Annotated in this window: 57 protein-coding genes and 5 pseudogenes (1 of these 62 only partly in view); 43 read left to right on the top strand and 19 right to left on the bottom strand. The window is 62.3% G+C overall.

Annotated features, from left to right (window positions below):
* From P6U24_RS25280 to P6U24_RS25225, 12 genes are all read left to right on the top strand, one after another.
* Positions 1–397: the 3' portion of a hypothetical protein gene (locus P6U24_RS25280; protein WP_407155181.1), read on the top strand. It extends 503 nt beyond the left edge of the window; the window shows 397 of its 900 coding nt (coding positions 504–900); its start codon lies beyond the left edge, outside the window; it ends in the stop codon at positions 395–397.
* A gap of 15 nt (positions 398–412) precedes the next feature.
* Positions 413–1,003, top strand: coding sequence for a hypothetical protein (locus P6U24_RS25275; protein WP_407155180.1), 591 nt, complete (start codon positions 413–415; stop codon positions 1,001–1,003).
* A gap of 253 nt (positions 1,004–1,256) precedes the next feature.
* On the top strand, positions 1,257–2,159 hold the full coding sequence (locus P6U24_RS25270) for a phage capsid protein (protein ID WP_407155179.1): 903 nt from the start codon (positions 1,257–1,259) through the stop codon (positions 2,157–2,159).
* 70 nt (positions 2,160–2,229) lie between these two features.
* Positions 2,230–2,691 (top strand): hypothetical protein, encoded by a 462-nt coding sequence (locus P6U24_RS25265; protein WP_407155178.1) that lies wholly within the window; start codon positions 2,230–2,232, stop codon positions 2,689–2,691.
* Positions 2,692–2,693: 2 nt separating this feature from the next.
* On the top strand, positions 2,694–3,338 hold the full coding sequence (locus tag P6U24_RS25260) for a hypothetical protein (RefSeq protein WP_407155177.1): 645 nt from the start codon (positions 2,694–2,696) through the stop codon (positions 3,336–3,338).
* On the top strand, positions 3,338–5,986 hold the full coding sequence (locus P6U24_RS25255; RefSeq protein WP_407155176.1) for a hypothetical protein: 2,649 nt from the start codon (positions 3,338–3,340) through the stop codon (positions 5,984–5,986). Before P6U24_RS25260 ends, P6U24_RS25255 begins: the two co-directional genes overlap by 1 nt.
* Positions 5,986–6,357, top strand: a complete 372-nt coding sequence (locus P6U24_RS25250) for a hypothetical protein (protein WP_407155175.1) — start codon at positions 5,986–5,988, stop codon at positions 6,355–6,357. The genes P6U24_RS25255 and P6U24_RS25250 overlap by 1 nt, the downstream gene beginning before the upstream one ends.
* A complete protein-coding gene (locus P6U24_RS25245) occupies positions 6,309–6,593 on the top strand; it encodes a hypothetical protein (protein WP_407155174.1) in 285 nt (94 codons plus the stop codon). Before P6U24_RS25250 ends, P6U24_RS25245 begins: the two co-directional genes overlap by 49 nt.
* Complete coding sequence (locus P6U24_RS25240; protein WP_407155173.1) at positions 6,593–9,271, top strand: lytic transglycosylase domain-containing protein; 2,679 nt, start codon at positions 6,593–6,595, stop codon at positions 9,269–9,271. The genes P6U24_RS25245 and P6U24_RS25240 overlap by 1 nt, the downstream gene beginning before the upstream one ends.
* Positions 9,272–9,307: 36 nt before the next feature.
* Positions 9,308–10,279: a hypothetical protein gene (locus tag P6U24_RS25235; RefSeq protein ID WP_407155172.1), complete on the top strand. Its 972-nt coding sequence runs from the start codon at positions 9,308–9,310 to the stop codon at positions 10,277–10,279.
* Between the two features lie 71 nt (positions 10,280–10,350).
* A complete protein-coding gene (locus P6U24_RS25230; RefSeq protein ID WP_407155171.1) occupies positions 10,351–10,752 on the top strand; it encodes a hypothetical protein in 402 nt (133 codons plus the stop codon).
* Positions 10,749–13,166, top strand: coding sequence for a hypothetical protein (locus P6U24_RS25225; RefSeq protein WP_407155170.1), 2,418 nt, complete (start codon positions 10,749–10,751; stop codon positions 13,164–13,166). The genes P6U24_RS25230 and P6U24_RS25225 overlap by 4 nt, the downstream gene beginning before the upstream one ends.
* A 32-nt stretch (positions 13,167–13,198) precedes the next feature.
* Here the strand turns inward: P6U24_RS25225 and P6U24_RS25220 are convergent, their stop codons facing one another.
* A complete protein-coding gene (locus tag P6U24_RS25220) occupies positions 13,199–13,384 on the bottom strand; it encodes a hypothetical protein (RefSeq protein WP_407155169.1) in 186 nt (61 codons plus the stop codon).
* A gap of 185 nt (positions 13,385–13,569) precedes the next feature.
* Here P6U24_RS25220 and P6U24_RS25215 point away from each other — a divergent pair, with 185 nt between their 5' ends.
* Positions 13,570–14,331, top strand: a complete 762-nt coding sequence (locus tag P6U24_RS25215; protein WP_407155168.1) for a hypothetical protein — start codon at positions 13,570–13,572, stop codon at positions 14,329–14,331.
* Complete coding sequence (locus tag P6U24_RS25210) at positions 14,328–15,830, top strand: glycosyl hydrolase family 28-related protein (RefSeq protein ID WP_407155167.1); 1,503 nt, start codon at positions 14,328–14,330, stop codon at positions 15,828–15,830. Before P6U24_RS25215 ends, P6U24_RS25210 begins: the two co-directional genes overlap by 4 nt.
* Here P6U24_RS25210 and P6U24_RS25205 read toward each other — a convergent pair.
* Entirely contained in the window at positions 15,789–16,856 is a 1,068-nt protein-coding gene (locus P6U24_RS25205) for an acyltransferase family protein (protein ID WP_407155166.1), read from the bottom strand. The two genes, P6U24_RS25210 and P6U24_RS25205, sit on opposite strands and share 42 nt — an antisense overlap.
* A 252-nt stretch (positions 16,857–17,108) precedes the next feature.
* Here P6U24_RS25205 and P6U24_RS25200 point away from each other — a divergent pair, with 252 nt between their 5' ends.
* The 5 genes from P6U24_RS25200 (at position 17,109) to P6U24_RS25180 (ending at position 19,432) form a co-directional block, all read left to right on the top strand.
* Entirely contained in the window at positions 17,109–17,753 is a 645-nt protein-coding gene (locus P6U24_RS25200; RefSeq protein ID WP_407155165.1) for a hypothetical protein, read from the top strand.
* Complete coding sequence (locus P6U24_RS25195) at positions 17,753–17,977, top strand: hypothetical protein (RefSeq protein ID WP_407155164.1); 225 nt, start codon at positions 17,753–17,755, stop codon at positions 17,975–17,977. The genes P6U24_RS25200 and P6U24_RS25195 overlap by 1 nt, the downstream gene beginning before the upstream one ends.
* Positions 17,974–18,204 (top strand): hypothetical protein, encoded by a 231-nt coding sequence (locus tag P6U24_RS25190; RefSeq protein WP_407155163.1) that lies wholly within the window; start codon positions 17,974–17,976, stop codon positions 18,202–18,204. Before P6U24_RS25195 ends, P6U24_RS25190 begins: the two co-directional genes overlap by 4 nt.
* A 9-nt stretch (positions 18,205–18,213) precedes the next feature.
* Entirely contained in the window at positions 18,214–19,122 is a 909-nt protein-coding gene (locus P6U24_RS25185) for a hypothetical protein (protein ID WP_407155162.1), read from the top strand.
* 73 nt (positions 19,123–19,195) lie between these two features.
* Positions 19,196–19,432, top strand: coding sequence for a hypothetical protein (locus P6U24_RS25180; RefSeq protein WP_407155161.1), 237 nt, complete (start codon positions 19,196–19,198; stop codon positions 19,430–19,432).
* A gap of 284 nt (positions 19,433–19,716) precedes the next feature.
* Here P6U24_RS25180 and P6U24_RS25175 read toward each other — a convergent pair whose 3' ends face one another.
* Together P6U24_RS25175 and P6U24_RS25170 are read right to left on the bottom strand one after the other, a co-directional pair.
* The gene (locus P6U24_RS25175) at positions 19,717–19,899 is read right to left on the bottom strand and encodes a hypothetical protein (RefSeq protein WP_407155160.1); all 183 of its coding nucleotides are present in this window, start codon (positions 19,897–19,899) and stop codon (positions 19,717–19,719) included.
* A 508-nt stretch (positions 19,900–20,407) separates the two neighbouring features.
* The gene (locus tag P6U24_RS25170) at positions 20,408–20,827 is read right to left on the bottom strand and encodes a hypothetical protein (protein ID WP_407155159.1); all 420 of its coding nucleotides are present in this window, start codon (positions 20,825–20,827) and stop codon (positions 20,408–20,410) included.
* 147 nt (positions 20,828–20,974) lie between these two features.
* On the opposite strand from P6U24_RS25170, the pseudogene P6U24_RS25165 reads away from it, so the two are divergent.
* From P6U24_RS25165 to P6U24_RS25135, 7 genes and pseudogenes are all read left to right on the top strand, one after another.
* Positions 20,975–21,361 (top strand): annotated as a pseudogene (locus tag P6U24_RS25165) (terminase large subunit); the annotation flags it as partial.
* Between the two features lie 76 nt (positions 21,362–21,437).
* Positions 21,438–22,079, top strand: a complete 642-nt coding sequence (locus tag P6U24_RS25160; protein WP_407160814.1) for a hypothetical protein — start codon at positions 21,438–21,440, stop codon at positions 22,077–22,079.
* The gene (locus P6U24_RS25155; RefSeq protein ID WP_407155158.1) at positions 22,052–22,447 is read left to right on the top strand and encodes a hypothetical protein; all 396 of its coding nucleotides are present in this window, start codon (positions 22,052–22,054) and stop codon (positions 22,445–22,447) included. The genes P6U24_RS25160 and P6U24_RS25155 overlap by 28 nt, the downstream gene beginning before the upstream one ends.
* Positions 22,432–22,704, top strand: a complete 273-nt coding sequence (locus tag P6U24_RS25150) for a hypothetical protein (RefSeq protein WP_407155157.1) — start codon at positions 22,432–22,434, stop codon at positions 22,702–22,704. Before P6U24_RS25155 ends, P6U24_RS25150 begins: the two co-directional genes overlap by 16 nt.
* Positions 22,682–22,888: a hypothetical protein gene (locus P6U24_RS25145; protein WP_407155156.1), complete on the top strand. Its 207-nt coding sequence runs from the start codon at positions 22,682–22,684 to the stop codon at positions 22,886–22,888. The genes P6U24_RS25150 and P6U24_RS25145 overlap by 23 nt, the downstream gene beginning before the upstream one ends.
* Positions 22,885–23,991, top strand: a pseudogene (locus P6U24_RS25140) (phage portal protein); the annotation flags it as partial. The gene P6U24_RS25145 and the pseudogene P6U24_RS25140, both read left to right, overlap by 4 nt.
* 185 nt (positions 23,992–24,176) lie before the next feature.
* Positions 24,177–24,893 (top strand): HK97 family phage prohead protease, encoded by a 717-nt coding sequence (locus P6U24_RS25135; RefSeq protein WP_407155155.1) that lies wholly within the window; start codon positions 24,177–24,179, stop codon positions 24,891–24,893.
* Between the two features lie 122 nt (positions 24,894–25,015).
* Here the strand turns inward: P6U24_RS25135 and P6U24_RS25130 are convergent.
* Positions 25,016–26,367: pseudogene (locus P6U24_RS25130) on the bottom strand (transposase).
* A 1,239-nt stretch (positions 26,368–27,606) separates the two neighbouring features.
* On the opposite strand from P6U24_RS25130, the gene P6U24_RS25125 reads away from it, so the two are divergent.
* The 7 genes from P6U24_RS25125 (at position 27,607) to P6U24_RS25095 (ending at position 34,655) form a co-directional block, all read left to right on the top strand.
* Positions 27,607–27,843, top strand: coding sequence for a hypothetical protein (locus P6U24_RS25125; RefSeq protein ID WP_407155154.1), 237 nt, complete (start codon positions 27,607–27,609; stop codon positions 27,841–27,843).
* Between the two features lie 188 nt (positions 27,844–28,031).
* Positions 28,032–29,384 carry a transposase gene (locus P6U24_RS25120; protein ID WP_407154848.1) on the top strand — a complete coding sequence of 451 codons (1,353 nt, stop codon included), beginning with the start codon at positions 28,032–28,034 and terminating at the stop codon, positions 29,382–29,384.
* A gap of 272 nt (positions 29,385–29,656) precedes the next feature.
* The gene (locus P6U24_RS25115; protein ID WP_407155153.1) at positions 29,657–30,112 is read left to right on the top strand and encodes a cupin domain-containing protein; all 456 of its coding nucleotides are present in this window, start codon (positions 29,657–29,659) and stop codon (positions 30,110–30,112) included.
* Positions 30,113–30,305: 193 nt separating this feature from the next.
* Entirely contained in the window at positions 30,306–30,710 is a 405-nt protein-coding gene (gene tnpA / locus P6U24_RS25110) for an IS66-like element accessory protein TnpA (protein WP_407153975.1), read from the top strand.
* Positions 30,707–31,057 carry an IS66 family insertion sequence element accessory protein TnpB gene (gene tnpB / locus P6U24_RS25105; RefSeq protein ID WP_407153976.1) on the top strand — a complete coding sequence of 117 codons (351 nt, stop codon included), beginning with the start codon at positions 30,707–30,709 and terminating at the stop codon, positions 31,055–31,057. The genes tnpA and tnpB overlap by 4 nt, the downstream gene beginning before the upstream one ends.
* 62 nt (positions 31,058–31,119) lie before the next feature.
* Positions 31,120–32,733: an IS66 family transposase gene (gene tnpC / locus P6U24_RS25100; RefSeq protein ID WP_407153977.1), complete on the top strand. Its 1,614-nt coding sequence runs from the start codon at positions 31,120–31,122 to the stop codon at positions 32,731–32,733.
* A 410-nt stretch (positions 32,734–33,143) separates the two neighbouring features.
* Positions 33,144–34,655: a tetratricopeptide repeat protein gene (locus P6U24_RS25095; RefSeq protein ID WP_407155152.1), complete on the top strand. Its 1,512-nt coding sequence runs from the start codon at positions 33,144–33,146 to the stop codon at positions 34,653–34,655.
* A 163-nt stretch (positions 34,656–34,818) separates the two neighbouring features.
* On the opposite strand, the pseudogene P6U24_RS25090 reads toward P6U24_RS25095, so the two are convergent.
* Positions 34,819–36,170 (bottom strand): annotated as a pseudogene (locus tag P6U24_RS25090) (transposase).
* A gap of 158 nt (positions 36,171–36,328) precedes the next feature.
* On the opposite strand from P6U24_RS25090, the gene P6U24_RS25085 reads away from it, so the two are divergent.
* Positions 36,329–36,790 carry a DUF1833 family protein gene (locus P6U24_RS25085; RefSeq protein WP_407160575.1) on the top strand — a complete coding sequence of 154 codons (462 nt, stop codon included), beginning with the start codon at positions 36,329–36,331 and terminating at the stop codon, positions 36,788–36,790.
* Positions 36,791–36,807: 17 nt separating this feature from the next.
* Here P6U24_RS25085 and P6U24_RS25080 read toward each other — a convergent pair whose 3' ends face one another.
* Complete coding sequence (locus tag P6U24_RS25080) at positions 36,808–36,975, bottom strand: hypothetical protein (protein WP_407155151.1); 168 nt, start codon at positions 36,973–36,975, stop codon at positions 36,808–36,810.
* A gap of 14 nt (positions 36,976–36,989) precedes the next feature.
* On the bottom strand, positions 36,990–38,069 hold the full coding sequence (locus tag P6U24_RS25075) for an esterase-like activity of phytase family protein (protein ID WP_407155150.1): 1,080 nt from the start codon (positions 38,067–38,069) through the stop codon (positions 36,990–36,992).
* Positions 38,070–38,305: 236 nt separating this feature from the next.
* Here P6U24_RS25075 and P6U24_RS25070 point away from each other — a divergent pair, with 236 nt between their 5' ends.
* The gene (locus P6U24_RS25070) at positions 38,306–38,767 is read left to right on the top strand and encodes a DNA adenine methylase (protein WP_407155149.1); all 462 of its coding nucleotides are present in this window, start codon (positions 38,306–38,308) and stop codon (positions 38,765–38,767) included.
* A gap of 52 nt (positions 38,768–38,819) precedes the next feature.
* Here P6U24_RS25070 and P6U24_RS25065 read toward each other — a convergent pair whose 3' ends face one another.
* From P6U24_RS25065 to ligD, 3 genes are read right to left on the bottom strand one after another with little or no spacing between them, the layout of a single operon-like run.
* Positions 38,820–39,080, bottom strand: coding sequence for a hypothetical protein (locus P6U24_RS25065; RefSeq protein ID WP_407155148.1), 261 nt, complete (start codon positions 39,078–39,080; stop codon positions 38,820–38,822).
* A gap of 19 nt (positions 39,081–39,099) precedes the next feature.
* A complete protein-coding gene (locus tag P6U24_RS25060) occupies positions 39,100–39,453 on the bottom strand; it encodes a hypothetical protein (RefSeq protein ID WP_407155147.1) in 354 nt (117 codons plus the stop codon).
* Positions 39,453–40,373 (bottom strand): non-homologous end-joining DNA ligase, encoded by a 921-nt coding sequence (gene ligD / locus P6U24_RS25055; protein ID WP_407155146.1) that lies wholly within the window; start codon positions 40,371–40,373, stop codon positions 39,453–39,455. Before ligD ends, P6U24_RS25060 begins: the two co-directional genes overlap by 1 nt.
* A gap of 150 nt (positions 40,374–40,523) precedes the next feature.
* Here ligD and P6U24_RS25050 point away from each other — a divergent pair, with 150 nt between their 5' ends.
* Together P6U24_RS25050 and P6U24_RS25045 are read left to right on the top strand one after the other, a co-directional pair.
* Positions 40,524–40,724, top strand: coding sequence for a hypothetical protein (locus P6U24_RS25050; RefSeq protein WP_407155145.1), 201 nt, complete (start codon positions 40,524–40,526; stop codon positions 40,722–40,724).
* A gap of 375 nt (positions 40,725–41,099) precedes the next feature.
* Complete coding sequence (locus P6U24_RS25045) at positions 41,100–41,498, top strand: nuclear transport factor 2 family protein (RefSeq protein ID WP_407155144.1); 399 nt, start codon at positions 41,100–41,102, stop codon at positions 41,496–41,498.
* 115 nt (positions 41,499–41,613) lie between these two features.
* Here P6U24_RS25045 and P6U24_RS25040 read toward each other — a convergent pair whose 3' ends face one another.
* The 8 genes and pseudogenes from P6U24_RS25040 to P6U24_RS25005 all read right to left on the bottom strand — a co-directional run bounded on the left by P6U24_RS25040 (position 41,614) and on the right by P6U24_RS25005 (position 48,243).
* The gene (locus tag P6U24_RS25040) at positions 41,614–41,919 is read right to left on the bottom strand and encodes a hypothetical protein (protein WP_407155143.1); all 306 of its coding nucleotides are present in this window, start codon (positions 41,917–41,919) and stop codon (positions 41,614–41,616) included.
* Positions 41,920–41,992: 73 nt separating this feature from the next.
* Positions 41,993–42,271 carry a hypothetical protein gene (locus P6U24_RS25035; RefSeq protein ID WP_407155142.1) on the bottom strand — a complete coding sequence of 93 codons (279 nt, stop codon included), beginning with the start codon at positions 42,269–42,271 and terminating at the stop codon, positions 41,993–41,995.
* Positions 42,272–43,694: 1,423 nt separating this feature from the next.
* Entirely contained in the window at positions 43,695–43,874 is a 180-nt protein-coding gene (locus P6U24_RS25030; protein ID WP_407155141.1) for a hypothetical protein, read from the bottom strand.
* Positions 43,875–44,997: 1,123 nt separating this feature from the next.
* On the bottom strand, positions 44,998–45,729 hold the full coding sequence (locus P6U24_RS25025; RefSeq protein ID WP_407155140.1) for an SOS response-associated peptidase: 732 nt from the start codon (positions 45,727–45,729) through the stop codon (positions 44,998–45,000).
* Positions 45,730–45,733: 4 nt separating this feature from the next.
* Positions 45,734–46,148 (bottom strand): annotated as a pseudogene (locus P6U24_RS25020) (hypothetical protein).
* 102 nt (positions 46,149–46,250) lie between these two features.
* Positions 46,251–46,541, bottom strand: a complete 291-nt coding sequence (locus tag P6U24_RS25015; RefSeq protein ID WP_407155139.1) for a hypothetical protein — start codon at positions 46,539–46,541, stop codon at positions 46,251–46,253.
* 117 nt (positions 46,542–46,658) lie between these two features.
* Positions 46,659–47,060 carry a helix-turn-helix domain-containing protein gene (locus P6U24_RS25010; protein ID WP_407155138.1) on the bottom strand — a complete coding sequence of 134 codons (402 nt, stop codon included), beginning with the start codon at positions 47,058–47,060 and terminating at the stop codon, positions 46,659–46,661.
* A 385-nt stretch (positions 47,061–47,445) separates the two neighbouring features.
* Positions 47,446–48,243, bottom strand: coding sequence for a DeoR/GlpR family DNA-binding transcription regulator (locus P6U24_RS25005; protein ID WP_407155137.1), 798 nt, complete (start codon positions 48,241–48,243; stop codon positions 47,446–47,448).
* Between the two features lie 254 nt (positions 48,244–48,497).
* Between P6U24_RS25005 and deoC the strand changes: the two genes are divergently transcribed.
* The 6 genes from deoC to P6U24_RS24975 all read left to right on the top strand — a co-directional run bounded on the left by deoC (position 48,498) and on the right by P6U24_RS24975 (position 55,273).
* A complete protein-coding gene (gene deoC / locus P6U24_RS25000; RefSeq protein WP_407160574.1) occupies positions 48,498–49,511 on the top strand; it encodes a deoxyribose-phosphate aldolase in 1,014 nt (337 codons plus the stop codon).
* A gap of 10 nt (positions 49,512–49,521) precedes the next feature.
* Positions 49,522–51,906, top strand: coding sequence for an aldehyde dehydrogenase family protein (locus P6U24_RS24995; protein ID WP_407155136.1), 2,385 nt, complete (start codon positions 49,522–49,524; stop codon positions 51,904–51,906).
* A gap of 67 nt (positions 51,907–51,973) precedes the next feature.
* A complete protein-coding gene (locus P6U24_RS24990; RefSeq protein ID WP_407155135.1) occupies positions 51,974–52,438 on the top strand; it encodes an RbsD/FucU family protein in 465 nt (154 codons plus the stop codon).
* Positions 52,435–53,367 (top strand): ribokinase, encoded by a 933-nt coding sequence (gene rbsK / locus P6U24_RS24985; protein WP_407155134.1) that lies wholly within the window; start codon positions 52,435–52,437, stop codon positions 53,365–53,367. Before P6U24_RS24990 ends, rbsK begins: the two co-directional genes overlap by 4 nt.
* Positions 53,364–54,239, top strand: a complete 876-nt coding sequence (locus P6U24_RS24980; RefSeq protein WP_407155133.1) for a carbohydrate ABC transporter permease — start codon at positions 53,364–53,366, stop codon at positions 54,237–54,239. Before rbsK ends, P6U24_RS24980 begins: the two co-directional genes overlap by 4 nt.
* Positions 54,236–55,273 (top strand): carbohydrate ABC transporter permease, encoded by a 1,038-nt coding sequence (locus P6U24_RS24975; protein WP_407155132.1) that lies wholly within the window; start codon positions 54,236–54,238, stop codon positions 55,271–55,273. Before P6U24_RS24980 ends, P6U24_RS24975 begins: the two co-directional genes overlap by 4 nt.
* Positions 55,274–55,293 lie beyond the last annotated feature (20 nt).

Below are 55,293 nucleotides of genomic sequence, written 5' to 3'. Positions count from 1 at the left end.
GGCGCGCAAGGCGCTCGACACGCAATTGCGCTCTGACTGGGGCGCGAACTACGAAGTCAATCTCGATCGCTCCAAGCGCGCCGCGCGCGCCCTTGGCATCGGCATGGATGACAGCGCGGAATTAGAGAAGCTGATCGGCTCGCCGCGCCTGATCAAATTCTTCAACACTATCGGTGAGAAGCTCGGCGAGGACAATCTTGTCACCACGGGCAGCGGCGGAGCGCAGGAGACCACACATCCGGCGACGATCGAGGCCGAGCTGAACCGCTTCGAGCAGGATCCGAACAATCTCGCGATCATGAAGAACGAGCGCGATCCGCGCTACAGCGACGTGATGGCCCAACGGCGCAAGCTGATCGGCCGGCTCGCCAACGCGCGGCAGCAAAGGCAGGGCTAACGCAAGGAGACCATCATGGACAAAGCGGCAATGGCGCGCGCGGATCGGCTTCAGGCCAGGCGCGCCGAACTGGCAAAACTGACGAGCGGCGAACTGACGATGCTGGCCACAGACCGGGGCGTCGCCATTGATCCTACCGATACCCGCGAGGAGCGGGAATTTGCGCTGGCTTCGGCTATGATCGATGCCGAGGACGCGGAAGCCGCGGCCACCGCAGCGAAAGAGCAGGACGAGCGCGAAAGACGGAAGCGGGAGGCCTTCTACAAGACCAAGGAAGGCAAAGCCCTGATCGAGCGGGAGCTACGTCAGACGCGCGATCGCCGCATTCGCCAACAACATGCCGCCTTCATCGGAGCGCTCCCCAGCGACGCGCGCAGCAAGGGCGTCCATGTTGTTCCGGACAGTCATGCGGGCGCGGCGTCGCCGGACGTGCCTGATGGCACGTATCGGGTCTCTGGCTCGGACTGGCTGCTGTCGTTTTCCGGCGGCCGCTGGGTGCAGGCCTCGCGCGCCCATGATCGCGGTCATCCGGATTGGACCGAGATCCCGGATGTCGAAGGCGCCAGCGTCGCCGCTCGCGCCAGGCCGACGACGGTTGACGAATAGCTTCGTGGCGTAGCGTCTGCGTGTCCCTCCTTGGGGCGTTTCCTCCCTGACTAGCGGGCGCCGGTCTCCGGCGTCCGCGCTCTCCGGGGAGATGGCCGCACCCTTTGTCGGCGACGACAGAGGCCCGCCTGACCCGCGCGAAAGCCGCGCCGCCGACCGCAGGCGTTAAATGATAGGCGGGCCCGCGAGATCTCTCGCCGCACCCCGGCCGAAGCAACCCATTTTCCCCAACGCTTCGTCTGGAGATCTTCACATGTCAGGGCCTGTCACCGACGCCCACAAGATCGAGTACAGCCGCAACGTCCAGCTTGCGGTTCAGCAGAAAACCTCGCGCTTCGAACAGGGCTTCACCTATCACGGCGACTGGAAGGGCCGTGAGATGATCTTTGAAACGCTGATCATGCCGACGACTGCCATCATCGACGGCAACCGCGGCGGCGACACCCCGAATATCGATGACAATGTCGAGCCGGTTGGCGTGGTGCCGCATCAGATCGAATGGGGCAAGCTGATCGAGAAGGAAGATGCCATTAAGGCGTTGACCGATTTCCAGTCGCCTTTCGTGCAGTCCGGCGCCGCTGCTATCGTGCGCGGCCGCGATACCGTGTTCGCGTCGGCGCTGTTCGGTAACCGCCTGATCGGCAAGGATGGCGCGACCGTGTCGGCCTATGACCCGACTAACAAGATCGTGCCGAACACGGTCGGATCGGCGGACGGCGCCACCGCCGTTGGCATGAATCTACGAAAGATCCAGCGGGCCAAGCGCCTGTTTCGCGCGTTCTACATCGATCTCGACAGCGAGGATCTCTGGGGGTGCCTCAACGCCCAGGGCCATGAGGAGCTGTACAACGACCTCCTGACCATCAACACCGATACGGCGAAGATGGCCTATGTCGACAATGACAAGAAGCTTGTCCATGAGGTCGCCGGCGTCAAGTTCGTCTCCTATGAGGGCCTGGGCAATTACGATGCTCAGAACTTCCTCGGATCGATCTGGTGCAAGAGTGGCATGCACTACGGCGACTTCTGGCCGCTGGAGACCCGCGCAGAGCCGAACCCGGCGAAGAAATACCGGCTGCATCCCTATATGGAAAACTGGTGGGGTGCGGCGCGGTCGGAAGACGCGAAGGTCATCAAGCTGCAACTGAAGATGTGACCCGGCGCCGGCGCCCCGCGCGCCGGCGCATCCATCGTCATCCTCGTCTCAACTCGAAAAAGGAAATCACATGGCTGTGGTGACTGGTTACGGCACCGGCTACAAGGATCCGGCGGCCCTCAACCCGGTGTCGGCGGTCTTTGCCGAAGGCACGGAAAAATCCATCAACTCGCAGATCTCGATCGCCAACGGCGACAGCGCGACGTCGGTCTACTATGTCGGCAAGGTGCCGTCGAATGCGCTGATCTCGCCGCGAAGCAATGTCTTCGTGCCGGCGACGGCAGGACTGACGGACTATTCGCTCGGCTTCACCGGCGCGCCGAAGGCCCTGATGTCATCGGTCGATGTGCATCTCGGTGGCACATTTTCGGCGGTGAGCGCGGTGGCGGTCACGAACTACATCCAGCGCGCATGGCAGCTCGCCGGCCTGGCATCCGATCCTGGCGGCATGCTTGACGTGTTTGTCACGCTCGGCGCTGCCGCCGGCGCCGCAGCACTTGTGCATAACGAGATCATCTTCAAGAAGGCCTGACGATGGTCGCGCGCGCGGGCACGGAAGTCGATGCGGCCAATCTGGCGCTGTCCGATCTCGGGCAGCCACCGATCACGTCGTCGTTTTCCGACAACACCGCGCGCGCACGCGCCTGCCGCGTCAATTTTGGCACGGTGCGCGACGCGCTGCTGCAGCAGCACGAATGGGGCTTTGCCACCGCCTACGCACGGCCGGCTGCCGCAGTAGCGCCAGTTGGCGGCTGGCCTGGCAAATTCGCCAACCGCTTTCTGTTGCCGTCGGACTGCCTGCAGGTGCGCTATGTCGCACATAGCGGGGCCGACAGCTGGGAGGTGATTACGGCGGCCGCGGACCCTGCCGGAAGCGATGCCAATGTGAAGGTACTGTCGACCAATGATGCAGCGCCGGAGATCTGCTACACCCGCTGCATCGTCGATGTGCGACTGTGGTCGGGGCAATTCCTTAAGGGCTTTCGCCACGAGCTCGCCGCGGCTATTGCGCCACTTGTGGTCAGCTCGACAGCCAAGGCGCAGAGCGAAGCTCAACTGGCGGCGGCGGCCGTCAGCGACGCTGCTCTGATCGACGGCAAGGAGAAATCCCGTCGCACTATCTCGCGCGACACGTCCTGGCTACGCGCGCGTCGCGTCGGTCGCTGGGGCCGTCCCTGATGCCGACGCGAGAGAACGTCGAGAAAAGCTCGTTTGCCTCTGGCGAGATCTCGCCGGAATTGTCTGCTGCCACCGACCTGCGTACCTACCAGACCGGTGTCGCGCGCCAGGAAAACATGGTGACGCTGATCGAGGGCGCCATGACGCGGCGGCCTGGCACCCGTTTTGTGCTCGAGCTCAAGGATGAGACGCAAACGGGCAAGCTGTGGCCGCTACGCTACGCCAGCAATCAATATTACATGCTGGTGTTCAACGGCGGCAAAATGCGCGTGATGCGAGATGCGAGCTTCATCGGCGCCGCCGGCGCTCCCTATGAGATGGCCATCCCGTGGTCTGCGGCGCAGCTGCCGACGTTGCGCGGGGCGCCGCTCGGGGCGACTGTGACCTATACAGTCTCCGGCGGCCGCATGCAGGTGCTGACGCGTGCTACCGATAACAATTGGTCGCTCGCGGAATACCTGCCGCAGAACGGGCCGGTCGACCCGCAAAATCTGGACACCACGATTACTGTCATGCCGTCGGCCGTGACCGGAAATATCAATCTGGTCGGCGTCAACAATCCGTTTTCGGCGAGCTGGCTCGGCGGTGTGATGCGTCTCGATGAGGCCAATGCCTCGCTGACGACGTTATGGACGTCGCAAGAAGCGATCTCCCGGCCGGTGGCGAACATGCCGGCGTCGAACAGCCTGTTCAGTGACATGGCCAATCCGGCCAACGTGACCGATGGCGATAATTCCACCGCGGCGACAAAAACGGATGTCACCTGCTACATCGGTTTTCACTGGAACGCGCCCCAGGCCATTTCGCGTTTCGCGATTTTGGCCGGCGTCGGGTTGGGTGACGGGACCGCGATCGTTCAAATCGAGGCATATGGATCGCAGGGTGCCGCGCCGAGCGCGGATAGTTCTGGTGTTCTACTCGGCTCAATCCAGACGACGTTGACCGGCAACCCGACGGTGATCAACGCCTATTTTGCATCACCGCCTGAGAGCACTTGGAACAATCTCTGGATCAGGATCGTCTCTGTCGCCGGCACCGCTCTGCATTATTCGATTATCACGATCCAGCCACAAGCGCCTGTCCCCGGAGCCCCGCCGGTTCTGCGCCGCTGGGGCGATAACATCTATCAGGCGGCCAGCGACGGCAACGCCGGCGCTGCGCCACCGACGCACACCTCCGGCGACGCCGCCTATGGTGGCGTGATCTGGCGATTTTACAGCCTGTATTACGGCTTCATCCGGATCACGGCGGTGGCTGATCCCAATCATGCCAGCGGCACCGTGATCCTGCGGCTGCCCGACAGTGCCTTGTTGCAGCCGTCCTATCGCTGGTCGCCCCCGTCGTGGGGCGATGGTCTTGGTTGGCCGGATTTCGTCCTGCAACATCAGCAGCGCTTCATCTTCACGCGGTTGAACCGGTTGTGGGGAACGCAGCCTGCCAACAAGACCAGTTTCTGGCTGACCGCTGACGCGACCAGTGCGCTGGATATCTCGTTGACATCGCCGGACGGCTCGCTTGTCGAGATCAAGTGGATGGCATCATCGGGCATTTTGGTGCTTGGCACGTCGGATCTGGAGTGGATGCTACGCGCGCCAGCCTCGGACGATATCCTACAGGCCCAGACCATCGACCCGGTGCCAGACAGTCAGGAAGGCTCGATCGCGCAGATCGCCACGAAGGTCGACCGGGGGGTGATCTTTGTCAGCTCGACGGGCAAGCAGCTGTTGTACGTCCGCTTCAACCAACTGACGCAGCAGCTCGATCCGCAGGAGGTCTCGGCGCAGGCCCGGCATATTCCGAAGGCCGGCGTCGTCGCCACTGCCTGGCAGAAGAATCCGAACAAGGTGCTGTGGATGGTGCTGTCGGACGGCACGCTTGCCGGCATGACCTTCATGAGTGAGCAGAAGGTTATCGCGCTCCACCGGCATCCGATGGTCAATGCGTTCGTTGAGGACATCGCTGCGCTGCCGTCGCTCGACGGCGGTCGCGTCGACGTCTACCTGATCGTGCGGCGCGTCATCAACGGGCAGACACGGCGCTATATCGAATTGATGCAGCCGTTCTTTCAGCCTGTCGATCCGGCGAACCCGACAGCTGATGGCGCATGGTTTGTCGATTGCGGACTGAGCTACAGCGGCGCTCCCGTCACCACCATTACCGGCCTCGACCACCTTGAGGGCGAAACCGTGGCGGTGTTCGCTGATGGTGCCATGCAGCAGCGAAAGAAGGTGGTCGGAGGGTCCATCATGCTTGATCGGGCCGCATCCAGCGTTGTGGCCGGTGAGCCGATCAGCTGGCGCGTCACCGACCTGCCGCGTAGCTTGCAAATCCCGGGCGGTAGCTCGCGCGGCAAGATGCAGCGCGCGAACACCGTCATCGTTGACGTGCTGAACGCGGCGAGCGGCGAGGTGCGCCTGACCTACCCGAAAGACAATCGCAATGCCGGTGATGATGATACGCCGTTCGACGACCTGATCGAGACCGGCGCCGATGACTACGGCGCTGCGGTCAAGCTGTTCACTGGCGAGATCCTGATGCAGGTAACCGGCACCAGCTCGCGCAGCGTGGTGACGGAACTGAAGGGCGATGATGCGATGCCGATCACCTTACGCGCGATCGTGCCCGACGTGATCGAGGAGGCGGACTGATGTGGCCATTGCTGCCGTTCGCGGCCGCCGGTCTTGGCGCAGCCTCCAAGCTGTTTTCCGGCTTCGCAGCCTCCGATGCGGCCGAGCTGGCGGCCAAACAGGATCGCGCGAATGCCGAGCTGTCGGACACCCAGGCACAGGTGGCGAAAATCGGTGCCCGGCAGAGCCTGACCCAAGGCGCCTGGCAGGCGGGGCAGATCGCGAGCAAGGTGAAATCGACTAATGCCGCGGCAACGTCCTATTTCACTGGCCACAACATCAATCCAGCGCTCGGCTCGCCGGTGGCGCTGGAAGGCTTTCGGCCGGCCAGGGCGCCACCGATATGGCGCTGGCGGCCGCGCGCGGCGAAGCCGGTTACGCCGAAGGCCTGACTAAGTCGGCCAATCTGTTCGGGCAGGCTGCGAACCAGCAGTGGGCCGCCGTGAACAAGGAAAATGAGGCCACGACAGATCGCGTCTCTGGCATCTTCGGCGCAGCCACGACACTGCTGTCGGCAGGCAGCGCGCCATGGTCGAGCCTGTCGAGCATGTTCTCCGGAGCAGCCGGATCGGTTTTCGGAACGACGACGATCGGCAATCCTTGGAACACGACCGGGAGCCTGTACTGATGGCCGGTGAAGCGCCGATCTATCGTCAACAGCTCGAGGTGCCCGACGCGCCACAGGGCGTCATTCAGCCGCTGTCAGATCAACGGTCCAGCAACGCCGGGGCGCTGGGGGCGATCGCCGACGCGGGTGAGAAGATCGCGGCGTTCACGAATAAGCTGTACACCGCGCAACAAGAGACCGCGGCGTCGACTGCTCGGGCTAGCTACTTGACGGGACTGAGCCAGGCGCAGGACGACGCCGTCAACGATCCCGACTATCAGAACGCGCCGCGTAAATTCGAGGCCAAGGTCAACCAGCTGCAGGGCGACGCGCTGGCGCAAGTCGATGATCCAAGGACGCAGGCCGAGATGCGGCTGCATCTGCAGGTCGCGGGGATCTCCGCCCAGGGCAAGGTCAATGCGGCAGCGCTAGCGCGGCAGACCAACCAGAGCGTCGCCAGCCTCGACACAGCCACTGATGGCCTGGTGCAGCGCTCGTCGCAGGCCGGTAGCCTCTATGAGCGCAAGGCACTTCGCGATAGCGCATTCGCAGGCATCGATGCCGCGGTCGCCGCTGGACAGATCGATGCTACCAACGGCGTCGCGCGCAAGCAGCGCTTCGACCACCAGCTGGCAACCTTCGATGTCGCGCGCGACATGGCGGCGAACCCGGCGCAGACGGTCGCCAATCTGGACGATCCCGCGAAATATCCCGGATTGATGCCGTTCGAGCGTGAGAGCCTGAAACAGCAGGCAGTCGTCGCTCATGATGAGCAGGAGCGGTTGCGCGGCGACGATCTCGCCAAGCGCGATCCCGCGGTCGCGGCCGCGCGCTATGGCGTGCTGAGTTCGCGGCCGCTGGCTGACCAGATCTACAACCGCATCATCATTCCGCAGGAAAGCGGCGGCAATCCGAATGTCGTGAGCCCAGCCGGCGCGGTCGGTCTCGGGCAACTGTTGCCGGCCACCGCGCGCGACCAGGCCAAAAAGCTCGGGATGAATGATATCGCGGCGCTTGACGATGCAACGCTGGCGGAGCGGCTGAAGGACCCGGCGCTGAACACGAAGCTCGGCAGCTCCTTCTGGGCCGACCAGCTGCAACATTACGGCGGGAATGTCTTTGCCGCAGCGGCGGCCTATAATGCAGGTCAGGGCAGCGCCGCCAAGCCCAGGGCCGATGCATGGGACGCCGCGGCGCGGGCGCAGTTCGGCGATCATTATTCGGCGGCACAGCTCGCCAGCGTAATCCCGATCAAGGAGACGCGAGACTACGTGCTGTCAGTGGCGCGTCGGCTCGGCGTCGATACGGACGCGCCGTCGCTGTCGTTCCGCGGCTCGTATGGCGTTGCCGCGGCGGTCGACCAGGAGCTGCGCCGCCAGGCCAACGCGCAGCGCACTCAGGATAATGCGCTGATCTCGTTGACATCAGCTGATCGCGACGAGATCGCGAGCGCATTCAAGCAGGGCTATGCGGTCAATCCGCAAGCGCTGCAGGCGGTCAAGCAGCCGCTGATCGATGCAGCCTCGCGCGGCGATATCGATGCCGCGGTTAAGTTGCGGCAATTCGAGCAGGCGGAAGCAACCTATCCATTGGTCGCGGAGGCCTATCGGCATACGCCGGAGGAGGTCGGCGCGACGGTCGCTGCCATGCAGGCCGCCGCTGCGGAGGGGAAGCTTGATCCACAGGCGCTGCGGCGGCTCGACGTGCTGCAGGGTGTCAACCGCGAAATGGCGACCGCGCGGACCGGCAATCCGGTTGGGCTCGCCGAGCGTCAGCTTGGGCCTCAGAGCGTGATCAACCTGAAGCCGCCCCAGGATGCGCGCGATCCGCAGTTTGCCACGTTGTTGACGGCGCGCGCGGCGACCGCAACCGCCGCCAACAACCAGTATGGCGGCGCGTTCAAGTTCTTCAAGCCGGAGGAGCTCGCCGCGTTCAAGCCGTGGTTCGACAATCTGGAGCCGGCGCAGCAGGCGGCCGCGATCGGCACCATCGCGCGAGCCACAGCGGGGGCGGCGCGACAGGCTGCCTTCAGCGAGATCAGTGACGGCAAGCCGTCGACCGTGTTTGCGGCCGGGCTGTTTGGCCAGGCGCCCGATATCGCTCAGAGCATCATGGAAGGGGCGAAGGCGGAGGACACCTATCTGCCCGACAAGGCCAACCGGGTAGCCTATGAAACTGCAAAGACCACGGCATTGCCGCCGGCGCTGTTCGTGACATCAGGGCGTATCGATCCAAATGGGCCGCTCGCTGCCATGAACGACGCGATCGACGCACGCTACGCCTATCTCTCGGCGCAGGCCAATGACAACAGCAAGGTGTTGAGCTCGTCGCGGCTGAAACAGGCTGCGACCGATGTTACCGGAGGCATCGTCTGGCACAATGGCGTGCCGGCGATCGCGCCGCAGCGGGGCATGACGCAGCGTGAATTCGACGGAGTGATCTGGGGCGTAACCGATCAGGATCTCGCGGCAGCCCGGACCACGGGCGGCACGCCGATCACGGCGGAGTTTCTGCGCGGCAGTGCGCGGCTGCGGGCGCGATCAGACGGCCAGTATTACGTCCAGCTCAACCAGGATGATGCCAAGCCAGCGTTCGCGGTGACGGCAGCCGGTGCGCCCTTCGTGCTCGACCTGCGCAACCGTCGGCCGGTGACACTACCGATGCCGGATGCGTTCGACAATGCGGCGCCGCTACCCTGACGGTTGACGTTCCAGTGTGGGGCCTAGCCTCGCGCCATGAGCCTTGACGTTTTCGACAGCACGATCCGTAACAGCGATGCTGAGGTGGCGGCCAACGCAGCGCACGACCTGCCGGCTGGCTTTGGCGAGGCATTCGCGGCCAGCTGGAATTCGATCCGGGAGTGGCACAATTTCGGCGCCTTCTATACCGCGCGCGCGAATGTTTATAACGACTGGCGCGAGGATATCCGGCAAAAGACTGGCGAAACACTGCCAGTACTAGGCGCCCAACCGGGAGAGGAGGAGAGCCTGGCCGGTATGGCGCCGGTCACCCTCGACGAGGTCAATGCGCGGCTTGCCAAGATCAAGGAGACGTATCCCGGGCTTGACTACATCACGCCGCTGACTGATCGCGATCTCGACAGCATGACCTATGTGCGCATGGCCAAAGCGCGTGGCGATGCAGCCGCGATGGCTGCGCGGGAAAAGACCTGGGGCGGCACATTCGGCAGCGCCTCCGGGACGGTACTCGGCGGATTGACTGATCCGGTCACCATCGCGACCTTGCCGCTCGGCGGCGTCGGCGAGGCTGGCATCGCTCTGCGTGCGCTGGAGTTTGGCGTTATTGCCGCCGGCAGTGAAGGCATCGATGCCGCCGCGAACTATAAAAGCCATGAGGCGGCCGTTCCTGGATCGTCAGCCGAGATCCCGGGCGAGATCATCAGCGCCGGTCTGTTCGGCGCTGGCCTTGGCGGCGCATTCGGACTACTCGGCAAAGCTCTCGGCGCAGGCCGCCGTGTATTACCGACCGCGCTGCGCGATGACGTCAATGCGGCGACTTCAGAGGCGCAGCTCAACGCCAGCAATGTGTTCACCGGTGCGGCGGCCGAGAGCGCAAACCGCGATGCGGTGACGGATGCGGTGCGATCGGTTGCGAATGGCGAGCCCGTGACGTCGGGTGCGTCATTTGACGCGGCGCATGTCGCGAGCCTCGCGACCGATGGGGGCGCAAAGGAAGCCGTGCGCTGACTGCGGCCGCCGAGGCCAGGCTACGGCCGCTGACGTCTGGTGAGATACCCGACGTCGAAAGCTTCGATCGCGTGCCGGAAGCCGGCGAGGGTGCCGCGAGCTATTGGGAGGATCGGCTCGCAAGCGCAACGGCTGAGGAGCGCGCAGCGCTCGGCGCAACGGATGACGTTGGGCTCGATCCTGGCGAGAAGATAGACGGCGGGCCGAATGTTGCGCCGTCGGATCTGACACGGGAGCAACTGTCGGCGCTTTCGGATGATCCGCATCTGCCCGACGTGCAGGCGCACGATCTCGAGCATTTGCTCGCCGCAAATCCCGAGATGGAATTCACGACGCAGACGCGGCTCGATGATGGGAGCTACCGGCTCGATAGCCGGCCGCTGAAGGATGTGCTCGCCGAGCTCGGCGAACAAGAGACTGCGGCGAAGGAGCTGCGGGCCTGTGTGATTGGGTTGGAGGCGGCTGCCGAATGAGCGTGCGCGATTGTCTCGACAGGCTGGTCAAGCAAAGGAAGATCTCGCGCGTCACGGCGCAACAGGCCGATGCACTGTGGCGGCGCTACCAGAACAAGTTCTCGCTCGACCTGCCGCCGGCGCAAGCCGATGCGGCCGCAGCGCTGCAGACCGCGCGCGAGATGCTGCAGTCTACCCGGCGAAAGAAGAATGCGGTCGCGATGCAGGTCAAGCGGCAGACCGCAGTCGAGCGCGAGCAGATGAGCCATCCGTGGGGACCGGCGGCCGGCGGCATGGCGATCCTAACCCGCGACATCTACCGGCTCGGCGGCGAGAACGTCGACACCCGTGCCCAGGCGCTGCGGGAGGTGCTGTTCTCGAAATTCAACGCCGGGATCGAGGCCTACAAATCGACCATGGCCGGATTGAAACAGAACGCGGCCGGCGCGCGCAACCTGGTCAGGGAGTTGTTCGAAGTCGACAGCGGCGACGCCGTCGCCAAGGCAGCCGCCAAGGGTTGGCAGGACGCCACCGAGTGGGGCAGCAAATATGTGCAGAGCGCCGGCAAGATCTTCGAGGAGATGGAAAATTGGCGCATGCCGCAGTTCTGGTCGGCAGATCGTGTCAGGCGGTTCGGCATGGGCGATGCGTTTCAGGCCGATGTGCTCAATGCTGTCGCCGCCGGCGGTCTTAAGGTGTTCGATAAGGAGGCGCAGGAATTCGCCACCAATCCTGCGCGGATCCGCGTGCTGGTCGCGAAGGCGGCGCGTGATATCATCACCGAGGCCGGCAGCGCGCCCGCATTCTCCAAGGAGATGCGCACCTTCCATTTTCCGCAAGGCGAAGTGGGCTTCAAAGCGTTCGATGCGCTTCAGACGAAATACGGCGCTGGCAACGATATCATCGGCACTCTGACCGGCCATCTCGGCGCGATGGCGCGCGAGGCTGCGCTGGTCGACGTGCTCGGCCCGCAGCATGCGGCGACCGCGGCGATGCTGGCGAAGAACGCGCGGCACTGGGAGCGGCTCGGCAAACAGGGGCAGGGCAGAGTGCGGCCGGCGCGGATGCTGGGGCTGGAAAGCGGCAGTGCTATCGATCGCACCTATGCCGTGCTGTCGGGTAAGGCCAACGGCGTCGAGAATACGTTCTGGGGCGGCATCATGGGCGGCGCGCGCTCGCTTCTGACCGCGTCCTCGCTTGGCTCGGCGGTGATCCCGGCGACGATCGGCGACAGCGTCACAGCACTGCTCGCGGCGCGCTATAATGGCATGGAAGGCGGCAAGGTGCTGGCGCGCACCGTCGAGCTGCTGACGGGCGAGAACCCGCAAGCCCAGGAAGACGCAGCGCGGCTGCTCGTGACCGGCCACGCTATGAGCGATCATGCAATCGCGACGCGCCGCTACACCGATCAGCTGGCAGCGCCCGAGCTCTTGCGCAAGATCTCCGACACGGTGGTACGCGCCTCCGGCCTCAACGCGTGGACCGAAGGCATCAAGAAGGCGTTCTCGCTGGAGATGATGGCCTTTGTCGCCAGGCAGCGCGGCATCGCCTATGGCGCGCTCGAAGCGCCGTTCAAGTCATTCCTCGACCGCTACCGGATCTCGCCGGCCGAATGGGATCAATTGCGCGCACGCCCGACCTTCGATTTTCGCGGCGCCAAATTCTTCGATACATCGACGGCGGTCGATGATCCCGTTGTGCGCAAACTCTACGAAGGGGTACTGCAGGAGCGGGCGCTCGCGGTGTTGGAGCCGGACGCCCGAGTGCGCGCGTTCACGACCGGTGGCGTGCGCTCCGGCTCGCTGCTCGGCGAAGTGGCGCGCTCGCTGTCGATGTTCCAATCGTTCTCAATGACGATGATCACAACCCACATGATGGCGCTGGCGATAAAGGACGGTGTTGCCGGCAACCGTGCTCTCAATAATGCGCTGTTCTACACGCTGCATCTGCTCGCCGGCGCGGCGATCGTGCAGGCGCGCCAGGTGCTGCAGGGCAAGGATCCGATCGATATGACCAACCCGAAATTCTGGTGGCAGTCGGCGGTGCAGGGCGGCGGCGCCGGCTATTTCGGCGACCTGGTCGGCGGCGTAACCGGCGCGGCCGATCGCACCGTGATCGGCAAGTTCTCGGGCCCGATCGGCGGCTTTGTCGACGACACTGCGCGCGCGGCCAATGCGATCGCGACGGGCAAGGGAGGCGGCATCGGCGCGGGCATCGATCTGCTGAAGCATATCGTTCCTGGCTCTAACCTATGGTTCTCGCGGCTGGCGACCGATCGGCTGATCTTCGACCAGATCCATCGCGCTATCGACCCGCAATATGCCCAGAGCTTTGCCCGGCGCGAGCAGCGCGCGATTCAGCAGTACAACCAGCATTCCTGGTGGCATCAGGGCGATCTCACGCCGGAGCGCGCGCCGAGCCTGTTCGGACGGTAGGGATTGTCGTTAAGGCTGCCTGATGTTCCGCCTCAAGCCTCTTGCAAGCCGCACGGTCGATTTCCTTTATTGGGATGACCATGGCCACTGCGATATATACTGCCTGATCTCCGGGGTTTCGAACCTTTGGTCTCTGCATCTACCTGCGTGTGGAAGAGGATGCCGCTATAATAGAACTCGCCCTTCTTGTTCTCGAAAATGTTGGTGTAGTAGGTCATTTAATATCTCCTATATTATTGAATGAATTCGAGAATTATACCGGGCTGCGGAAAGCGTTCAATTTTTCTGACGAGAAAAATTCGCATGGTCGGGCACGGCCTGGTGACGGGCCAATCATCGAAGGCTGACTAGGGCCACAGGCGGCTAACGGTTGACGCCTTTGCTGCGGTCTTAGCGTCGCGGCATGACAGTCTCCTCGGAAGCCTGCGGCCCGACCAATCTACGCTGGACCGGCGTGGAAACCTCGTTCACGCCGGGCTGGCAGGCGCAGGACGTCGCTGCTGTCGAGGTCTATTACCTCGCCGATGCCCCTGGTAGCGCAGAGGTGCTGCTGACATTGGGCATCCACTATGCGGCGGCGCTGGCCGCCGGCACCGGTTTCGTCACGGCAACACCGGTCGCATTGCCGCCAGCGCCCGGCACCCTGACATTTCTGCGCAAGACGCCTGCGCTGCAAGAAACCGATTTTCAGAACTTGCGCAGCTTTGACGCCGCGACCCATACGCGGCTGCACGATGCGGCTGCCATGCGAGACGCCGAGCAGCGTCGTGACATCCTCTCCGCATTCGGCGCTGATCCCACGCAGGCGATGATCGCAGCGGCGAGCGCGATTCTGGCCGAGGCGATTAATGCGGTGCTCGGGGCGCCGCCGACTAAGATCGACATTACGAAGTCGCCCTATCAGGTGCAGTTCGGCGATCTCTACCTCGCCGTTGATACGTCCGGCGGTCCGGTCGTGATCGAGCTGCCTCCCGCAATCGCGCGCGCGGGACGGCCGGTGATCGTCAAGGATTTCACCGGACACGCGGCCGCGGCTGGCCGCAACATCAGCATCATCCCGAACGGCGCGGAGACCATTGAGGGTCTCAACCCGCTTCCGATCAAGGCCAACTACGGCGGCTTCCGCCTCCGTCCCTCCACACTGAAATATGTGATCGACCCATGACCAGGCTGACATCGCTGCTTGCCGGCGCGTTGCTGTGCGCTCTCTCGACCGCTGTTGCGAGTGGACAAACTGGCCAGCTCGATCCATGGCAGGTGTGGGGTAACTTTACCGCGCAGCCTGCGCCTGCCTCTCCGACGTCATTCGCGAACGGTGTTGCGCAATTTCTTGTTACGCCATCGAGCGCCAATCTGCGCGCGGCGATGACTGATCCGACAGGTACCGGTCTTCTGTACTTCCAGGGCGGCGCATTGGGCCAGCCGTCGTCGGCAGATCTGGCTCATGCAACGAATTTGCCGCTAGGTACCGGCGTGATCGGAAATCTCCCGATCGCGAACACCTGTCCCGGCTTGACTGGCGCGTCGAGCTCGACATTCCTGCGCGGCGACTGCCAATGGGCGACGCCAGCCGGGGCCGGTAACGTTACCGGTCCTGGGTCATCAACGGTGGGTCATATCACGACGTTCGGCGGCACGCTCGGAACGGCGATCCAGGATCAGGCGACAGTCACGACTGATCAGAATCATGTTTACAGTGGCAATATTACTGCATCTGGCACCAACCAGATGCAGGGCAATACATACTTCGGCGGCGCGCCCTGGTTCGACGTTAAGTCTCCCGCACATAGCTGCGCGGCTGCCATAGGCAATGGAGCGGCCGATGATACATCCGCAATTCAATGCCACATCAATTATTTGAATTCCACGTATGGCGGCGGGTTCGTATTTTTTCCTCCTGGAACCTATCTTGTCTCTGGCGCAGGATTAACCGTTTCTGCGGGCGTGTGGCTAGAAGGAAGCGGAATCGCAAGCTCGATCCAGGTGTCGACGGACAGCATGGCTGTCTCGTTTTCGACATCGGGCGGCACGTGCCCAGGAGGCGGGCATCTTGGAGGATTGGAAAAACTGCAGGTCTTAGGTTTTCAGACCAACACCTCAACGCAGCCTGCGGTAAAGATCGGGGCAAACTGCTCTGTCACGATCCGCGACGCCAGGATCTGGTTCGGGGCACAGGGACTTGTCAACAACGGTGTCGATAGCCTTGTAGAAAACAGTTACATCTGCGGCTGGCAGCAGTGCGTTTTCAGTCAAGGCGCAAACTGGTATGTCAGGGTAAAGCTCGACAGCATCGGTATCACCATGGTCGGCACTAGTGCTGCCTTCATGCAGGGTGCGTACATAGGGCCGGGTGGTGCTACAGCTATCGCTGAAAATCATTTCACTCAGACCGATTTCAGCGGCACGTACTCCTATTCGATCTACATCGATGACACCAACAACGCGTCCGCCATCACTCATATCGATGGTGGCGTCCTCTCGTCAGCTATCATGCTAAATCATCATAGGTTTACGATGATAACTGGCACTGAAATCGGATCCACGTCGTTCGCAAATAACAATGGCGCAATGCTGATGTCATCTACTACAGCACTTGCTTCCGTCACCATTTCAGGTGCCGGGTCACGATCCTGCGGATCTAACGCTGGCTTCACGAACTGTTAATGGTCGCTGCGTCCAATTGAGGATACGAAGGCCGTTCATCGCTGACCGTTCGATGAACCTGTACGAAAGCAGGGACAGGATGATTGTCACTGCGAAACCAACCACCAAGACGCGCGGCAGACCAAAGTGAGATAGATGTGCCCACTGCGTTATGATCGCGGTGACCACAAGCGGGTGAATCAGGTACATCGAATACGACGCATCGCCCAGCGCAACGACGGCCCGCTGAATAGACGGATGTCCGCTCGGCCATGGCCCGAGCACACCGGCTGTGAAGATCATGGCAGTGGGCAAGCCCCACACAAGCAATCGGTCATTGGACGGCATTCCGCCGCCGCCGATGTGGTGCTGAAAACCATAGATGATTGTGACCGCAATCAGCACTAGCAGCGTGCGCGCGAGAGCGGGAAGTTTGATCGATTTTCGGTATGCGATGGCGATCGCCATGCCGAGCGCGAATTCGATGATGATCGGATCGCACCAGAACCTAAGCGGTGTCGGCTGATCTATAAATCCGAAATGGCCGAGCGCGGCCATGATAGCCAGGGCGAGACCGACGGCGGCTAGCGCCCATTTGCGCGGGAGCATCAGGGTGGCCGCGAACATGACGTAGAACATCATCTCGTAGTTCAAGGTCCAGCCAACCCCGAGCAGCGGAGTGGCCTGCCCATAAGTGGGATTCGAGACGTACGGAACGAAGAAGAGAGATCCAGCCAAAGATGCCCATGTGACGCTGGGGGCGAACGCCAGCGCGATCAGCGTCGCCAACCAGTATGGCGGGACAACTCGTGAAAGCCGGCGACCGAAGAAGATTGCCGGCGCACCCGGCGAGCCGAACAGCTTCTCTGACGAGTGCACCATGATAAAGCCGGAGATGACGAAGAACAGATCGACGCCGCTGGCCAGGGAATAGAGCGGGATCCAGTCGTCGCCGTGGCCGCTCAAAATGAGCTGTGCTTGACTGAAATGGCACAAAACAACGGACAAGGCTGCCACGGCGCGTAAAGCTTGGACCGAAACGAGCATGAACGAAAGCGCCTTCCTAAAGGTACGATTTTCCCAAAAGGTATGTTTTGACCCATACATCGCAACCTCAACGCGATCAATTGGATTATGCGACCGTAAATCGCGCAGATTGTCATTGACTGAAGCAAACGAGCAACAACCAGCAACAGAGGTTAGCCGTCCCATCAGGTCAGGGAATGATCCGCCGATCGCGCCTTACGGTTGACGACGCCGAAACTGCGCCACTTTCGCGGAAGGCGAGAGGGCGAACCGATGAGCGTCAAGGTATTTGCGATCAAGGCAGCCAACGCCCGGCGCTGGCACGCGATGCACATCAAGGCCAATCTGCTCCCCGACTTCGACGCCACCGCAAAGCGGCTATCAGCGCCTGACGCCAAGGCGCGTTATCAGGGCGTCACTGACCGCCTGGTCGAGCTGAAGCTGCAGCCGGTGCCGTGGTGGTTCATTGCCATCGTCAGCGAGCGGGAATATGGCGGGCCGCCGCATTGGGATCGCCAGCTCGCCCAGGGCGATCCGCTGCATGCTGTCTCGACGCATGAGCCAAAGGGAAGGGGCCCGTTCCTGGCGCATGCGGACGACGTGACGCCAGGCCGTGATGCATGGACCAGGGGCTGTCTCGATGCGCTGATCGACTGCGCACCGCATGCAGCGAATTGGACCGACTGGTCAGTCGGCGGCGTACTGACGCTGTTTGAAGAGTACAACGGCATCGGCTACGCGATCCGCGGCATCGCCTCACCCTATGTCTGGTCAGGCACGGATCAGTATGACCACGGCAAGTTCACGGCGGACGGCGTCTTCAATGCCCGCAAGGTCGACGTGCAGGAAGGCTGCGCGCCGATCCTCGCGCGGATGATGGTGCTGGATCCGTCCATCACGTTCGCGGAGGCGGCGTGATGTGCATGATGGGCGACTGCATCGATCTCAGCTTCTGGGTCTACCACGGTTGGATCATCACAGCCGTGGTCTACGCGATCTATGTGCTGTTTGCCCTTGCGCTCGCGTGGCTCCTCAGGTGCATCGTTTTCACGCACTCGAAATTCGCCGCGCTGGCCTATGTCGCGTGTGCTGCGCCGCTGGCGGTTGCCCTCATTCAGTTTGCTCTCGGAAACGCTCCATGAACACTCCCTGGATCGTCGGAGCGCTGCTCGCTATCGCGTTCTTCGTAGTGTTCGAGTTTCTCGCCTTCCGGCATCCCGATCGCTTCAACACGCTTTCGCATTGCGTCGCGAGTGTTGGCGCGACGTGGCCGCTGTCGATCTGGCTGATGGGTCTCTTCGCCGGAATTCTCGCCTCACATTTCTTTTGGCCGTGGTGCGCCAACCCACTCGGGCATGGTGCTGGATAGGAGCAGGACATGAATTGGGAACTGGTTAAGCCTTGGGCTGCACAGATCGCGCGCGACACTCTCCGGACGCTCGGGATGGCATTGGCGTCCTACGGCATCATCAAGGACGGTGCCGGCGTCGAAGCGTTCATCGGCGCCGGTATGACGCTGGCCGGCATCTTCTGGGGATGGTTCACCACGACCGGCTATCTACAAATCGAGGGCCTGCTGAAGAAGCTGACGGCCACCAGGACGGCCAAGGATGCCGCGGTTGCAGCCGAGGTGTTGCCGCATGCCGCGGCTGTCGACAGCGGCTCCAAGGCCGCGGCTGTTCGATCGGTCACCGGCTCCGTCGCCACCGTGTTGCTGGTTGCTTTCGCGCTATCATTTTTGCTGGCAAGTGCTGGAGGCGCGATGGCGCAAGCGGCGCGCCGGCCAGCGGCGGCTCAGCAGCAAGGCCCGGTCCTCACCGGCGACCTGATCCAGGATGCCAAGAACGGCTTCAAGGGTGATCCGGCCACCGGCGTGCAGTTGACCGGAAATCTGAAGAAGGATGCGCTGGCGGTCTGGCAGAAGATCCAACAAGCCAGCCACGACGATCTCGTGTATGCGTCGCTGATGGCCGGTGCCGCTAATACGCCTGCCTCGAAGACGCGCAAGCAGTGCTGGGACGCTATCATCGCGATCAACGAGCAGGCCAACGGCAAAGGGCTGAAGAACGCCGACGGCACGGACGCCGCAAAGCCGGACCCGTCGCTGTTCAGCGATATTGAGACGTCAGCCGAGATCGTCGACAGCCTCTCACCGCAAGGACCGCTCTATACATCATGCGCAGGGGCGGCGCAGCTGTTTCAGGCTAACGTGATCCAATTCATCTCGGCCGCCGTGGCTGGCGTCGCCGGCATGGCGAAGCTGGCGCCGATCCCGGGACTGATGTAGCGCCGGCCGCGACGGAACGGAATGCAAGCCGATGATGGTAAGCCCTGAATGGATACTTGCAATCTGTGCCGGGGTGACCCTGCTGATCCTGATCATGGGGACGGTCGTTGGCGCGACCCTCTGGATCATCCGGCAGATCAGGGACATGAAGAAGGAGATCCTGGCTGACTTCGACCAGAAGCACTCCGACAATGCGGCGACCATTAAGGCGCTCGAGCAGCTGGTACTGCGGCATGACCTGATCCTCGAGCCAGAATTCAATGGATCGGGCCGCAGCCAGTACACCGCGAGGCAGCGTCCGCGCCAATAGGTCTCTGCAACCCATCGGACGTCATATATGTGATATCAACTATTTGGATGTATCAGGGGCACGGTTTGACCCAAAAGAAGACATAATCAAATATCCGTCTCCGTGGGACGCAAGCGAATCAACGAAGAGGCGACGCCGGCCAGGTTTCCAAAGGGAACGCTGGCGCGGATTGACCGTTTGCTTGCGGAAAAGGAGAAGCGGGCAGACTTCATTCGCGAGGCTGTCGAGGGCGAGGCCAGGCGCCGTGAGGCCCTAGCCAAGCAGGAGAGCTGACCGGCCCTCGCTCAAGGGTCAGGATGCAGCAGGCCGGCGAAATCCGTGAGGGCGACGAGGAAATCAAACTGCGCAGCGAGCCATTCCTTGTCGATGCTGATTGCTATGATGAGATGACGCGCATCTTCGCCGATGATCTGGATTTTTGGTCGGGGCTGGGGATCGTTGTCGCGGCGGGCGTCGTCGGTACTCATCAAAACTATTCCCTTTGAATCGCGCGGATTGCCGTTGATCGGTCTTGCTCGCGGTAATGGAATAGTGAGCCATCAAAGTGATATCATGTAAATCACGGATGCTCGTAAGCTTAGCAGTTCCTGAACAGATGCGTCAGAATGCGACACGTAAGTTATTGATTTTGTTATATCTTGGGTAACTGTAAATCAGCCGCCTCATGGCTTCGCAGGTTCGAGTCCTGCCTCCCCCACCAATCTGATTCTGTTCACTTAATTGGTGTTCGCGCAGCGTGGATGCTGGTGTGCCATATGACATCATATGACACCGTATGACACGCTCTGTTCTAGTTTCGATGTTCTTAGAATGTTCGTATAGCTGTGGAAGAGTCGGCCACCTTCCCGGCCGTCTTGTCAGCGGAGAGCTATCGCGATTTGAAGGACTACTTTGATCTGCTTTTCCGAAAGACTAAACCGCACCGCGGGTGGCGCTCGACGCCGCTGAGCCCCGTCGGCTGGACAAATTGACAATCTATTGACCAGTCTCAGTTCGAAAATAATCGGATCCAGCTAGCAGCCAAGTGGCGGCATCGAGTTCGGCGAGTTTGGCCTCGGCGGCTTTCGCCATCTCATTGAGGTACGCCAGTTGGTCGGGATCGGAGATCTCCTGCTTTATTTGTTCCACCATTTGAATGGCGTGGATCAGAGAGGCTCTCGTGAAATGGCTGGTGCAACCCGCCGGGCTCTGCCCGCGCATCATGTTTCGCAATTGGTCCTGGACCGAGGGCTCGGTGCCTCGCGAATCGATAGTGACATGATGGAAGAACAAGCCGGTCCGGTGCGGTGGCATGGCTAGATACTGCGACAGAACAACAATCTTGAAGTGCTCAAAATCCCATTCGTAGACACTGACATTCGGCTGCGGGCCAAAGGGGGTACGTGCTTCCGACATACACGGCGTAGAGGAGGGTCAGCGGCAAATCGATTGATGTGAGCCGGGCGCGATCTCGGCTCAGCCGCACCGCTCGCTCATTCCATTCGATCCGCTATTCCGGACGAGGCGGAAGCTGCGCTCGACATCTTCAAGGCATTGCGCATCGTGGATGCGGCGCATCGCCCGACTTTCGGCGCCGCGGCGCGTCGATGGATCCTCGATTTCGTTGCCGCAATTTTCGGGGCTTATGATGCCGAGACCGGCCGGAGGCTGATCCAGAACTTCTTCCTGCTGATCAGCAAGAAGAACGGCAAGTCGACGCTCGCCGCCGGCATCATGGTCACCGCCTTGATCCGCAACTGGCGCGAGTCCGGTGAGTTCTACATCCTCGGGCCCACCAAGGAGATCGCGGACAACTCGTACATCCCGGCCCGCGACATGGTGATGGCCGATCCGGACCTGCGCGCGATCCTGAAACCGAGCGCCGGCCGCGTCATCGAACATCGCAACACCGGCGCGTTCCTCAAGGTGGTCGCGGCCGACAACGAGACGGTGTCCGGAAAGAAGACGATCGGGCTGCTGGTCGATGAGCTCCATGTCTTCGGCAAGCGGGTCCGGAGCCGACAGCATGCTGCTCGAGGCCAAGGGCGGCTTGGCTTCGCGACCCGAAGGGTTCGTGATCTATCTATCGACGCAATCGGATGCGCCGCCAGCCGGCGTATTCGCTCAGACACTGGAAGAATTCCGCGGCATCCGCGACGGCAAGATCGACGAGCCGTCGAGCCTGCCGGTGCTGTACGAGTTTCCGCCGGACCTGCTCAAGGATGATCAGTTCCGCGATCCGCGGCACTGGCACGTCACCAACCCGAACCTCGGTGCATCGGTCGACGAGACCTATATCCGCAAGGAGCTCGAGAAGGCGCAGCGCGCCGGTCGCGCCCAGGTCGCCGGCCTCTTCGCCAAGCACCTCAACGTCCAGATCGGCAATTCGCTGTGGGCCGACGGCTGGGCCGGCGCGCTGATCTGGGATCGCGGTCTTGATCCGGATCTTCTGGAGCTGGACGAGATCCTCGACCGCTCCGAGGTCGTGACGATCGGTCTTGACGGCGGCGGTCTCGATGACCTCTTGGGCGTCGGCGTGATCGGCCGGGAGAAGGGCACCCAGCGCTGGTTGGGCTGGGCGTGCGGCCTGATCTCTACGATCGGCGCGTCGAGCGCCGTAAGGCCAATGCGGTCGAGTATTTGCAGTTCAAGCACGCTGGCGAGCTGACCATCTTCCGCTTCAGCGCGGATGATGCTGGCACTGATGACCCTGAGCTCGCCGAGCTGCCCGAGGGCGCGCTGGAGCCGTCGCTGGATCCGAACGCGCTGCCGCCCGACATCCAATTCGTCGTTGACCTCGTCGCTCGGGTGAAGCATCGCGGCCTGCTCGCCCAGGTCGGCGTTGACGCGGCCGGCATCGGCGCCATCGTCGATGCCCTGGACAAGATCGGGATCACGCAAGACAACGACAATCTCGATGCCGTGCGTCAGGGCATCGCGCTGATGGGCGCCGTCAAGACGGTCGAGCGCAAGCTCGCCGATCATTCGTTCCGCCACGGCGACAAGAAACTGCTCGCTTGGTGCGTGTCGAATTGAAGGTGGTGCAGACGCCGACCGCGATGCGCGTTGCGCGTGACGAGGCCGGCTTCGGTAAAGTCGATCCCGCGATGGCGCTGTTCAATGCCGCGCATCTGATGTCGCTCAACCCCCAACCCACCTCCAGCAACTCCGGCAGGAACACTGACGACCTCGATGCGCTGATGGCTAAGATCGACGCCGCTGCCCACGCGATGGATATGGGAGACGCCGAGGGTGACAAGCAGGTGGTCCATGGCATCGGCAGGTCTGCGTAAGGGCATGCGGACGCTCGCCCGCCCGCTGCCGCACGTCGCGCTGGACGCATGCGGCTTCGCCGGAGCAGGTAGCATCTCCTATGGTGCCTGGCTGATCTATGTGCCGGCCGGCTTTCTGGTTGGTGGCGCGCTGCTGATGGCGCTGTCGATCCTGTTCGGCCGCCGCCTCGAGGCGCGCGAATGAGCCTGTTCGGTTCGCTGGCACGCGAGGTCAAAGGCGTCAATGGCCTGACCTGGGGCGAGATCAACGACCTCTGGTTAGGCCTGTTAGGCGGCCATCAGTCGCGATCTGGCCCCGCAGTCAACTGGAAGACGGCGCTTCAGACCACGACCTTTCTCGCCTGCGTGCGGCGCATCGCCGAGGCGGTCTCGACCGTCCCGACCAAGGTCTATGAGAAGCCCCGCGGCGCGAAGCGCCAGGAGGCCTATGACCACCCGCTCTACGCTCGGCTCAATGACGAGCCGAACGAATGGCAGGATCCGCTGCAATTCAAGGAGACGCTGGCGGTCCACTGCGCCGTGACCAACAATGCGTATGCATTCAAGAACGTGGTGCGCGGCAAGCTCGTCGAGCTGATCCCGATCGTGCCGACCCACGTGCAGCCGAAATGGACGCCGGATCGCACGCCGTATTATCTGGTCACCGCGCCCGATGGCTCGCAGGAAACGTTCACGTATCAAGAGATCCTGCACATCCGCGGGCTCTCATGGGATGGGCTGAACGGCCTCGACGCGGTGAAGCTGCTGCAGGAGCCGCTCGGCCTCGCGCTCGCGACCGAGCAGACGCATGCGATGCTGCATGCGCATGGTGCGCGGCCGAGCGGCATCATCTCCGTCAACAAGGGACTGGATGAGAAGGAGCTCGTCCGTCTCGCAGCCTGGGTCAAGAAGCACTATGGCGGCCTCGACAATGTCAGCCGCGTGATGATCCTGGACAACGATGCCAAGTTCACGCCCTTCGACATGAAGGGCGTGGACATGCAGCACATCCAGCTGCGCAACCTCGAGGCCGAGCGGATCTGTCACGGAATGGGCGTGCTGCCGATTGTCATCGGCTATCCCGCCGAGATGGCGGCCCGTGCCGCGGCGGAGACGCTGATCGCGATGCACCTCGTGCACACCATCAGGCCCTGGCATCGCCGTTTCGAGGCTGCCTTCGATCGCCAGTGCCTGACCCGCGCCGAGCGAGCCCAGGGCTTATACACCAAATTCATCGACGGCGAATTCCTGCGCGCCACCGCGAAAGATCGTGCCGAGTACAACAAGGTCGCCCTCGGCGGCGCCGGCAATCCCGGCTGGGCCACCATCAATGACGTCCGCGACTGGGACGACATGGATGAATACGACGGCGGCGATCACATCTACGCCCCGATCAATTGCGGCCCCATTGGGCAGGACGGCATTCCGCGTGTCGCCCAGGCGACAGCCAAGCCGGCGGCGGACAGCCAAGCCGGCGGCGGAAGGAGGATAGGATGCACGAGCGCAAATCCGGCCTGGCTGCCACCCGCCGCGCGGTCAGCTTCCAGTACAAGTTCGTCGAGGACGGCAATCCGGCCGGCACCTTCGAGGGCTACGGCTCCGTCTTCAACAACGAGGATGACGGCGGCGACCTGATTCAGCCCGGCGCCTTCACCGGCGTGCTGGCGCGCCATGCCGCGAAGGCGACGATGCCGAAAATGCTGCTCAACCATGGCAGCATGGGCGGCTTCTTTGGGGGCGGCGATCCGATGTCGGACGTGCCGATCGGCTGCTGGTCGACCATGAGTGAGGACAGCCACGGCCTGCAGTGCAAGGGCCGGCTGATCAACCTGGACACCGAGAGCGGCAAGCGCATCTATGGCGCGATGAAGGAGAAGGCGCTCGACGGCCTCTCCATCGGCTACCGCGTCGGCGACTACGTGCGCGGCACGAAGCCGAACGAGCCGCGCCGCACCATCAAGACCGTCAAGGATCTGCCGGAAGTGTCACTGGTGACGTTTCCGATGAACGACCTGGCCCGTACTGGCGGGGTCAAGGCAGCGGATATCCGCACCGTCAGAGATTTCGAGGACTTCCTGCGCGAGGTCGGCGGCTTCTCGCATGCCGCCGCGAAATCGATCGCAGCGCGCGGTTTCAAAGCTGCCGAGAGGGAGCCCGCAGGGATCGAAGCTCTGGCCGCCTCGCTCCGCAGTCTGCGGCGCGCGATCTAAAGGTTCAGGGCCCACGGGCTCGGAAGTAGGAAGGCCGCTTCTGGCCGATTCCGTTGAAAAAGTCGGCAGTAGTTTCGTCGCGAAAGACCGCTGTTCCACGAACGAATTTGGCTTGGTGGGGTTCACGCGGGCGTCGGTGCAGGCATCGGGATCAGCTTGGCCATCTTACGAAGGTTCTGAGCGGTGGCCGCGAGGGTGAACTCGTCGCGTGCGCCGTTCGGTCCTCTTAGGCGCAGCCGATCCAGCTTGAGAATGCGCTTGAGATGCGCGAACAGCATCTCGATCTTCTTGCGGAGCCGGCGTGAAGTGCGGCCTTCCCATGAGCTTGCGATCTCGCGCGCCATGTCGCGAGCGCCCTCGTAGATCGAGCGTGGAACTTTCCGGGCCGGGGTGTTGGGGCAACACCTGCTTTTCAGAGAGCATGCTTGACAATCGTGCTTGCTCGCGCGGTAGAGGATCGTCCTATGGTCGTTCACCGGCCTCCCTGTGGTGGTGAGGGTTTTGCCATCGGGGCAGCGATAGACGTCCGCAGCATAGTCGTAGGTGAAGGCCTCGCGCGAGAAAGTCCCGTCGGTGCGGGCCGACTTGTCGAAGACGGTCACGTGCGGCTCGATCCCCTGCTGGTAGACCAACCACCCGAGCATCTCAGCGGAGCCATAGGCACTGTCGCCGAGAAGCCGGCTTGGATAAAGATCGAACCTTTCGAGTGAACGCTCAATCATGCGCTTGGCGGCCAACACTTCTGCTTGGCGGATCGCCGTGGTCGCCTCGACATCGACGATGATCGCATTCTCGACGTCGACCAGATAGTTCGTCGAGTAGGCGAAGAAGGCTTGGCCGCCGTGCGCTCCCGTCCAGCGTGCCGCTGGGTCGGAGGGCGACACAAACTTGGGCGTGACCTCCGTCGCGGCGCCGAACGCGGCATCATCAAGAACAGCAAGATATTCATCGATCGCTCGGCTGGCAGCCTCCGGTGGAAGCCCCTTGTCGCCTTCGATGCCCTTCTGCCGATTGGCATCCGCCTTGATCAGGCTCGCGTCGACCGCGATCCTTCGCCGCCGACCAGGCGCTCCCGGATGCACCGGCGCAAGACGGCCTCGAACACGCGGCGGAAGAGATCGCTCTCACGGAAGCGGCCGTGCCTGTTCTTCGAGAACGTCGAGTGATCAGGGACAGTCCCGTCCAGACCCAGACGGCAAAACCAGCGGTATGCCAGATTGAGGTGGACTTCGTCACAGAGCCGCCGCTCCGATCGGATGCCGAACCAATAGCCGATCAGGAGCATCCTGATCATCAGCTCCGGATCGATCGAGGGCCGCCCGATGTTGCTGTAGAACGGTGCCAACTCCCGTCGCAGGTCCTCCAGGTCGACGAACCTATCGATCGACCGCAGGAGGTGGTCGGCTGGGATGTGCCTTTCTAGCGAGAACTCATAGAACAACGCAGCCTGTTCGACTTGCCGATGCCCCATCATGATCTTCAGTCCTGCCCAATTAGACAGACTGAATCATCGATATCTCTGCGTCGCAACTGCCGACTTTTTCAACGGAATCGGCCCAATGGAGACATCGCTTCGGCTCTGTTCCGCGAAATTGCCAAGCGAAAACCTCAGCAAGTGTGAGATAGCTCACACATCCCTCAGCCGAAAATTTACAATTATACCTCCGGGCCACGACCAGGGGTGACGGCCAATGGCATGCGAAAACGCGTGCTTGCTCGTGTGCTTGACGCGAGAACAGTGTGTTGAGCGAAGCAAGGAGCGCGCGCTCGCGCTTCTCAGGGTTGGCCGGATACACGAGGCGGTAGCCTCGATGATGGCGGACATGCGGAAGGACCAGAACTGCCGAGTTCCTAGCGCAGTCCACGCGATCGGTATCTCTGCCGCTGCGGCTGGCGATGTCGCCGTGGCGCGCGCCTACATTGAGGGTTTTGCCTGACAGCGCTCGGCAGGCCCACCATATCCGGTTCTGGTCCGGACCTTCCCCGTCGGCGCCGATGATGTCCGCTCTCCGGGCAAGACCGGAAGGTCTGCAATCCGAGTGACCGATAGGCCGCTTGTGAGCCGAAGGCGACCTTGTGCCGCTTGATCAGAGTTGAGGGTTTGCTGTCTAGATCCAGATATTTTGCTTTAGAAACGTGTCTGCCTAGACGGACAATGCAACGAATGGGGGCATGGCTAATGCGAAGCTTCGTAGTGACCGTTCTATTGTCCTTAGCGGTGATTTTAGGTCTCTACCTCTACGGATCGCCGGAATATAGAAAGCTAAAGAGAGAGTGCGTTGAGACCGGAATGGATCAATCGGATGCCCCATCAGACGACAGTCTGCACAGTTTGTGGATGGCGTGTCGCAAAATTGGCTTTGGCCCGTCCTTATAGAGCGCACTAGTTTGCCTAGACACAACAGCCAATAACTTTCGCGCATCGGCGCCCGTTTCGGGGCCCATCAGCGAAGTCGCGACCCTCGGCTCGGACGTCTGCTCCAGGAAGGTCAGCGGACCGGAATTGCTCAAGTTAAGTGTTTGGCATTTCGACCCGGACCGGACATCGGTCAGCATAAGGGCTGAAGCAGTATCCTCGGCCGACAGCACTGCGAATTATCCCGCTGCCCCATCAGGAGGTGGTAGAGTGAGAACATCACCGGCAGTGACCGATACGGGCGCTGGTGGCTGAGAGACCGCTTGCGCTCCCGCCTGCACAGGATGGGAGCGAGACATGTCGGACCTCCATCAGTCAAATGTTCGCGCGATGCAGCTTCGTCATTTGGAGCAAGCCGAGCGGCACGTTGCCGAAGGCGAACGACACATTGCTGAGCAGGAGGAACGGATTGCAGACCTCGCTCGCCTCGGCCACGATCTAGCGGAGGCTAAAGTACTTCTGGAGAATTTTTATGCATCTCAGGTGCTGCACATCCAGCACCGTGATCGAATTCGCAGAGAGCTAGAACGTTAGACCACTCGGGTCGGCTGCCTCCGACGTCGCCGTGTGGTCCATCTCGAACCTCCCGTTCGGTGCGGAGGACGTCCGAAGTGGCCAGAGAGCCGAAGGGCCGCTTCTGGCCGATTCCGTTGAAAAAGTCGGCAGTTGCGACGCAGAGATATCGATGATTCAGTCTGTCTAATTGGGCAGGACTGAAGATCATGATGGGGCATCGGCAAGTCGAACAGGCTGCGTTGTTCTATGAGTTCTCGCTAGAAAGGCACATCCCAGCCGACCACCTCCTGCGGTCGATCGATAGGTTCGTCGACCTGGAGGACCTGCGACGGGAGTTGGCACCGTTCTACAGCAACATCGGGCGGCCCTCGATCGATCCGGAGCTGATGATCAGGATGCTCCTGATCGGCTATTGCTTCGGCATCCGATCGGAGCGGCGGCTCTGTGACGAAGTCCACCTCAATCTGGCATACCGCTGGTTTTGCCGTCTGGGTCTGGACGGGACTGTCCCTGATCACTCGACGTTCTCGAAGAACAGGCACGGCCGCTTCCGTGAGAGCGATCTCTTCCGCCGCGTGTTCGAGGCCGTCTTGCGCCGGTGCATCCGGGAGCGCCTGGTCGGCGGCGAAGGATTCGCGGTCGACGCGAGCCTGATCAAGGCGGATGCCAATCGGCAGAAGGGCATCGAAGGCGACAAGGGGCTTCCACCGGAGGCTGCCAGCCGAGCGATCGATGAATATCTTGCTGTTCTTGATGATGCCGCGTTCGGCGCCGCGACGGAGGTCACGCCCAAGTTTGTGTCGCCCTCCGACCCAGCGGCACGCTGGACGGGAGCGCACGGCGGCCAAGCCTTCTTCGCCTACTCGACGAACTATCTGGTCGACGTCGAGAATGCGATCATCGTCGATGTCGAGGCGACCACGGCGATCCGCCAAGCAGAAGTGTTGGCCGCCAAGCGCATGATTGAGCGTTCACTCGAAAGGTTCGATCTTTATCCAAGCCGGCTTCTCGGCGACAGTGCCTATGGCTCCGCTGAGATGCTCGGGTGGTTGGTCTACCAGCAGGGGATCGAGCCGCACGTGACCGTCTTCGACAAGTCGGCCCGCACCGACGGGACTTTCTCGCGCGAGGCCTTCACCTACGACTATGCTGCGGACGTCTATCGCTGCCCCGATGGCAAAACCCTCACCACCACAGGGAGGCCGGTGAACGACCATAGGACGATCCTCTACCGCGCGAGCAAGCACGATTGTCAAGCATGCTCTCTGAAAAGCAGGTGTTGCCCCAACACCCCGGCCCGGAAAGTTCCACGCTCGATCTACGAGGGCGCTCGCGACATGGCGCGCGAGATCGCAAGCTCATGGGAAGGCCGCACTTCACGCCGGCTCCGCAAGAAGATCGAGATGCTGTTCGCGCATCTCAAGCGCATTCTCAAGCTGGATCGGCTGCGCCTAAGAGGACCGAACGGCGCACGCGACGAGTTCACCCTCGCGGCCACCGCTCAGAACCTTCGTAAGATGGCCAAGCTGATCCCGATGCCTGCACCGACGCCCGCGTGAACCCCACCAAGCCAAATTCGTTCGTGGAACAGCGGTCTTTCGCGACGAAACTACTGCCGACTTTTTCAACGGAATCGGCCCATCTCGGTCCTTCCGGTCGGCGCCAAGGAGGTCCGCTCTCAGGGGGTAACCGGAAGTAGGCAGTTCTGCGATTTAAGGGAAGCCCTTGTGACCCTGAGCAGTCATTGTCGAGCGGCAGGGCCGCTGGACTCGGTTAGCTCCAAGGAGTTCTAATATGTGTCTTGTTCCACATTACCGTGGGAGGCACTCACATGAAGAAGCTCTTGGTGATAGCGGGCTTGGTGGTGTTCTCATTCCCGGCGACAGCGCAAAACACGCCGATGCGGGTCACCCCTGATGCACTTGCGTGGAAGGAGAACCCGGCCTTTCCCAAAGGTGTCCAGCTCGCAACGCTGGTGGGAGACCCAACAAAAGCGGGGGATGTGGTTGTCTTGCGCATCAAATTCCCTCCAAATTTTCAGATGCCGCCGCACACTCATCCCTATTCCGAGGTCGTGACCATCATAAGTGGCAATATCGGAACTAGTCACGGTGAAACGTTTGAAAAGAAAGGCGAGTTGTTAAAGCCAGGCTCATTGTGGGTATATCCGGCAAAGCATCCTCACTACGCCTGGACCGGAAATGAGGAGGCCGTTCTCCAAGTTCAGTTCGTCGGTCCTGGTGGCATCGATTACATCAACCCAGCCGACGATCCGCGCAAGAACTAGTCGTGGCCACTCAGCTCGCGCGCTTTTGACCGAATGTATGGTCCGGTCGTGCCTTTCACTTGGAGCACGACCGGACCATCCCAGGAGGCATGCGCCTTGCCCCGCGTTTGCAACGCGGCGATATGCCCTGCTGCGTACCCCTCCGGTGAGAACCGCCTTGCGCTGATGCAGGGAGGCGCGAAGACATAGTCGTATGACTGAGCATACGACTATGCCGAAGGTGTCGCGGCTTGAGGTGATCCAGACCGGGTCGCGGCGTCGCTGGACGCTGGAAGAGAAGCGGCGGATCGTCGCCGAGAGCGATAGCGGCACGCGGCAGGTCTCGGCAACCGCCCGGCGGTATGGCTTGTCGACCGGTCAGTTGTTCACCTGGCGTCGGCTGGCACGCAAGGGGCGACTGGGCGGGAATGCCGAGCCCGTGTCGTTTGCCGAAGCGGTGATTGCGGATGGAGGATCGGCCGCGGCGGCATCGCCGCCTCCCGCTGGTGGGTGCAGACGCATGGAGATCGTGCTTGCGGATGGGCTGCGGGTCATCGTCGAGCAAGGCGTCGATCCCGGTGCGCTGGCGCGGATGATCGGCGCGCTGGAGCGGCGATGACGATCCCTATTCCGAGCGGGGCGCGGGTGTGGCTGGCGACAGGCCGCACCGACATGCGCAAGGGGTTCGATGGGCTGGCGCTGCTGGTGCAGGAGACCCTCAAGCGCGATCCGCATGGCGGCCACCTGTTCGTATTCCGCGGCCGGCGCGGCGACCTGATCAAAGTGCTGTGGCACGATGGCCAGGGCATGTGCCTGTTCTCCAAGCGCCTGGAGCGCGGCCGCTTCATCTGGCCGTCGCCGGCGGACGGGACGGTGGCGATCACGCCGGCCCAACTCGGGTATCTCCTGGAAGGGATCGACTGGCGGCTGCCGCAGCGGACATGGCGGCCGGAGGCGGCGGGCTGAACGCGTTGGAGCGCGATAGGAAGGGCATACAAACCGCGCGCCCTGTGATTCCATCATTGGCGATGAGCCCCAGTGATTCTCCCACGGATGAGATCGAGAGATTGACGCGCCTGCTGCGCGATCGCGACGCCGAGATCGCGCGGATGCGTGCCGAGGCGACTGGCGCGGAGGCTCTGATCACGCATCTGCGTCTGACGATTGCGAAGATGCGGCGCGAGCTCTTTGGACAGCGCAGCGAGCACAAGGCGCGGCTCCTTGACCAGATGGAGCTTCAGCTTGAGGAGCTGGAAGCAACTGCGGCGGAGGACGAACTTGCGGCCGAGAAGACAGCCGCTGCTGTTGGCGAGACGCCGCCGCTGTCTGCGTTCCCGCGCAACAAGCCTGCGCGCAAGCCGTTCCCGGCGCATCTGCCGCGCGAGCGGGTCGTGCTGCCCGGTCCCGATGCCTGCGCCTGCTGTGGCTCGACCCGGCTCGCCAAGCTCGGCGAGGATGTTACTGAGACACTGGAGGTGGTGCCGCGGCAGTGGAAGGTCGTGCAATACGTGCGCGAGAAGTTCACCTGCCGGGACTGCGAGAAGATCACGCAGGTGCCTGCGCCGTTCCACGTTCTGCCGCGCGGCTTCGCCGGGCCTTCTCTGTTGGCGATGATCCTGTTCGAGAAGTACGGGCAGCACCAGCCGCTCAATCGCCAGTCGGAGCGCTACGCGCGCGAGGGCATCGCGCTGAGCCTGTCGACGCTCGCCGACCAGGTGGGCGGTTGCGCGGCGCTGCTGCGGCCGCTGCATGATCTGATCCGTGCGCACGTGCTCGCGGGCAACCGCGTCCATGGCGACGAGACCCCGGTGCCAGTGCTTGCCAAGGGCCAGACGGCGACTGGACGGGCCTGGGTCTATGTGCGCGACGATCGCCCATTCGGCGGCCACGATCCACCAGCGGCAGTGTTCTTCTACTCGCGCGACCGCGCGGGCGAGCACGCCGAGCGTCACCTGCACGGCTATGGCGGCATCCTGCAGGCCGACTGCTACGCTGGCTTCAACCGGCTGTACGAGGCCGGCCGCAAGGGAGGGCCGATCACCGAGGCCGCTTGCTGGGCGCATGCTCGGCGCAAGTTCTTCGTGCTCGCCGACGTCACCGCCAAGGCGCGTGGCAAGCTCGCCGTCATCGCGCCGATGGCGTTCGAGGCGGTGAAGCGCATCGACGCGATCTTTGACGTCGAACGCAAGATCAACGGCCGGGTGCCGCTCGAACGGCTCGCCGAGCGCGCGCTGCGCGTTGCGCCGCTGGTCGCTGATCTGCAGATCTGGATGCGCACCGAGCGCGCTAAGCTGTCACGGCACTCCGAGGTCGCCAAGGCCATGGACTATATGCTCAAGCGCTGGGAGACGTTCGCGCGCTTTCTCTCCGACGGCCGCATCTGCCTGACCAATAACGCCGCCGAGCGCGAGTTGCGCGGCATCGCACTCGGCCGCAAGGCGTGGCTGTTCGCCGGCTCCGATCGCGGCGGCGAACGGGCCGCCGTGATGTACACGCTGATACAGACCGCCAAGCTCAACGACGTCGACCCTCAGGCTTGGCTCGCCGACGTCCTCGCTCGAATCAACGACCACAACATCCGCACGCTTGACCAGCTTCTGCCTTGGAATTGGAAGCTCTCAGCCCAGAAGCTCGTCGCCTGATCCTTGGACTGGCGGGGCGGCAATCGACTAACCCGCGGTCTTCACCGGATACTTACCCTGCTGCCGCAATTATCGAGACCTGTATTCTGCTCGCTGCCGTCCTCAAGCTGCAATGGGGATCGAAATGAAGCGGCCGTGAGCGAATGTCTGTTCATGGCCCACTAGCGAAGTGGCGACCTTCGGCTCGGAGTCCGCTCCGGGGAGGTCAGCGGACCGGAATTGCTCAGATCTGGAGTTTTTCCCGTTTTGACCCAATAGCGGGCACCCATTCCGACCTGGAGCCGGCGACTATCTAAGCTATGTTTGAGGGAAGCGTGAACTTGGTCAGCAAGTGTGACCAATCCGAAGCTGAGAAACTCTGCTAGGTTCTGGAATGCGGGCGCGTGCTTCTGCGGAGAGAAAACACGGTCATGAACTCGGAAACCTCAAAAGAGTTAGTCGACAAGCCGACGCCCGATACCGAATCACTTGAGCAAGCTGCATCTATTGACCGGCCGCGCGGCAAGCCAACACCGGATCTCAACATCCGCAGCCGCCTTCGGGCGCGATTACAATTCATCGTCGGCACGCTCGCCTCGATAGCCACTATTGGCGCGATCGTGGGCGGCTTCGTTGGCTATTGGAGTGCGTGGAAAACGCTTCGTACGGACGTATTTCCGAACAAGAAGCAGACGGACATTGCGGTCTCGACCCCGCCTAAGAACGTTCCTCGTCTCTCTCTTGTCGTCCTGCCATTTGCGAACGTCAACAACGATCCGGAGCAGGACTATTTCGCTGACGGCGTTACGGCCGATTTGACCACCGATCTCGCGCAAATGCCCGGCGCGTTTGTCATTGGACGAGGAACGGCATTCACGTACAAGAACAAGCAGATCGACCTCAGGACGCTGGGAAATGATCTGGGCATCCGGTGGGCAGTCCAGGGCGCGGTTCGACGCACCGGCGATCAGATTCGGGTTAACGTGTCGCTGACCGACGTCGCGAGCGGTCGCGACGTTTGGTCAGACCGGTTCGACGGGGATCGCACGAATCTGGCTGCGTTGCAGGACCAGATCACAGTTCGGCTCGCCCGTTCGCTGAACATTGAACTGATCCAAGCCGAAAGCCGTCGCAGCGAATTGGAGCGATCGAATAATGCAGACGCCATGGACTTCACGATGCGCGGCTGGGCAAAATCCTACGAGCCCCGATCGAAGACGACAATTGCGGAGGCAACAGAGCTATTTGAGAATGCGCTGCGCCTCGACCCAGACGACGTCGATGCGATGATTGGGAAAGCGTGGTGTCTGAGTCCCCCGATTAGTTTGTTCTCCGGATGGCCTGCATCTGCGGCCCAAGACAAGAAGAACGCAACCAATCTCATCGACAAAGCCCTTTCTAAACGCCCGGCAAGCGCAATGGCTCACGTGGTCAAAGGAGACACTCTTCGATTTGGTAACCCCGAAGAGGCATTGTACCACTACGACGTTGCGCTTGAAATCAATCCGAATTTTCCGGCCGCCTACTCTGGCAAGGGAGATGCGCTCATCTCCGCCGGGCGGACACGCGAAGCGGTCATGGTGACTCAGCATGCTATCCGACTAAGCCCTAGAGATCCTGCTTCTGCGGCTTGGCACTGGACCCTCTGCAATGCGCACCTACGACTCCACGATTATCAAGAAGCAATCGAGGAATGCAGGCGGACCGTCAATATGAACGGTGCGTATTGGTTCGCCTATGTAGGTCTAGTCTCGGCTTACGGAGCGACGGGGCAATTTGAGCAGGCACAGCTGAGCCTCGCCGAATTATACAAGGTCCGGCCGGACTTCACGATCCAATCGTATCGTGATTTCGGTTATGCACTCACGAACAACACGCAGTTTCGTCGAGAGTTCGACGAGATCCTTGATAACCTCAAGAGGGTCGGGGTGCGGGAGCAATAGACTGATGTTGTTTGGCAACAAGTCGTCCCTTTCGCTCTTGGCCCAAGGCGGACCAAAATGCCGATGCGCCGGCAGGTCGGCTCACTTACCGATTCCGTTGAAAAAGTCGGCAGTAGTTTCGTCGTGAACGTCCGCTGTTCGCGGACGAATTGGCTTGGTGGGGTCACGCGGGCGTCGGTGCAGGCATCGGGATCAGCTTGGCCATCTTACGAAGGTTCTGAGCGGTGGCCGCGAGGGTGAACTCGTCACGTGCGCCGTTCGGCCCTCTTAGTCTCAACCGATCCAGCTTGAGAATGCGCTTGAGATGCGCGAACAGCATCTCGATCTTCTTCCGGAGCCGGCGTGAAGTGCGGCCTTCCCATGAGCTTGCGATCTCGCGCGCCATGTCGCGAGCGCCCTCGTAGATCGAGCGTGGAACTTTCCGGGCCGGGGTGTTGGGGCAACACCTGCTTTTCAGAGAGCATGCTTGACAATCGTGCTTGCTCGCGCGGTAGAGGATCGTCCTATGGTCGTTCACCGGCCTCCCTGTGGTGGTGAGGGTTTTGCCATCGGGGCAGCGATAGACGTCCGCAGCATAGTCGTAGGTGAAGGCCTCGCGCGAGAAAGTCCCGTCGGTGCGGGCCGACTTGTCGAAGACGGTCACGTGCGGCTCGATCCCCTGCTGGTAGACCAACCACCCGAGCATCTCAGCGGAGCCATAGGCACTGTCGCCGAGAAGCCGGCTTGGATAAAGATCGAACCTTTCGAGTGAACGCTCAATCATGCGCTTGGCGGCCAACACTTCTGCTTGGCGGATCGCCGTGGTCGCCTCGACATCGACGATGATCGCATTCTCGACGTCGACCAGATAGTTCGTCGAGTAGGCGAAGAAGGCTTGGCCGCCGTGCGCTCCCGTCCAGCGTGCCGCTGGGTCGGAGGGCGACACAAACTTGGGCGTGACCTCCGTCGCGGCGCCGAACGCGGCATCATCAAGAACAGCAAGATATTCATCGATCGCTCGGCTGGCAGCCTCCGGTGGAAGCCCCTTGTCGCCTTCGATGCCCTTCTGCCGATTGGCATCCGCCTTGATCAGGCTCGCGTCGACCGCGATCCTTCGCCGCCGACCAGGCGCTCCCGGATGCACCGGCGCAAGACGGCCTCGAACACGCGGCGGAAGAGATCGCTCTCACGGAAGCGGCCGTGCCTGTTCTTCGAGAACGTCGAGTGATCAGGGACAGTCCCGTCCAGACCCAGACGGCAAAACCAGCGGTATGCCAGATTGAGGTGGACTTCGTCACAGAGCCGCCGTTCCGATCGGATGCCGAAGCAATAGCCGATCAGGAGCATCCTGATCATCAGCTCCGGATCGATCGAGGGCCGCCCGATGTTGCTGTAGAACGGTGCCAACTCCCGTCGCAGGTCCTCCAGGTCGACGAACCTATCGATCGACCGCAGGAGGTGGTCGGCTGGGATGTGCCTTTCTAGCGAGAACTCATAGAACAACGCAGCCTGTTCGACTTGCCGATGCCCCATCATGATCTTCAGTCCTGCCCAATTAGACAGACTGAATCATCGATATCTCTGCGTCGCAACTGCCGACTTTTTCAACGGAATCTTACCCAAAACGGACGTCGTCTCGCTAGTGGTCGAGTACCCTTAAGTTTTCCTGAGAATCTGGCCCGCTCTGGGGCGCGATAGTCATTCCAACCCACAATGAAGCTCTCCTGGAGGCGTATGCCTCCTGTCCGCCGAGCGCGCGGATCTATCACACGCTCGAGGTCTGGCATCCGTCGTTCGCGCAGGCCGCGGGCGTCGTCGCCAATGTCGGCGACGATATGACGTTCGGGGTCGAGGCCGGCGCGCCGCGTGACGCCGGCAGCATGGTGACCTTTATCGCCTGTCCGTTCCAGGCCGACTATCCGGAGCAGCGCGAAGGCCAGCCGCCGTCCCGCAAGATCTCGATCGACAGCGTTACGCGCGAGCTGGTGCCGCAGCTGCGACGGGATTTCGAGCACCTGCGCAAATGGCGCAAGAGTGTAGAGCAGGCGCAGAGCATCACCTTTCGCATCGTGGTGACGACGATCGTGACCGGCCTGGTCGGCGCCGCCTGGCTCGGGTTTAAGGCTGCGTTGGCTCTCAAAAGCGGTGGATCATGATCGAGGCATTTGCACTGTTAGGCGACGACGCGGCCGCGCACGGCCAGCTGAAGCGCACGGGGTCTGGCGATCGGCATCACAGCAGCTGATCGGCTGCGCTGCTTGGTTGGCAGGAATGGCAGATGTCGCGGCAGTGTGCTATAGAAGGACTTGTTGCTAACGATGTCTCCAATCGTCAGCAGCATGACGGGCTTCAAGATCACTCCACCAGCGTGAACTGCAGCAGCAGCGTGCGCTGAATCATCGAGAAATTGTCGTCGGACAGCATCGACAGCACGGTGTCGCCTTCCGGCGTGACGTGGGCATCGATGCCTTCCATGTTGTCGATCTCCTGGCCGAGACCGGCATTGAAGATCGCAGCGCCATCGACCAGCGCGCCCGGCGTGATCGAGGCAAGTGCAATCCGCCGGATGCGGATGCCGACCCCGGAGAACAGCGAGGATTTCCGTTCCAGTACGAGCAGATCGCCCGGGGGCAGAATCACCGCATCGCTGATGTCGAAATTGTCCGTGCGGCGGACGCTGAACTGCCCCGGCGATGGGCCGCCAACCAGAAACGCGATCAGGTTGCCGTCGGCATTGAGCCCGCGCTCGGAGAGCGCAATCAGCGTGCCCGCCAGCGGCAGGCCTTTCGGCACCATCACCAGCGCCTCGAGTCCCTGGTTGTCAGGCAATTGCTCCGCGACAGCCGGCAATGGCACCACCTCGCCGCGCGCGCGGATGAATCCTTTCGAGAAGTCGAAGCGCATCACCTGATTGACGCGCTCGAGCCCGACATAGGCGATGTCGCCGTCGATCGCGAGCGATTCGGAATCGTACCAGCCGTGCTCGGTGATCGGCTTGCCATCCATGAACAGCAGCGGCGCGGCCTCGACTTCCGCGAGCCCCGCCATGGCGCGCCCGGAATAGACGATGCGGCCGGTGAACCAGGCGCCCTGATCGCTGACGGAGATGAAGCGCTCGCCATTCGGCTCAAGGAAGCGAAAAGCCGAGAGGCCGCCGAAACCCGGAAAGCTCGAGGTCAGCACCAGTCCGCTGCGGTACTCCAACTTGCCGAAGCGTATGCGGCTGCGATCGCGCAAATCGAATGACGGCAACGGTCGGGCGTTGACGTCGATCGGTACGGGGGCTCCGGCGGAGAAAGCATTGCGGGTTCTGCGTTTGGCGGTGGCCTGCTGCGAAAGCTGGGCGTGGGCCGCCCCGTGCCCTGCGAGCGTCGCAAATCCAGCTGTAGCAAGCGTCAGGAAACGTCGCCGTGCGAGATTCGGGTATTGCGACATTGATCTGCAGAGTCCCGCTCCAGCATTTCCCCTTGCGAGTTGCGATGTGTGCACATCTGCGGCTTCATCCCCATAACTATTCCTCACAGAATACGTTCGGCGCCCATCCGGAAGAATGCGGCCGCAAGTTATTCCAACCTCGACCGAGCGGGCGGCGGCAGCCAATCCGGACACGCTCACCGATCTCGAGCGGGCGGCGCGCTTCCTCTACCTGCAGCGGCGCATTCGGAGGCAAGGTGGCGCGACGCAGTTTCGGAGTCCAAACCGGGGGTGGCTCGCGCTTCGACGTGACAAGACTGGGGCCGCTGCTCGAGGAAATCCACGATCGCCTGGCGGGAGTCACGATCGAATGCCTACCCTGGGCGGAGTTCATCGATCGCTATGACTCGCGCGGCACGTTGTTCTATCTCGATCCGCCTTATTGGGGCTCGGAGATGGACTACGGTCTCGGCGTGTTCTCGCGGACTGATTTTAGTCGCCTGGCGCTCCGGTTGTCCCGCATCTCGGGACCGTTCATGCTTTTGGTCAATGACGTCCCGCAGACGCGCGAGATCTTCGGCCGCTTTGCGATCGAGCAAGTAATGACGCAGTACACGGTCGCGGGCGGAAAGCCGAGCGACGTGCCTGAGATTGTTGTCACCGCACCTGCCTCCGTGCATCCCGTAGCAGCGGTTGAGGATCATCCCTTGCTACTCTGAGCGTTGACTCCACAATTTTGGTCGATCCGAGCGCGTGACTGTCAGCTCACGTTCACGTGTCGGCAACGGGCTTGAAGAATGTCGCGAAAGCATCCGAGCCCAAGCAGTAGAGCCGGCCGCTGGGTGCCTTGACGATCCAATCGCCAATGTTCGCGATCTGTGTTCCCGTCTTGGTCTCGATCCGCGCGTTGCGCTGGATCGGGTCGTAGATCACGCCAATGACGAGCTCGGGGTTTGGGTGAGGCGCGTCGAAGGTATCATCCGTGATCTGGACAGCTTCGACGATCACCGTGCCGCTGCGGTACGTCTTCATTCCATCACGGGTGACATCGCTATCGCTCTGGGGCGTGTTTCAACGCCTCAATCAGAGGTGAGGTGCGAACCACCTTTCCGTTTCTCGACAGCGGAACGTAGATGGCTTGCCGCCCTTCTGCATCGGTTACAGCGATGGCCTGTGGCATTGTGTCGGGGTATTCGCCGCCTTGCTCAAGGGTCTCGATCCTGTAGCCTTCGAACCGCATGTCGTGGCCATCGAGATCGGGATCCTGCGGGCGCTCGCCGGGCGGCAGCGGCGGCAGGTCGGGCTGCTGCTCATTGCGCGGCACGCTCCGATAAAGCCGCGCACGCAGATCATCGACGCTCATCGCAAAGGCTTGCTTCATCGATCGTAGGCGATATTTCGTCATCACAGGTCCTCCCTCAGTCCCTTGTAGAACGGGTGCCGCACCTTTCCCTCAGCCGATTTGGTGCGGTATTCGATCTCGGCCGACAGCTTCGGCTCGACCCAGATGCCCCGATGGGCGATGCGCTTGGCGTACGGCTGCGTCTTGCGGATCAGCGGCGTCAGCCGCTGGCGCAGCTCGTCCGCCGAGGCGCGATCGAAGCCGTGATCGACCTTGCCGGCATAAACCAGCTTGTCGCCCTGGTAGCGGCCGACATAGATGCCGTCCCATTCCTTGCCGTCGAGGGCGAAGCCGGCGATCGGCAGGGTCTCGCGTTGCGCGCAGGTCTTCTTGACCCAGTCGCTCGTTCGGCCGGTCGGATAGAGGCTGTCATGGACCTTCGAGACGACGCCCTCGAGCCCGACCTTGCAGGCATGAGCGAACATCTCACGCCCGTCGATCGCGAAGCTCTCGCTGAACTGGACGGGGGTGTCGGCGATCAGCTTTTCGAGAAGCGCCTTGCGCTCGAACAGGGGCAGCTGGCGCAGGTCCCGGCCTTTGAGATAAAACAGGTCAAAGGCGACGAGCACGATCTTGTCGGAGCGGCCTTTCAGCTCGTTCTGGAGCACAGAGAAGTCGGTCGCACCGTTTGCTTGCGGCACCACGACCTCACCGTCGATAATCGCTGAGCTCGCGTTGATGTCCATTGCGTCGTGGGCGATCTTGCGAAAGCGGTGCGTCCAATCGTGACCGCGGCGGGTGAAGATCTTGATCTCGCGGTTGTGCAGATGAACTTGCACGCGGTAGCCGTCGAACTTGATCTCGTGAATCCAGCGCTCTCCCGACGGCACCCGCTCGACCGAGGTAGCGAGGGCGGGCGCAATGAAGCCTGGGTAAGGTAATTTGATGCCGGTCGCTACGAACTTACGCCGTTGAAACGCCACTGGAAAAGGACTCCACGCAAACAAGCGATTCGAGTCATTCGCGAGTGATTCGTTCCGTCCCGTGGAGAGCATCCTCCTCGCCGTGCACCTACCTAAGGTATTGCGCTGGCGCTGTAGTTACACTTGAGTGGTGCTGGGCTGGAGGAAACGATGCGCGTGTTGGGCTTTGCGCCACATTGGGCTGGTGCGCTGCTTCCCGCGCCGAAGGTTCGAGCTAGGCTTGGACAGGAGTACATCGGCAAGAATGTCGATACCTTGGTGATGCAATGGGGACCGCCTACGAGCACCTTTCGCATGAACAGCGGCGAAGGCTCTTATGTCTGGCAACTTTCCTCGGTCATCCTGATCTAAGTGCGGAAAAAGCGAATCGCGAAGCCTAATATATGCAATTGCACGGCGTGCCTATCAGCAGACGCTCTTGGGTTGATCCGTGGGGGTGCACATGACGCGACCGGGTATTAGCTGATGTTTTTGTCGCTCGCGGCAGCCGGCATCGGGCTGCAATCGTTGTTCCGAATTGCAGGCTAGTTCTATGCCGATTTCGTAAAGATCGGCGGGCCCGATCCGCCGTGCTGCGAGGCTTAAGCGGACGTGCGAAACACAAAGACCCGTGCAGGTTTAAAATAATGCTCAAAGCGATTGGGGTAGATCCCATGGTGTAGCCGCGCGCTTGAAAGAAAGGGCTGATGATGAGCGCCACGCTCTCGAAACCAGAAGGAGATGAACATGATCACCGAAGAGTACGTCCAAAAAATTTTCAAGGGTCTGGAGCGCGGGGACGGGGCGAGCTTTTTCGATCACGTAGACGATAAGGTCGACTGGATCGTCGAAGGGACGCATCCGCTGGCTGGTCACTACAAGTCGAAATCTGATTTCCTCGCCGGCACGTTTGCGAAGCTCGGAGAGGTTCTACCCAATGGGGCTCAACTCATCGTTGAGCATTTGCTCGTGAAGGATGATCAAGCCGTCGTGGAACTCCATTCCTTGGCGACGGCGAGGAACGGATTCAGGTTCGATAACAGATACTGCTGGGTGGTCCATTTTGCTGGCAACACCATAGATAGAGTGAGGGCATATCTAGACTCGATGATGGTCGTGCGACTGTTCGAGGAAAACCCGATCTAAGTGCCGCAGTGGCGCAGCTGAGGCGGCCTTCGCGATAGGTCAGCCTTCCGGCCGCTCTACGTACGGTGCCTGGGGTAGCGTCCGGCACCTCCTCCATCTTAGCCGTCGGGCGGTCCTATCGGCCATGACCTTGCAGGAATGCCTGCAAAGACTCCGGTACGTCGTCTCGACCGCCGCAGCGCTGCCGCAGCTCACGGGCGATCTCCTCGGTCACGTCGCGCGACCAGCCGGCAGTGATGTTGAAGGCGACGATGCGGACCGGATTACCATATTGCCCCTCCATCAAGTGCCGCATCAGAACCGCGCGCTCGGTATCTTGCTCTGCCGCCTCGCACCAGGCGCGGCCTAGCTCGCCGAAATCGTCCAGCACAAGATAGATGTCGCGCTCCGAGGTCTCGGGCACAATCGAAGGTGAGCCCATACGCAATTACTCCGCACAATACTAATCATAAGAAACTAATCAGCTGTGCTGCGAATTGCGAATCGAATCTGCTCTAGCGCCTGGGCTCGAGTGGTTTGCGGCGCTTGGTGACCTTGCGCACCGCTGCGGCGCGGATCCGCCCGAAAGCCTGATCAAAGGTTTCGGTCGTCCTATCCGGCAACCTGTCGGCGAGGTCAGGCATGAACCGTTCGACGATCTCGCGCGTGTTGCCCTCGATCCATTCAATGTTGTCGAACTCGGTGATCTTGTCGTGCAGCGTGCGGAAGTCATCATCCGTCATCGGGCAGCCATCAGGGCGCATTGGTAGTTGCTTAGGGCGGATGCGCTTCATCGACGCGCTCTGAAAATCGGCCCCGCGCAACGCGCGGGGCCTAGTTCAACGCTGTTTGTCCCCTGGTTGCACGGGGCAGAAGGCTGACGTCGCGCGATTACATTCGTTCCTAACGCGCCCAGCCAAGCGAACAGGTCTTTGCCCGGTCCGTGAGGCGGTAATAGGTGCCGCTCTCATCACTTGGCCGAAAGGGGCGCCAACAATGCACCCTAGAAAACAGAGCCAAGGGAGGCGGCCTTACTCTCGGCTCGCGGTCCACGTTTGCTCGCCACACGCGCACATGTATATGCGAAGAATGGTCCCCTGTCGGGGGTCTAGCATCCTCGTTAAGAGCTTCGGCTGAGCGCCACAACGATCGCACTTGATGCTTGGTGCACTTGACAGTGGAATAATTGTTTCCCCGGTATCGACTGGCATGGGCTTACTCCGAGCAGGCGGGAGCGCAGTAGCGTCTCTCTGTCACCGATGGACGCCCATAGCCGCGCGGTAATGACACCCCTCTAAACCCGAGGCCACAGGAACGGAAAGTAGGATGCTTCTAAATTAGTTGTTGGAGCTTGTGAGAACACATTGGCTACCACTTATAGCCGCAAAGCTGACGTTTTTTCAGTTCGGGGCGGCTGCTTGCAGGCGGCGCATTTCGAGACATTTGCTGTTGCGACGATCGGCCCCGTGCGGATGCTGGGGGCAGGGGACCGCACAGGGCCTTACGCGCGCGCTGCCCCGTGGGGGCGGGGCAGTAAGCAGACGCTTCGGATTTAGTTTAGTTCCTACGGCGTGGCGATCAACGAAGGTCTGTGCCCGAGGGCGTTAAGCGTGATATGTGCCGCTCTCATGCTTCCACTGCCAGGCGTTCTCTAAGTCGCCAGCGCGCCGCTCGGCCCAGCGAGAGCCGGCCCATCACCAGACGCGCGCATCCGACGACGGGCCGTCCCGGGTGGATGGCAGGAAGCTGGAGTCGAGCTATCCAGCCACAGACCAGTATTTCAAACAGTAGACCTGCAATTCGTTCCTGTCGGCGGACATCACCGCTGCTGACGTGATCTGCGGCTTAGTTCCTTCGGATCGGCGCACAAAGAAACCCGTGCACGCAGGGTATGATGCACGGCGTTAAGGGCGACTGCCCCTTATGTGGTCGGGGCGAGCTGGCGACGCTCCACCGATCAATTCGTTCCTAAGTGGTGTAGTTATCCGTCCGCGATTTTGGTCGCTGTGGATGCCAAACTCTCGGCAACGGGATACGCAGGAGCGCCTCCGACACCTGAAGTCGCTCATACGACCGTTACAGCATCTTTTTTGTGTGCTCGGCGCCGCGTCGGGTGCGCTCACGCACGGGCTCGACGTGTTGTTCGATCCACTCTTGCAGATTGACAGCCATCCCGAAGAACTCCGGGCTCAACTGCCTCCGAGCGTTTAACACAGATTAGAGCGGCGCGTCCTGCCGCTCGGCCCAGGTCAGGTGGCCGCAGTCGCTGCAGGCATAGACCCGCACCTGCCGGTTCGCTTTGGGATCGAAGATCGGAGTGACCGCCAGCCGCGCCGACGTCCCACAGCACTCGCAGGTTAGAGGGCTTGGAGTTGTTCTAACGGTGTCTTCGGGCATTTACTTGAGATGCAGAGCTCAAGCAGACGTTCCTATTGATACGGCCTGGGCATTTTCGTTCCCTCTCCAGGCCCAACAGCTCACGGCCCCGACCGAAATCGTCCCCCAGCCGCCAACGATCATGCGTCGTCCGCATTGCAAAGCCGCAATTTTTGGCTTTGTTGGCGCGGCACTCCAATTGACTGCCACTTTTTCCCGATGCATCATTTTTCCATCACCGCCGCCCAGACGGCCCTATCGGCGCCTGAGAGACCGCTCCCGCTTCTCCAAAAAGGAGCACAACATGCCGATCAAGCGCCTGCTGGACCAAAGCAACTTCACGCTAGAACAGCGGCACGTTCTTGAGTTGGCGTTTAGCCACGTCCTTCGTAAGTTGGAGTTTGGTGGACCGCAACGATCCAGTTTGCGAGATCGTTGCGCGGAAGGTCATCGAGATCGGCGCAAGCGGAGCTAATGATGCCGCAGCCATCGCGGAAATGGCGTTGAGGCAGCTCTCTCCAGATTGTTCCTTCTGAAAAAGGTTTAGGTGCCGCAGCCGGGGTGATGGCTGCGCAGCATTAGCGCTGCGGTTGGGCTGGAGGCATCCGTCGACTTTTTACGTGCCCGTGCGGCCACTACGGTGCGATGCCTCGCCGTCGAACCAAAGACCTGTCTCGTGATTGAATCCAGGCCTTCGGTAAGGCCCGCGATGGTTGGATTTTGTTGGTCATCGGAGGCAAAGTCCTAACGAAGTTGCTTCAATCCCTCTTCGATCGCTCGCAGATCATCATAGATGTGTTTTAGAGCGTGGCGTGGATCGATGCTGGCCGCGGAGTGTTTTTCCAGCAACTGGCGCCGAAGTTCTCTCATATTCTCTAGCGCTCGCCGGTTCTTCATACGTACATGAGCAGAAACGAGTGGTTCAATGGTGGACGGCATTGGGGCCCCAAAAAGAAAGCATGCATACCCTGGTTGCCGAAGTGTCCCGAAACCGCTTTGTTCCGACAATCTCATATGATAACCGCTGATTGGTGCGGACGTGATCGAGGAGACCATCGACGAATTGGAAGGGCAGCTTTTGGTCGAGAGCCGCCTCGACCGCATCCGACGTCGGCGTCTCGTTACACCTGCAAAGCCGCGTCGGTCAGTTCACCGCTGGATCTTCTTTTTCGCCGCGCGCAACGATCTTGAGAGCGTCATCCGGCAGCGGCCGCTGTAACGCCTTCGCTTCATCCCATGGCGCACGCATCCAGACGTCGTACTCTTCCGCGGTCGTGAGGATCACCGGCACGGCCTTCGGGTGGATCGGCGCGACGATCGCGTTCGGCTCGGTGGTCAGGAAGCCATAGACGTCGATCGAGACCTCACCTTCCTTCGCCTTGCGAACAGAAGTCCAAGGCGTCCACAGGCCGGCAAAGGCGAGTAGCGGACGATCGTCGCCGGCGGCAAACCAGATCGGCACCTTCTTGCCCTCGATCGTGTCATATTCGCTGAATGAGGTGAACGGGACCAGGCAGCGATTGGCGGGGTCGAGCCAACGCTTCCAATGCGCGCTGCTGACGTTGCGAATGTTGGTGGTGCCGCTGTCGGGCTCGAGGCGCAGCAGCTCCTTGAAATCGACCGGCTTGCCTTTGGCCTCGAGCTTTTGCACCCGCTTCCTGGTCGCGTCCATCAGCGCCGTCTGCGACGATGGCATGCCCCAGCGGGCCATCACCAGCTCGCGGCCGTCCTCGCCATTACGCACGATCGGCGCCGGGTAGTCCGGGAAGATGCCGGGCAGGGAAGGCAGGTTGCCGGTGCGGTCGTGGCTCGGGTCGACGCTGAACAACCGACGGATCGCATCGGCGTTCTTGGTCATGGAATAGAGATTGCACATCGGCTCAGCGCTCCCCCGGCCACCAGTCGGACGGAGGATCCTTGGCCGAGATCTTGGTCGAACGCAGCGCGACGAGTGCGCTACGCTTATAGGGATAGCCGCGCAGACGCGAGCAATCCTTGCAGCGCATGGAGCGCTCGAGCTCGTGGATCGGCGTTGTCTTCGGCCGGCGGATGATATCGAGGGCGACGGTCTGGTTGGTGTCGCAGCCGTGGCAGTGAACCTCCAGATACCCGAAGCCCGCGTTCAGCGCGTCGCCGATCGTCGGCGACGGGCTGCGCCGGCCCCTTGTAACCGACCATACGCTGCGTCCAGGCGATGCAGGCGAGCTTGTCGGCTTCCTTGCGCGCATGGGCAGCGCGCTCCGCTGCGACGCGGATCGAGGCTCCATAGATGCGCTCGCGAGACTTCGTACTCATGGCGCATGATTCCGAAATTCCGCAGCAAAGGGAAGCCGCTACTCCTAGAGACTGGAACCTGGCAAGCCACAAGGTGTCTGCTAATTGCCTTCGCGGCTCCCATCATGACGACCCGGCCGCTTTCACGACGGCGATGATCTCGCCTGGCATCAGCGACGCACATCCTTCCTCGCAGGGATTGCGGTGGCGCCAAGCGGTGGCGAAGCGTGTCTCGGGGTAAAGCAGCTGCAGAACCTTGGTGAGCTCGGCAAGCTGCAAGGCGACGCGCTGCTCCGGCGTCTCCGCCAGCAGCAGCGAGATTGGCAGAGTCGCTCCGGCGGCGGTGAGGCCGAAGGCGCGGAGGAATTGGCGGCGGGGGACAATGAGGGCAGGGGGAGCAGAAAAGCATTCCATGGCGCACGCTGACTGGTTGTGATTGGCGCTTCAATCGCGCGCAGGTAACCTGCAACCGTCCTCACTTCTTTGCCATCGTGGAAGGTGTCCATTTTGGACACTGCTGTTGATAAGCGCCTACTCTTTGGTTGACGCCGACATTCGCTCAAGCTCATCGGCATGCCCGCGGATCAACGCGGCTATTGCATCGAGGTCGGCGCGTTCCATCTGCGTTAGCTTGTGAAGCGGCGTGCGCCAGGTCAGGCCGCGCCGTTCGATGTCCCCAAGTCGCTCCAGTGCGGCAAGTCGACGCAGCACCGTGGTTCGCGGCAGGCCGACCTCCTTGGCGATCCTCGACGCCGTCATCTCGCGCTCCTCGACCATGCCGAGGTAGACCGTCATCGTGATGAGGTGATCGGCGATCTCGACGCCGAACCGCGTTTCGCCCGGTCGGGACAGCAGGCTTAGGCGACGCGTCAGCTCGATCCAAAGGTGGGTGATGACGTGCAGGCGCGATCGCAAAGAGGCCAGTCCAGGCATTCCGGCAGAGCCCGAATTTCTAGACGACCGATGCGGATTCGTGGCGCAATTCGCGGAGAGCCAGATCGTTCTCCGGTCGCCTGGTGCTTACCGAGACGGGTGCCGGCTTTGCGCTGCGCCGCCCCATATCGCCAAGGCTAAGCCATTGATTCGACTAGATCGGGCGATAACTGTAAATCAGCCGCCTCATGGCTTCGCAGGTTCGAGTCCTGCCTCCCCCACCAAAACTGCTTATCATGGCAGGATCGACCGCCTCATCCGATCATCCCGCCGTCGCATCGCGTGGCCAATATCATCCACCATTTGCTCACGATGAGCCGCGAACCTTGCGTGCTACGCAGCTAAGGCTCGGCGTAAGGCACCGGCGGTCCAGAGCGGTGAGCTGCTATCGCTCGCGGCTCGCGTACTCCACCGGCAGATGCTTGAACAGCTTGCGCAGCTCGCGCGTTGCGGCGCCGCCGACGACAATCCTGGAGAAGGCGTCGAGCTCGGCGAAGAAGGCGGGCTTAAGGCTGTCGAGCTTGCTGGCATCGACCACCAGGATGCTTTCGACCGCGGTTGCGATCGCCGCCTGCTTGATGGCGGTCTCGTGAAAGTTCGAGCAGCTCGCCCCGCGGACAGCGTGCACGCCGCCGGCCGAGATGAACGCCTTGTTGATGCCGAGCTTGCGTAAATAGGCGAGGCCTTCCTCCGACGAGAAGGATTGCGAGGAGGGGTGATAGAGCCCGCCCATCAGCATCACCTGCGTCGCCGGACGCCGGGTCACGAGCGCCGCGACATTCATCGAGTAGCAGATCACGGAGAGCGGCAATCCCTCGGGGAGGACTTCCGCGAGCGACTGCATCGTGGTGCCGCAGTCGATGAAGATGGTGTCGCCATCCTGCAATGACGCCACCGCCGCACGGCAGGCGAGGCGCTTGTCCTGGGTGTGCTGATCGATCTCCTGCTCGATCGTGTACTTCGCCGCACTTGGCGAGGTCGCATTCACGACATGGCCGCCGAGGCAGACCAGCGCCGCATCGGATGCAGCAAGATCGCGCCGCACCGTCATCTCCGAGACATTCAGCAGTTGGGCTGCATCCTTCAGATGCAGCGCGCCGTTCTCGGCGATGGCGCGGCGCAGCCGCTGCAGGCGCTGGGCGCGCGCGTCGCGCTGGGCTGCGCCGGTGGGGATGTCGACCATGCTGTTCAATAACCCTGCATTCGGCCCGGTTGACAATAGCGTCACATGGTGTGAAAAATCCAACAAGAAGACGTTGTAACTTTAACAAAGAGACGAGCCAGCGGAAATGGCTCGCGTTGGGAGGCATGATGCATTGCGGCAAATTCAGCCGCTGCCCTGTCCTCTCGGGAGGATGCCGATGTTGCGATCCGAACATCCAATGATCCGTGCGGCCCGCTGAGCGGAGGCAGCGTTCGATGTCGCAGAGTGCGCCGATGCCGGAGCCATCCCGCTTGCCGTTGCGCGGACGCGAGCGGCAGGCGGCCGTCGAGACCGCCGCGGTCGCGCGCAACGCGGGCCACGCGCTGGAGCTGGATTGGGTCGACGATATCAGGGTGAACCTCTCCGCCGTCGAGCGCCGGGTCGCCAGCCTGCCGGGCCGGCGCAGCGTGAAGAACGAGGCGCAGGCGGCGTGGCTCCTCAAGGCCATCACCTGCATCGACCTGACGACCCTCAGCGGCGATGACACCGCAGGGCGCGTCAGGCGTCTTTGCGCCAAGGCCAAGATGCCGGTGCGATCGGATCTTCTCGACGCGCTCGGCTTTGCCGGCCGCAAGCTGCACACGGGTGCGGTCTGCGTTTACCACCGCTTCGTGGCGACCGCGGTCGAGGCACTCGAGGGCTCCGGCATTCCGGTCGCGGCTGTCTCCACAGGCTTTCCCGCTGGCCTGGTGCCGCACGATGTCAAGCTCAGGGAGATCGAAGCTTCGGTGAAGGATGGCGCGAAGGAGATCGATATCGTCATCACCCGCGAGCATGTGCTGACCGGCGAGTGGCGTGCGCTCTATCAGGAGGTGAAGGATTTCCGTGCCGCCTGCGGCCACGCGCATCTGAAGACGATCCTCGCCTCCGGCGACCTGAAGACACTGCGGAGCGTCGCCAAGGCCTCGATGGTCTGCATGATGGCGGGCGCCGACTTCATCAAGACCTCGACCGGCAAGGAGGGCGTCAACGCAACGCTGCCGGTGTCGCTGGTGATGTTGCGGATGATCCGGGACTATCAGGAGCGCACCGGCTTCAAGATCGGCTTCAAGCCGGCCGGTGGCATATCCACGGCCAAGGACGTGCTCAATTATCAGATCCTGATGAAGGAGGAACTCGGGCGCGACTGGCTGGAGCCGCAGCTGTTCCGCATCGGCGCATCGAGCCTGCTCGCCGATATCGAGCGCCAGCTCGAGCATCACGTCACCGGTCGTTACTCGGCCTTCAACCGTCATCCCCTGGCATGAGGACGAGGCCGTGAGCGTCGCGCAATATTTCGAGACCATGGATTACGGCCCGGCGCCGGAAGCGGACGCCGAGGCGCGGGCGTGGCTTGCCAGGCACGAGGCGCGCTTCGGCCATTTCATCAACGGTGCGTTCGCAGCGCCCGCGGACGGCAAGCATTTCACGACCTCCGAGCCGGCCACCGGAAAGGCGCTGGCCAAGGTCGCGCATGGCTCCGCGGCCGATATCGATGCGGCGGTTGCCGCTGCACGCAAGGCGCAGCCGCAATGGCTGAAGCTCGGCGGTCACGGCCGGGCGCGGCATCTCTATGCGCTGGCGCGGATGCTGCAGCGCCACGCGCGGCTGTTCGCAGTGCTGGAGGCGATCGACAACGGCAAGCCGCTGCGCGAGACCCGTGATCTCGATGTTCCACTCGCGGCGCGGCACTTCCTGCATCATGCCGGCTGGGCGCAGCTGCAGGAGCGCGAGTTCGCGGGCTACGCGCCGCTCGGCGTGATCGGCCAGATCATCCCTTGGAATTTCCCACTGCTGATGCTGGCATGGAAGATCGCGCCGGCGCTGGCGATGGGCAACACCGTGGTGCTGAAGCCCGCAGAGTTCACCTCGCTCACCGCGCTCCTGTTTGCCGAGCTTGCCGCACAGGCTGGCCTGCCGCCGGGCGTGCTCAACGTCGTCACCGGCGATGGTGCGACCGGTGCAGCTCTGGTCGATCACAACGGTGTCGACAAGATTGCCTTCACCGGATCGACGGAGGTTGGCCGGCTGATCCGGCAGGCCACCGCCGGCACCGGAAAGTCGCTGACCCTGGAGCTTGGCGGCAAGTCGCCCTTCATCGTTTTCGAGGATGCCGACCTCGACGCTGCGGTCGAGGGCGTGGTCGACGCCATCTTCTTCAACCAGGGTCAGGTGTGCTGTGCCGGCTCGCGGCTGCTGGTGCAGGAGGGGATCGCCGAGAGCTTCCGCCAGCGCCTGGTGCGCCGGATGGAGAGCTTGCGCGTCGGGCCGCCGCTCGACAAGGCGATCGATATGGGTGCGATCGTCGATCCCGTTCAGCTCGCGCGCATCACGTCGCTCGTCGAGACCGGCGTGAAGGAGGGCGCGCGGAAATATCAGTCGCCCTGCGCGCTGCCGCAGCACGGCTGCTTCTATCCGCCGACCCTGCTCTGGGACGTGCAGCCCACAGCGACGGTTGCGATCGAGGAACTCTTCGGCCCCGTGCTGGTGGCGATGACGTTCCGCACTCCGGACGAGGCGGTGATGCTCGCCAACAACACGCGCTATGGCCTCGCGGCGAGCGTGTGGAGCGAGACCATCGGGCGCGCGCTCGATATCGCGCCAAGACTTCTGGCCGGCGTGGTCTGGATCAACGCCACCAACCTGTTCGATGCCGGCGTCGGCTTCGGCGGCTATCGCGAATCCGGCTTCGGCCGCGAGGGCGGCCGCGAAGGTATTTTCGAGTATCTCAAGCCGGTTGCCTGGAGCGGGCGCAAGCCGCGCGCGGCCCAGCCGGCGCTTACCGACGTCGATGAGCGCGCAGGCTTCGAACTGCCGCCGATCGATCGCACGCCAAAGCTCTTCATCGGCGGCAAGCAAATGCGGCCCGACGGCAATTATTCGCGCGCAGTGTTGTCACCGAAGGGCAAGCATCTCGGCGAGGTCGGCGAGGGCAACCGCAAGGACATTCGCAACGCCGTGGCTGCGGCGCGGGCGGCCGAAGCCTGGGGCCGGGCAACCGCGCATAGCCGTGCCCAGATCCTCTATTACCTCGCGGAGAACCTGTCCGCGCGCGCGGATGAATTTGCCGCACGCGTCGCAGCAATGACGGGTCTTGCGAGTACGAAAGCAAAGGCGGAGGTCGATGCCGCCATCGCGCGTCTGTTCAGCTACGGCGCCTGGGCCGACAAATATGACGGCGCGGTGCACACGCCGCCGCTGCGCGGCGTCGCGCTCGCCATGCACGAGCCGATTGGCGTCGTCGGCGTCGCCTGTCCCGACGAGGCGCCGCTGCTCGCGCTCGTCAGCCTGGTGGCACCCTTGATCGCAATGGGCAACCGCGTCGTCGTGATCCCGAGCGAGCGGTATCCTCTGGTGGCGACCGATCTCTACCAGGTGCTGGAAACATCGGACGTGCCGGCGGGCGCCATCAATATCGTCACCGGCAGGCGCGATGCCCTGGTCAAGGTGCTGGCCGAGCACGACGATGTCGATGCACTCTGGGTGTTCGGCTCCAAGGAAACCTCCGCAATGGCAGAGCGGCTGTCGATCGGCAATCTCAAGCGCACCCTGGTCGATCACGGGCTGCTGACAGACTGGTACGATGCCGCGGCCGCCGAAGGCCCGATCCTGCTGCGCCACGCGGTGCAGGTGAAGAACATCTGGATTCCCTATGGCGATTAGCGACGCGACAGGACGACCCGAGAGCCGCTAAGGTCAGGGTCAATCAAGAACACAGAAGGGAGGGACCATGCTGAAAACCATCGACCCGCTGCTCAATGCCGATGTGCTCTACGCGCTGCGCGCGATGGGCCATGGCGACCGCCTGGTGATCTGCGACACCAATTTCCCGGCCGACTCGATCGCGCGCCAGACGGTGTTCGGCGAGCTGCTCCGCATCGACAATGTCAGCGCAGCGCGCGCCATCCAGGCGGTGCTGTCGGTCATGCCGCTCGACACGTTCGTCGATGATGCCGCTGTCAGGATGGAGATCGTCGGCGCGCCGACTGAGGTGCCTCCGGTGCAGCAGGAGGTGCAGGCGGTGATCGATCGCGCCGAGGGCAAGTCCTGGCCGCTGGTCGGCGTCGAGCGCCATGCCTTCTATGAGCGGGCCAAGAGCGCCTATTGCGTGATCGCGACCGGCGAGCGTCGCTTCTACGGCTGCTTCCTGTTCACCAAGGGCGTGATCCCGCCGGATGGAGTGGAGTCGCGATGAGCCAGCAGGGCGTCGCCATTCTCGGCGTGTTCGTGGCCGACCTGGCATTTCGCGCATCGCGCCTGCCTGGGATCGGCGAGACCATCATCGGCTCCGGCTTTGCGGTCGGGCCGGGCGGCAAGGGCTCGAACCAGGCCGTGGCGGCGGCGCGCGCAGGCGCAGCCGTCAGCTTCATCTCGCGGATCGGCAGGGACACTTTCGCCGAGCTCGCGCTCAAGACCTGGGCGGCGGAAGGCATCGTGCCGCGGGTGACGCAGGTGGAGACGCCGACCGGTGCGGCGTTCATCTATGTGCATGAGACCAGTGGCGACAACGCCATCATCATCGCGCCAGGGGCGGCCGGCAGCATCTGCGTGGCCGATGTCGATGCGGCTGATGATGCGATCCGCTCCGCCAAGGTGTTCGTCACCCAGCTGGAGCAGCCGGTCGATGCGGCAAAGCACGCGCTCACAATCGCGCGCGAGGCCGGTGGCATCACCGTGTTCAATCCTGCGCCGGCGGTGCCGTTCGACGACGCGCTCTATGTGCTCTGCGACTACATCGTGCCGAACGAGACCGAGGCCGAAGCGCTCACCGGCATCGCGGTGTCTGATCTCGCCGCCGCGCGCCGAGCCGGGGACGCACTTCTCACCAAGGGCGCGCTGACGGCTGTCATCACGCTCGGCGAACGCGGTGCGCTGTTTCATGCTCGCGACCGCTCGGTGCACGTGCCGCCCTTCGCGGCTGGCAAGGTGGTCGAGACCACCGGCGCCGGCGATGCCTTTGTCGGCGGCTTTGCGGCCGCGCTCGCGGAGGGCGCCGATCCGCTCGACGCCGCACGCTTCGGCTCGGCCGCGGCCGGCATCTCGGTGACGCGGCCGGGCACCGCGCCGTCGATGCCGCACCGCGCCGAGATTGGGGCGCTGCTCAAGGAGAGCGCCTTGTCATGATGCGGAACGATCCGATCAAGCACGTGTTCATCTGGCCGGCGGTGCTCGTCGTGCTCGCGATCTCGATCTTTCCGCTGATCTACTCCCTGACGACGAGCTTCCTGAGCTACCGACTGATCCCGCCGATGCCGCCGCGCGTGGTCTGGCTCGGCAATTATGTGCAGCTCCTGCAGGAGCCACGCTTCTGGAATGCGATCCTGACAACGACGCTGATCGCGGTCATCGCGGTCGGCCTGCAATATGTGATCGGCTTCTCGGTGGCGCTGGCGCTGAATGCACGCATTCCCGGTGAGCAGCTGTTCCGCGTCGCCTTCCTGCTGCCGATGCTGCTGGCGCCGGTCGCGGTCGCGCTGGTCGCGCGCATGATGTTCAATCCGACCATGGGGCCGCTCAACCAGTTGCTCAGCCAGTTCGGCCTGGTCAATCTGCCGTTCCTCACCAACGGCCGTTGGGCGCTCGCCTGCATCATCGCCGTCGAGGTCTGGCAGTGGACGCCGTTCGTCATCCTGATGCTGCTCGCCGGGCTGCAAACCCTGCCGGAGGATGTCTATGAGGCGGCCGAGCTGGAGAATGCCAGCAACTGGCAGCAGTTCTGGGGCATCACCTTTCCGATGATGCTGCCAATCTCGGCGGCCGTGGTCTTCATCCGCCTGATCGAGAGCTACAAGATCATGGACACCGTGTTCGTGATGACCGGCGGCGGGCCGGGCGTCGACACCGAGACGCTGACACTGTTTGCCTATCAGGAGGGCTTCAAGAAGTTCAATCTCGGCTACACGTCGGCGCTGAGCTTCTTGTTCCTGATCGCCATCACCATCATCGGCGTCACCTATCTTGCGCTGCTGCGGCCGCATCTGGAGAAACGCCGATGAGCACGAAAAACGTGAGAGGCCTGTCGCCCTGGTCCCGCCGTTTCATTGCGCTCGGCTGCCTCGCCTGGTGCCTGATCACGATCTTTCCGCTCTATTGGGTGGTCGTCACCGCGTTCAAGACGCCGCCGGGCGTGGTCGGCGGCCCGACCTACATCCCCTTCGTCGACTTCACGCCGACCCTGCAACCCTTCATCGATCTCTATGAGGGCATCCGCGGCGCGTTCTTCCACACCTTCCTGAACTCGACCATGGTCGGCCTCTCGGCAGCGCTGATCGCGACCGCGATCGGAGCGATGGCTGCTTACGCGCTGGCGCGGTTCGAATTCAAGGTGCGGTTGGGTGCGGGCCTTGTGTTCTTCGCGATCGCGCTCGGCGGCTATCTCGCTTTCAACACCTATCTCGGCCTGACCCGGCCACAGGCGCTGCTGTCGGCATTTCCGCTGGCGCTGCTCCTGTCCATCGTCGCCAATCGCGTGCCGCTGCCGGGACCGATCCTCGGCAATGAAGACATTCTGTTCTGGTTCGTCAGCCAGCGCATGTTCCCGCCGATCGTCACGGCCTTCGCGCTCTATCTGCTCTACAGCGAGATCGGCCGGCTCGGCTTCCAGCTGATCGACAGCTTCGTCGGCCTGACGCTCTGCTACATCGCCTTCTCGCTGCCGATCGTGGTCTGGCTGATGCGCGACTTCTTCGAGGCGCTGCCGATCGAGGTCGAGGAGGCGGCGATGGTCGACAATGTGCCGAGCTGGCGCATCTTCCTCGGCATCGTGGTGCCGATGTCGATAAACGGCTTGATCGCGACATTCATGATCACGCTCGCCTTTGTCTGGAATGAATTCCTGTTCGCGCTGTTTCTGACCAATTCACGCTGGCAGACGCTGCCGATCCTGGTCGCGGGCCAGAACAGCCAGCGGGGCGACGAATGGTGGGCGATCTCGGCGGCCGCGCTGGTTGCCATCGTCCCGATGATGGTGATGGCAGCGCTGCTCAGCCGCATGATGCGGTCCGGCATGCTGCTCGGTGCAATCAAGTAGACCACCAAAGAAGAAGCCTA

This window comes from Bradyrhizobium sp. STM 3557, from assembly GCF_045571465.1.
GTDB lineage: Bacteria > Pseudomonadota > Alphaproteobacteria > Rhizobiales > Xanthobacteraceae > Bradyrhizobium.
The sequence above is the reverse complement of the archived record's forward strand: the minus strand, read 5'-3'. Positions and strand labels throughout refer to the sequence as shown.

What these genes read in the sequence shown, in the direction of transcription:
- P6U24_RS25030 (WP_407155141.1), bottom strand. Translation starts at nt 43,874, where the DNA reads ATGCCCGAAGACACCGTTAGAACAACTCCAAGCCCTCTAACCTGCGAG.
- P6U24_RS25060 (WP_407155147.1), bottom strand. Translation starts at nt 39,453, where the DNA reads ATGACGAAATATCGCCTACGATCGATGAAGCAAGCCTTTGCGATGAGC.
- P6U24_RS25250 (WP_407155175.1), top strand. Translation starts at nt 5,986, where the DNA reads ATGTGGCCATTGCTGCCGTTCGCGGCCGCCGGTCTTGGCGCAGCCTCC.
- P6U24_RS25120 (WP_407154848.1), top strand. Translation starts at nt 28,032, where the DNA reads ATGATGGGGCATCGGCAAGTCGAACAGGCTGCGTTGTTCTATGAGTTC.
- P6U24_RS25255 (WP_407155176.1), top strand. Translation starts at nt 3,338, where the DNA reads ATGCCGACGCGAGAGAACGTCGAGAAAAGCTCGTTTGCCTCTGGCGAG.
- P6U24_RS25200 (WP_407155165.1), top strand. Translation starts at nt 17,109, where the DNA reads ATGAGCGTCAAGGTATTTGCGATCAAGGCAGCCAACGCCCGGCGCTGG.
- tnpB (WP_407153976.1), top strand. Translation starts at nt 30,707, where the DNA reads ATGACGATCCCTATTCCGAGCGGGGCGCGGGTGTGGCTGGCGACAGGC.
- P6U24_RS25005 (WP_407155137.1), bottom strand. Translation starts at nt 48,243, where the DNA reads ATGGTCGACATCCCCACCGGCGCAGCCCAGCGCGACGCGCGCGCCCAG.
- P6U24_RS25260 (WP_407155177.1), top strand. Translation starts at nt 2,694, where the DNA reads ATGGTCGCGCGCGCGGGCACGGAAGTCGATGCGGCCAATCTGGCGCTG.
- P6U24_RS25245 (WP_407155174.1), top strand. Translation starts at nt 6,309, where the DNA reads ATGGCGCTGGCGGCCGCGCGCGGCGAAGCCGGTTACGCCGAAGGCCTG.
- deoC (WP_407160574.1), top strand. Translation starts at nt 48,498, where the DNA reads ATGCCGGAGCCATCCCGCTTGCCGTTGCGCGGACGCGAGCGGCAGGCG.
- P6U24_RS25215 (WP_407155168.1), top strand. Translation starts at nt 13,570, where the DNA reads ATGACAGTCTCCTCGGAAGCCTGCGGCCCGACCAATCTACGCTGGACC.
- P6U24_RS25265 (WP_407155178.1), top strand. Translation starts at nt 2,230, where the DNA reads ATGGCTGTGGTGACTGGTTACGGCACCGGCTACAAGGATCCGGCGGCC.
- P6U24_RS25225 (WP_407155170.1), top strand. Translation starts at nt 10,749, where the DNA reads ATGAGCGTGCGCGATTGTCTCGACAGGCTGGTCAAGCAAAGGAAGATC.
- P6U24_RS25185 (WP_407155162.1), top strand. Translation starts at nt 18,214, where the DNA reads ATGAATTGGGAACTGGTTAAGCCTTGGGCTGCACAGATCGCGCGCGAC.
- P6U24_RS25220 (WP_407155169.1), bottom strand. Translation starts at nt 13,384, where the DNA reads ATGACCTACTACACCAACATTTTCGAGAACAAGAAGGGCGAGTTCTAT.
- P6U24_RS25045 (WP_407155144.1), top strand. Translation starts at nt 41,100, where the DNA reads ATGATCACCGAAGAGTACGTCCAAAAAATTTTCAAGGGTCTGGAGCGC.
- tnpC (WP_407153977.1), top strand. Translation starts at nt 31,120, where the DNA reads ATGAGCCCCAGTGATTCTCCCACGGATGAGATCGAGAGATTGACGCGC.
- P6U24_RS24990 (WP_407155135.1), top strand. Translation starts at nt 51,974, where the DNA reads ATGCTGAAAACCATCGACCCGCTGCTCAATGCCGATGTGCTCTACGCG.
- P6U24_RS25195 (WP_407155164.1), top strand. Translation starts at nt 17,753, where the DNA reads ATGTGCATGATGGGCGACTGCATCGATCTCAGCTTCTGGGTCTACCAC.
- P6U24_RS25170 (WP_407155159.1), bottom strand. Translation starts at nt 20,827, where the DNA reads ATGTCGGAAGCACGTACCCCCTTTGGCCCGCAGCCGAATGTCAGTGTC.
- P6U24_RS25175 (WP_407155160.1), bottom strand. Translation starts at nt 19,899, where the DNA reads ATGAGTACCGACGACGCCCGCCGCGACAACGATCCCCAGCCCCGACCA.
- P6U24_RS24980 (WP_407155133.1), top strand. Translation starts at nt 53,364, where the DNA reads ATGATGCGGAACGATCCGATCAAGCACGTGTTCATCTGGCCGGCGGTG.
- P6U24_RS25270 (WP_407155179.1), top strand. Translation starts at nt 1,257, where the DNA reads ATGTCAGGGCCTGTCACCGACGCCCACAAGATCGAGTACAGCCGCAAC.
- P6U24_RS25240 (WP_407155173.1), top strand. Translation starts at nt 6,593, where the DNA reads ATGGCCGGTGAAGCGCCGATCTATCGTCAACAGCTCGAGGTGCCCGAC.
- P6U24_RS25190 (WP_407155163.1), top strand. Translation starts at nt 17,974, where the DNA reads ATGAACACTCCCTGGATCGTCGGAGCGCTGCTCGCTATCGCGTTCTTC.
- P6U24_RS25135 (WP_407155155.1), top strand. Translation starts at nt 24,177, where the DNA reads ATGCACGAGCGCAAATCCGGCCTGGCTGCCACCCGCCGCGCGGTCAGC.
- P6U24_RS25210 (WP_407155167.1), top strand. Translation starts at nt 14,328, where the DNA reads ATGACCAGGCTGACATCGCTGCTTGCCGGCGCGTTGCTGTGCGCTCTC.
- P6U24_RS25115 (WP_407155153.1), top strand. Translation starts at nt 29,657, where the DNA reads ATGAAGAAGCTCTTGGTGATAGCGGGCTTGGTGGTGTTCTCATTCCCG.
- P6U24_RS24975 (WP_407155132.1), top strand. Translation starts at nt 54,236, where the DNA reads ATGAGCACGAAAAACGTGAGAGGCCTGTCGCCCTGGTCCCGCCGTTTC.
- P6U24_RS25015 (WP_407155139.1), bottom strand. Translation starts at nt 46,541, where the DNA reads ATGGAATGCTTTTCTGCTCCCCCTGCCCTCATTGTCCCCCGCCGCCAA.
- P6U24_RS25065 (WP_407155148.1), bottom strand. Translation starts at nt 39,080, where the DNA reads ATGAAGACGTACCGCAGCGGCACGGTGATCGTCGAAGCTGTCCAGATC.
- tnpA (WP_407153975.1), top strand. Translation starts at nt 30,306, where the DNA reads ATGACTGAGCATACGACTATGCCGAAGGTGTCGCGGCTTGAGGTGATC.
- P6U24_RS25035 (WP_407155142.1), bottom strand. Translation starts at nt 42,271, where the DNA reads ATGAAGCGCATCCGCCCTAAGCAACTACCAATGCGCCCTGATGGCTGC.
- P6U24_RS25145 (WP_407155156.1), top strand. Translation starts at nt 22,682, where the DNA reads ATGGCATCGGCAGGTCTGCGTAAGGGCATGCGGACGCTCGCCCGCCCG.
- P6U24_RS25080 (WP_407155151.1), bottom strand. Translation starts at nt 36,975, where the DNA reads ATGCTGCTGACGATTGGAGACATCGTTAGCAACAAGTCCTTCTATAGC.
- P6U24_RS25050 (WP_407155145.1), top strand. Translation starts at nt 40,524, where the DNA reads ATGCGCGTGTTGGGCTTTGCGCCACATTGGGCTGGTGCGCTGCTTCCC.
- P6U24_RS25125 (WP_407155154.1), top strand. Translation starts at nt 27,607, where the DNA reads ATGTCGGACCTCCATCAGTCAAATGTTCGCGCGATGCAGCTTCGTCAT.
- P6U24_RS25205 (WP_407155166.1), bottom strand. Translation starts at nt 16,856, where the DNA reads ATGCTCGTTTCGGTCCAAGCTTTACGCGCCGTGGCAGCCTTGTCCGTT.
- P6U24_RS25095 (WP_407155152.1), top strand. Translation starts at nt 33,144, where the DNA reads ATGAACTCGGAAACCTCAAAAGAGTTAGTCGACAAGCCGACGCCCGAT.
- P6U24_RS25075 (WP_407155150.1), bottom strand. Translation starts at nt 38,069, where the DNA reads ATGTCGCAATACCCGAATCTCGCACGGCGACGTTTCCTGACGCTTGCT.
- P6U24_RS25025 (WP_407155140.1), bottom strand. Translation starts at nt 45,729, where the DNA reads ATGTGCAATCTCTATTCCATGACCAAGAACGCCGATGCGATCCGTCGG.
- P6U24_RS25275 (WP_407155180.1), top strand. Translation starts at nt 413, where the DNA reads ATGGACAAAGCGGCAATGGCGCGCGCGGATCGGCTTCAGGCCAGGCGC.
- rbsK (WP_407155134.1), top strand. Translation starts at nt 52,435, where the DNA reads ATGAGCCAGCAGGGCGTCGCCATTCTCGGCGTGTTCGTGGCCGACCTG.
- P6U24_RS25235 (WP_407155172.1), top strand. Translation starts at nt 9,308, where the DNA reads ATGAGCCTTGACGTTTTCGACAGCACGATCCGTAACAGCGATGCTGAG.
- P6U24_RS25040 (WP_407155143.1), bottom strand. Translation starts at nt 41,919, where the DNA reads ATGGGCTCACCTTCGATTGTGCCCGAGACCTCGGAGCGCGACATCTAT.
- P6U24_RS25160 (WP_407160814.1), top strand. Translation starts at nt 21,438, where the DNA reads ATGCTGCTCGAGGCCAAGGGCGGCTTGGCTTCGCGACCCGAAGGGTTC.
- P6U24_RS25010 (WP_407155138.1), bottom strand. Translation starts at nt 47,060, where the DNA reads ATGCCTGGACTGGCCTCTTTGCGATCGCGCCTGCACGTCATCACCCAC.